The organism is Sabulicella rubraurantiaca (assembly GCF_017355885.1).
Taxonomy (GTDB): Bacteria; Pseudomonadota; Alphaproteobacteria; order Acetobacterales; family Acetobacteraceae; genus Roseococcus; species Roseococcus rubraurantiacus.
Window position 1 is genome coordinate 1 of record NZ_JAFEUU010000011.1, and the last position, 56,125, is coordinate 56,125.

The window sequence follows — 56,125 nt, forward strand, 5'->3', positions numbered from 1 at the left end:
AGGACACATTCCTACGCGTTACTCACCCGTCCGCCACTGACCCCGAAAGGCCCGTGCGACTTGCATGTGTTAAGCATTCCGCCAGCGTTCGCTCTGAGCCAGGATCAAACTCTCAGGTTCATCATCCATCCCCCGCAGCCAAAGCCGCACGGAACAGACCAACCCACCAATCCTGAATAAACCGCAGCGCCAACCAAGCCACCAACCAGCCCCAGGTCCCAGCCCAGCCAACCGGCACGCATCAACACCAACCCAGGCCAAAACCCAGGCAGCGCCAACCACGCATCCCGATCACCGCCGAACCGATCACCCAAAGCAGCCAGCCTCAGCCGCACCGCTTCAAATCACCAGAACACGCAAACACATCACTGCACAACAGATGCAACTGTCAAACAACGCAGGATCAACACCCCAACCCAGTCAGGGCGCCCATCCCAACCCCACCATGTCACCGGCAGGAAAACCAGGGGAAGCAATCTAAGAGCACCATCAGCGCCCGTCAACCACCTCAACCCCACCCCGCTTCCAGAACCCTCAGGAACCATCAGCGGCGTGGGGGGTATCTAGGCCTCGCACGCAGAACTGTCAAACGGCTTTGCATGTTACAGGCGCATGACAGGCCTGCGACACCACTTCTGCGTCGGTCAGTCCTGAACGGAGAGCGTTAGCTCTCCGTCCTCCACGGACACGACCACCTTCTGGCCGCCCCGGACCTCGCCCGCGAGGATCTCCTCGGCAAGCTTGTCCTGCAGGTTGCGCTGGATGACGCGCTTCAGCGGACGTGCCCCATAGACCGGGTCGTAGCCCGCCTCAGCCAGCCAGCCCTCGGCCTCCGGCGTAAGCTCGATGGCGATCTTCCGATCCTCCAGCAGGGCGACAAGCCGCGCCATCTGGATCCGGACGATGCTGCCCATGTCCTCGCGGGCCAGGCGACGGAACAGGACCATCTCGTCCAACCGGTTCAGGAACTCGGGCCGGAACCGCTCGCGCACCGCCCGCATCACGGCCGGCCGCGCCTGCTCCGTCTCTGCCCCGTCGGGAAGGTCGGCAATGGCCTGGGCGCCCAGGTTGCTGGTCAGAACGATGATGGTGTTGCGGAAATCGACCGTCCGCCCCTGCCCGTCCGTCAGCCGCCCATCGTCCAGTACCTGAAGCAGGACGTTGAACACGTCCTCGTGAGCCTTCTCGACCTCGTCAAAGAGGATGACCTGGTAGGGGCGCCGGCGCACCGCCTCCGTCAGCGTGCCGCCCTCCTCATAGCCCACGTAGCCCGGAGGCGCGCCGATCAGACGTGAGACGGCGTGCTTTTCCATGAACTCGCTCATGTCGATGCGGGTCATGGCGCGGTCGTCGTCGAACAGGAACGAGGCCAGGGCCTTCACCAGCTCCGTCTTGCCGACACCGGTCGGGCCCAGGAACAGGAAGGAACCGATGGGACGGTTCGGATCCTGTAACCCAGCCCTGGCGCGACGGACAGCCTTGCTGACCGCGGTCAGGGCCTCTTCCTGCCCCACCACGCGGCGGCGCAGCTCGTCCTCCATGCGCAACAGCTTGGCGCGCTCGCCCTCGAGCATCTTCTCGACCGGCACGCCGGTCCAGCGGCTCACCACCGCGGCGATGCTCTCCTCCGTGACCGCCTCGTTCACCAGCCGCGCGCCACCGTCGGCGGCCTCGGCCAGCTTCTTCTCCAGCGTGGGAATGGTGCCGTAGCGCAGCTCGGCCGCCTTGTTCAGGTCGCCGCGCCGCTCGGCCAGTTCCTGCTCGGTGCGGGCGTGATCCAGCTGCTCCTTCAGCTTCTGGCTCTCGACGACCTTGCCCTTCTCCGCCTCCCAGGTGGCGGTCATGGCCGAGGATCGCTCCTCCAGCTCGGAAAGCTCACGCTCCAGCCGGCTGAGCCGCTCGCGGGAAGCCTCGTCCTCCTCGCGTTTCAGCGCCTCGCGCTCGATCTTGAGCTGCAGGAGTCGCCGGTCGAGCTCGTCCAACTCCTCGGGCTTGCTGTCCACCTGCATCCGCAACCGGCTCGCCGCCTCGTCCATCAGGTCGATGGCCTTGTCGGGCAGGAAGCGGTCGGTGATGTAGCGGTTGCTCAGCGTCGCGGCGGCCACCAGGGCGGAGTCGTTGATCCGCACGCCGTGGTGCAGCTCATACTTTTCGCGGATGCCGCGTAGGATGGAGATCGTGTCCTCCACGCTCGGCTCGCCGACGAAGACGGGCTGGAAGCGACGCGCCAGGGCTGCGTCCTTCTCGATGTGCTTGCGATATTCATCGAGCGTGGTGGCGCCGATGCAGTGCAGCTCGCCGCGCGCCAGGGCGGGCTTCAGCAGGTTGGAGGCATCCATCGCCCCCTCCGCCTTGCCCGCGCCGATCAGCGTGTGCAGCTCGTCGATGAAGAGGATAACCTGGCCGGTCGCCTCCTCCACCTCCTTCAGCACGCCCTTCAGCCGCTCCTCGAACTCGCCGCGATACTTCGCGCCGGCCACCATGGCACCGAGGTCGAGCGACATGACGCGCTTGTCCTTCAGCGCCTCGGGCACATCGCCCTTGGCCACGCGCAGCGCCAGACCCTCGACGATGGCGGTCTTGCCCACACCCGGCTCGCCGATCAGCACCGGGTTGTTCTTGGTGCGGCGGGCGAGGACCTGGATGGCGCGGCGGATCTCCTCGTCGCGGCCGATCACGGGGTCGAGCTTGCCGTTGCGCGCCGCCTCGGTGATGTCGCGGGCGTATTTCTTCAGCGCGTCGAAGCTTTCCTCCGCATTGGGCGCGTCCACACGACGGCCCTTCCGCAGATGGGCGATGGCCTTCTCCAGCGCCTCAGCTGTCACGCGGCCAGCCTTGAGCGCCCTGGCAGCCGGGCTGTCCACGGTGGCGAGACCCTGCAGCAGCCGATCCTGCGCCACATAGGCGTCGCGCGCCTTGGTGGCGGCCTGCTGCGCGGCGTCCAGCGCGCGCACCAGCTCGGGCGTCGCCTGCGGCTGGCCGGCGCCGCTGCCCTGCACAGCAGGGATGCGCGCGATTTCGCGGTCATTGGCGGCTCGCACGGCAGCCGGGTCGCCCCCGGCGGCGGAAATCAGGCCACTTGCGGCCCCTTGCTCGTCGTCGAGCAGGGCCTTCAGCAGGTGTTCGGGCGTGAGTCGCTGGTGGTAGTCGCGAATTGCGACAGTCTGCGCGGCCTGGAGGAAACCACGGGCGCGCTCAGTGAACTTCTCAATATCCATTCCTGTCCCTCCTTGAGGCGACGAGAGAACGCGCCCCCGAATGGGCAGCGCGTCACTGCAGAGTGTGGTAACAAGGTCACAGGGGTTTCAAGGGGATTTGGGTCCAAAGCCATGCGCGTCGAGCACATCTACCGTTACCCAGTGAAAGGGTTCTCTGCCGAGGCGCTGGAAGAGGTCACGCTCCAGCCTGGCCAATGCCTGCCACATGACCGTGTCTTCGCTCTGGCGCAGGGCGACGCGCCGCTCGATCCGGACACGCCCGTGTGGATGCGGAAGACCAACTTCGCCTGCCTCGCCGCCAATGCGCGCATCGCCAAGCTTCACACCGCCTACGACCCGGCCACCCGCATCTGGCTGATCCGCCCGCCAGAGGGAGAGCCGCTCGTCGCGAATCTTTCCACGCTGGAGGGCCGTGCGGCTGCCGAACGCTTCATCACCGAATTCATGGGCGAGGAGGCACGCGGGTCGCTGCGTCTTGTGGAAGGCAAGGGCCACAACTTCACCGACATCCCGGAGAAGTCGGTGTCCATCATCTCGCTCGCCTCGCTGGCCGCGCTGGAGCGGGCGCACGGGATGCGGCTGCATCCGCTGCGTTTCCGCGCGAATTTCTACGTGGCGGGCGGGGCAGAATGGGCGGATTTCGACCTTATGGGTCAGGAGATCATGCTGGGCCGCGCAAAGCTGCGCGTCTGGAAGCGCATCGTCCGCTGCGCCGCGACCGAGGTGAACCCCGATACAGCGGAGCGCGACGCCAACCCGCCCCGCGAGCTCCGCAAGGCCTTCGGCCACATCGACCTGGGCGTCCAGGCCGAGGTGCTCGAGGGCGGCACCGTCGCTGTCGGCGACGCCCTCGAACCGCTCACTCCGGCTTGACGGGCAGATAGAGGCTGCTGCCGGAGTTGCGGAACTCCTCCGCCTTCGCCTGCATGGCGGCGGCAGCGTCCTGCACCTCCTGGCTGATCTTCATCGAGCAGAATTTCGGCCCGCACATCGAGCAGAAATGCGCCACCTTGGCGCCCTCGGCCGGCAGGGTCTCGTCGTGGAAGCGCTCCGCCGTCTCGGGGTCGAGGCCCAGGTGGAACTGGTCGCGCCAGCGGAAGGCGAAGCGCGCGCGGGACAGGGCGTCGTCATGGGCCCGCGCGCCCGGATGCCCCTTGGCGAGATCCGCCGCATGGGCCGCGATGCGATAGGTGATGACGCCGGTCTTCACGTCGTCGCGGTCCGGCAGCCCCAGATGCTCCTTCGGCGTGACGTAGCAGAGCATGGCGCAGCCGAACCAGCCGATCATCGCCGCGCCGATGCCGCTGGTGATGTGGTCGTAGCCGGGCGCGACATCGGTCGTGAGTGGCCCGAGCGTGTAGAAGGGCGCCTCGCCGCAGGCTTCCAGCTGGCGGTCCATGTTCTCCTTGATCTTGTGCATGGGGACGTGGCCCGGCCCCTCCACCATGACCTGCACGTCCTGGTCCCAGGCGATGCGCGTCAGCTCGCCAAGCGTCTCCAGCTCGGCGAATTGCGCGGCGTCGTTGGCGTCGGCGATGGAACCGGGGCGCAGCCCGTCCCCGAGGGAGAAGGACACGTCATAGGCGCGCATGATCTCGCAGATCTCGCCGAAGCGCTCATGGAGGAAGTTCTCACGGTGATGCGCGAGGCACCACTTCGCCATGATGGAGCCGCCGCGCGACACGATGCCGGTGACGCGCCCGGCGGTGAGCGGGATATGCGCGAGCCGCACGCCGGCATGGATGGTGAAATAGTCCACCCCCTGCTCCGCCTGCTCGATCAGCGTGTCGCGGAAGATTTCCCAGGAGAGGTCCTCGGCCTTGCCGCCCACCTTTTCCAGCGCCTGGTAGATCGGCACGGTGCCGATCGGCACGGGCGAGTTGCGCAGGATCCATTCGCGCGTCGCGTGGATATGCCGGCCGGTGGAAAGGTCCATCACCGTGTCGGCGCCCCAGCGAATCGCCCAGACCAGCTTCTCCACCTCCTCCGCGACGGAGGAGGCGACGGCGCTGTTGCCGATATTGGCGTTCACCTTCACCAGGAAGTTGCGGCCGATGATCATCGGCTCGATCTCGGGATGGTTCACGTTGGCCGGGATGATGGCGCGGCCGCGCGCGATCTCGGAGCGCACGAATTCCGGCGTCACCACGTCGGGAATGCTGGCGCCGAAGCTCTCGCCATCACGAATGCCGGCCGCCTCGCGCTTCTGGTTCTCGCGGATGGCGACGTATTCCATCTCCGGCGTGATGATCCCGGCGCGCGCATAGGCCAGCTGGGTGACAGCGCGTCCGCGCTGGGCACGCAGCACCTGCCGGCCGGTCCGGTCGAAGAGCGGCACCTTGGGCCGCTCGCCGGGCTTCAGCCCGTCATCCTCGGGGCGCCAGGGGCGGGGCTCGACAGTCTCCACATCGCCGCGCCCCTCGATCCAGGCCGCGCGCAGGGCGGGGAGCCCGGCGCGGATGTCGATCCGCGCCGCCGGATCCGTGTAGGGGCCGGAGGTGTCGTAGAGGGGCAGCGGCGCCTCGCCACCACCGACCGCCACTTCGCGCATGGCCACGCGCAGACAGGGATGGAGGCTGCCGGGGACGAAGATCTTGCGCGATCCCGGCAATGGGCCGGTCGTCACTTCCGGCGTGATTGGGGGCAAAGTGTCTGGCATGGCGTTCCTCGCTTCGATGCGCCATGCGGCGTTGGTCGAAACGGGACGCGTGGGGCGACCCCTCTCCTTCCCTCCGCCGGCATGATCCGGTTCAGGTTCGAGGGGTCTTCGCGACGGTAGCGAACTCTCAGCCCTTGTCGGGGCTCCCCCAGGTCGGATCAGGCTGCGCCCGCGCCGGCCGGGGGTCAAGCCTCAACGCTCGGCAGCCGGCTCCTCGGCCGGGGCGCCGGGCAGGCGCGGCATGGGCAGGGACTGCGCCTCGCCGGCCAGTTCGGCTTCGAGGGGATGCAGCCCGTCGCCATTGCCTTCGGCGGGCGCATCCTGCGCAGAAGCCTCGCCGGCATTGTCGCGGAAGCGGCGCTCCTGCTGCTGCGCCTGGGCCGCGTTCATGGCGCCCAGGATGCGGAAATAATGCTCCGCATGCTGGAAGTAGCCTTCCGCTGCCACGCGGTCGCCGCCGCTGGTCGCGTCGCGGCCCAGCTGCAGGTACTTCTCGAAAAGCTGCTGCGCGGTGCCGCGCAGCCGCACATCCGGGCCGCTGGAGTCGAAGACGTGGTTGCGGTTCAGCGGCTGGTTGCCGTTGTTGCCGCCGCCACTGTGCCGGAACCCGCCGCCACCCCCGCCGCCGTGGCGGTGGCCACGGCGCATGCGCTTCATGTTCATTTCGCTGTCGTGCTTCTGCTGTTCAGTTCCGTGAGGCGGGCCCAGCCCGGCGCACGGAGTCCGTGCTGTCCTACCGCGCCGGCGCCCTGGGCATCCCGGCATGGAAGGCTCGCCGGCCGATCCCACGGACCCTGCCGACACCTAGATATTAGTAAGTCTGCGGGGTTTCGCCAATGGCCTTGAAGGCCACGGCCCGCGGAATCCCGCCGAAATCCGCTTCCTGGGCCAGGAAAATGAGTCCCTTCCCCTCTCCCAGGGCACGAACCGGCTCCGCTTGGCCCATTCCCACCTCCAGCACCGCCACGCCGCCCGGCGTCAGGAGGCGAGGAAGGTCGGCGAGAAGCGCCCGGTAGGCGTCGAGTCCATCCGCGCCGCCATCCAGTGCGGAGCCGGGCTCGAAGCGCGCCACCTCGGGCATCAACTCCGCGACCGCTTCGCTCTCTATATAAGGCGGGTTGGACAGGAGGAGGTCGAACTGGCCGGCCAGAGCCGCCCCCCAATCCCCCGCGAGGGTCACGCAGCGCCCAGCCAACCCGTTCCGTTCGGCATTGCGCCGGGCCACCGCCGCCGCCCCTGCCCGGAGGTCCAGCCCGACGCCCCAGGCCCCCATCCGCTCGGCCAGGACGGCGAGAAGCAGGCAGCCCGTCCCCGTGCCCAGGTCCAGGATGCGTGCAGGATTGGGCGCAAGGGCGAGGGCCAGCCGCACTACCGCCTCCGAATCGGGGCGCGGGATCAGCGTGTCGGGACTCACCTCCAGGTCGAGGGTCCAGAACCCGGTGTGCCCGGTGATGAGGGCCAGGGGCTCCCGCGCGCAGCGGCGGCGCAGCATGTCCCGGAATTGCACCTCCTTCTCCGCCTCCACCGTGCGATCCGCATCGCGCAGCAGGGCCTCGCGCGAAACGCCCAGCGCGTGGGAAAGGAGCAGACGGGCCTCCAGCCGCGCCTCGGCGATCCCAGCCTGCCGGAGAGCGGCGCCCGCCTCGCAGAGCAGGCGGCCGATCGTCATTCGCCGGCCGCTGCCAGCCGCGCAGCCTCGTCCTCGCTGATCAGGGCGTCGAGGATCTCGTCCATCTCGCCCATCATCACCCGGTCCACCTTGTGCAGCGTGAGGCCGATGCGGTGGTCGGTGACCCGTCCCTGCGGGAAGTTGTAGGTACGGATGCGCTCGCTCCGGTCGCCGGTACCGACCTGCCCCTTGCGGTCCGCCGCGCGGGCGGAGTCCAGTGCCTGGCGCTGCGCGTCGAAGAGCCGCGCGCGCAGCACCTTCATCGCCTTGGCGCGGTTCTTATGCTGCGACTTCTCCTCCTGCATCGCCACGACGATGCCGGTCGGCAGGTGGGTGATCCGCACCGCGCTGTCGGTCTTGTTGACGTGCTGACCGCCGGCGCCCGAAGCGCGGTAGGTGTCGATGCGGAGGTCCTTCTCCTCCACGCGCACGTCCACCTCCTCGGCCTGGGGCAGCACCGCGACGGTGACGGTGGAAGTGTGGATGCGGCCCTGGGTCTCCGTGGCCGGGACGCGCTGGACGCGATGGACGCCGCTTTCGAATTTCAGCCGGGCGAAGACACCCTGCCCTTCGATCTCGGCCACCGCCCCCTTCACGCCGCCAAGCTCGCTCTCGTCATAGTCGAGCACGGTGAAGCGCCAGCCGCGCGTTTCGGCGTAGCGCTGGTAGGCACGGAACAGCTCCGCCGCGAAGAGCCCGGCCTCGTCGCCGCCTGCGGCGGGGCGGATTTCCAGGATGGCGCTCTTCTCGTCCGCGACGTCCCGCGGCAGCAGCATGAGACGGATCTCGCGCTCCAGTGCCGGCAGGCGCGACTTCGCCTCCTGCAACTCCGCCTCCGCCAGCTCCCGCATCTCGGGATCGGCGAGAAGGGCCTCGGCCTCCTCGCGGCTGGCCTCCAGTGCCTTGTACTCGGACACCTTCTCGACCAGCGGGTCGAGGGTGGAGAGTTCCTTGGAGAGGGCGCCGATCTGCCCGCCATCTGCCGTCTCCAGCATGGTGCGCAGCTCCGCCGCCCGCTCCATCATGCGGTCCAGGCTGGCGGGAAGGCTCATCGGGCGAGGCGCGTCGCGAGCCCGTCCAGCGCCACCTCCTCCTGCGTGCCCGCATCCAGGTCGCGAAGCTGGGCGATGCCGCGCGCCACCTCGGTCTCGCCGAGGATGATGGCGGCGCGGGCGCCGGCCTTGTTGGCGCGCTCCATGCGGCGCTTCAGATTGCCCTTGTGCCCCATCTCCGTCGCGATGCCGGCCTCGCGCAGAGCGCCGGCCACGCGGAGCGCCGCCGTCTCCTCCGCAGGGGAGACAGGAATGACATGCACGAGGTGTGGCGCCTTCGGCGTCAGCCCGCCTGCCTCCAGCAGCATGGCCAAGCGCTCCACCCCCGCGCCCCAGCCGACGGAGGGCGTGGCCGGGCCGCCCATCTCCTCCACGAGACCGTTGTAGCGGCCGCCACCCATCACCGTGCCCTGCGCGCCGAGCCGGTCGGTCACGAACTCGAAGGCAGTGTGGCTGTAGTAGTCCAGGCCACGGACGATGCGCGGATTCTCGCGAAAGGGCACGCCGAAGGCGTCGAGGTGCCGGCGCAGCGCGTCCCAGTGGGCACGCGCCTCATCGGTCAGGAAGGGCTCGATGGTCGGCGCCTCGGCGACCAGGGCGCGGTCCTTCGCATCCTTGCTGTCGATGATTCGGAGCGGGTTCTTCTCCAGCCGGCGCTGGCTGTCCTCGCTCAGCGCCTCCCGGTGCGCAGTGAAATGCGCGATCAGCGCGGCGCGGTAGGCGTCGCGGCTGGGCGTGTCGCCGAGCGTGTTCACCTCCAGCGTCACGCCCTGGCTGATGCCCAGTTCGCGCTGGATGTGCCAGCCGCAGGCGATCACCTCCGCATCCGCCAGCGGCTCGGCCGAGCCGAGGATTTCCAGGTCGATCTGGTGGAACTGGCGCTGGCGCCCGGCCTGCGGCCGCTCGTAGCGGAAGACCGGGCCGGCGGCGAAGACCTTGAGCGGCACCGATTGCGCGAGGCCGTTGGATACCAGGGCGCGGCAGATGCCCGCCGTCATCTCCGGCCGTAGGGTGATGCTCTCCCCGCCGCGATCCTCGAAGGAATACATCTCCTTGGAGACGACGTCGGAGGTCTCGCCCAGGCCGCGTGAGAAGACGCGGGTATCCTCGAAGATCGGCGTCGCCCATTCCTCGAAGCCCCAGAGCGCGCTGATGCGGCGCGCCGTTTTGATCACGCGATGATGCCGGCGGAATCCCTCGCCGATGAGGTCATGCGTGCCGCGGACGGGCTGGAGCTTGGTGGCCATGATGCGGGGCGGATAGCATCGCCCCGCCCGGCCCGGAAGCTACTCCGCCGCCAGGACGGCGGCCTCGGCGGCCTTCTTGGCGTCGGCCTCGGCCTTCAGCAGGGCAGCGCGCTTCTCCACCAGCCCGACCAGGTGCTCCACCATCTCCTCCGTGGTAGTCTGGTGACTGGTCTTGCCGCTGGCATAGACCATGTGCTTGTCGGCGCCGCCGCCGGTCAGGCCGATATCGGTCATCAGCGCCTCGCCCGGGCCATTCACGACGCAGCCGATAATGGAGAGGGTGACGGGCTGTTCGATATGGGCCAGCCGCTCCTCCAGCATTGCCACCGTCTTCACCACGTCGAAGCCCTGGCGCGCGCAGGACGGGCAGGAGACGATCTTAACGCCGCGATGGCGGATGTGCAGGGACTTCAGGATCTCCCAGCCCACATGCACCTCCTCCTCCGGCGCAGTGGAGAGCGAGACGCGGATCGTGTCGCCGATGCCGGCCCAGAGGAGGTTGCCCAGGCCGATGGCGCTCTTCACGGTGCCGGTGCGGCGGCCGCCCGCCTCCGTCACGCCGATATGCAGCGGATGGTCGCAGGCCTCGGCCAGTTGCTGGTAGGCCGCGACGGCGAGGAACACGTCGCTCGCCTTCACGCTGATCTTGAACTCGTGGAAATCGTTCTGGAGCAGGTGGTCGGCGTGCCAGAGCGCGCTTTCCACCAGCGCATCCGGGTTCGGCTCGCCATACTTCTCCAGCAGGTGCCGCTCCAGGCTGCCCGCGTTCACGCCGATCCGGATGGAGCAGCCATGGTCCTTCGCGGCCTTCACCACCTCCTTCACCCGCTCGGGCGAGCCGATATTGCCCGGATTGATGCGGAGGCAGGCGGCGCCGGCCTTGGCGGCCTCGATGGCGCGGCGGTAGTGGAAATGAATGTCGGCCACGATGGGCACGTTCACCTCCCGCACGATCTCGGCGAGCGCGGCGGTGCTTTCCTCGTCGGGGCAGGAGACGCGGACGATGTCCACGCCTGCCAGCTCGCAGCGGCGGATCTGCGCGATTGTGGCAGCCGCGTCGCTGGTCAGCGTGTTGGTCATGGTCTGCACGCTGACCGGCGCGTCCCCGCCAACCAGAACCTTCCCCACCCGGATCTGGCGGGACTTCCGGCGCTCGATGTGCTGGTAGGGACGGTAGCTCATGAAGGACCCTCGGCGTGCTCTCGCCCATATAGCGCCCCAGGGGGCCGGCCCAAAGCCCGGGCCGCGTGACGCCTGTGTTACTGCCGTGGGGAGGCGGGCTGGGGCCGCGGAGCCTGGGCGGGCGGGTTGCGAAGCTGGTCGGGCACCAGGGCAATGTTGCGGCGAACCCCCGTGGCGCTGGACAGCGCTGGGGAAACCTGCCCGTCCACCACGATCTCCATGTTCTGCGCGCTTCCGGTGGTGAGGGTCAGCCCCTCCCGGTTCGGCACCGAGAAGCTTTCCCCAGCCCGCATCACCTGGTTGAGGAGCAACTGACCATTGCGGGAGTCGCGGATTTGGGTCCAGGCCTCGCCCTTGAAGCGCAGCACGATGCGGCTGCCATCGGCCGGAAGCGCCGCCGAGGCTGCGGACGAGGCAGGGGGCTGCGATGCCGGGACCTGGACCGGCACCTGCACCGGCACGGGAAGCGGCGGTAGGCTTGGCGTCGCCTGGGAGGGAGGTTGCGCCGGCGGAACGGCGGCGGGAGCCTGCGGCGGGCGCAACGCCTCGCCATCGCGAGAAGCGGATTCCAGCCGGGCGGGCACCGGGAGCACGGTATCCACCGAGCGTTCGCCAGTTCCACTCCAGCTATACCAGGCGACATAGGAGCCGATGAGCAGCGCCGCGCCGGCCAGGATCGTCACCCCGGCCGGGAAGCCGCGCTCGGGCACCGGCTCTGGAAAGACCAGGGCGGTCTTAGGGCTGGTCGCGCCGGTGGCGACATCCCGGAAGCGGCGCACCATCTCCGCCGCATCGAGGCCCAGCGCGGCTGCATAGTTGCGCACGAAACCCAGCGTATAGGCCGGGGGAGGCAGATCCTTCAGCCGCCCCTCCTCCAGCGCCGTCAGGTAGACGCGACGGATGCGGAGATGGCGGGCCATGTCCTCCAGGGTGGTGCCCATGGCCTCCCGCGCCTCGCGCAGCTCGTCGCCCAGCCGGGCGGCATCCACCGCCAGGGTTTCCTGGGTCCTGGAGAAGCGCTTGACGTTGTCGAACACGACGGTGGTTTAGCGCCCGGGGCCGCGCAGGGCCAGCGCCGCGGCGGCCTGCTCCACCAGCTCGGCCACGATCTCTGCGGCGGGTTGCTCGCGGGTCACCATGCCGACGCTCTGCCCGGCCATCAGCGAGCCATTCTCCACGTCGCCATCGATCACGGCCCGGCGCAGCGCGCCCGCCCAGAAATGCTCGATGTCGAGCTGTGCCTCCTCCTTGGTCAGCTCTCCTGCGCGGAACCGCGTCAATACGGCGGCCTGGTGCTCCATGAAGCGCTTGGTGCCCTCGTTCTGCAGGGCGCGCACGGGGATGACCGGGAAGCGCTCATCCAGCTGGATGGTAGGCAGGGCGTCGCGGGCCGCGCCGCGGATGAAGGCGCGCTTGAAGTTCGGGTGGGCGATGCATTCCGTCGCGCAGACGAAGCGGGTGCCGATCTGCGCCCCCGCCGCTCCCATCTCCAGATAAGAGAGAATGGCCTCGCCACGACCGATGCCGCCGGCGACGAAGACCGGCACCTCGGTGACATGCGGCAGGATCTCCTGCGCCAGCACGTTCAGGGAAACCGGGCCGATATGCCCGCCCGCCTCGCTGCCCTCGATCACGAGCGCGTCGGCGCCGGAGCGGACCAGCTTCTTCGCCAGCGCCAGTGCCGGGGCGAAGCACACCACCTTTGCCCCGCCTTCCTTGGCGCGCTTCAGCGCCGCGCCGGGCGGGATGCCGCCCGCGAAGACAATGTGGCTGACCTTGGCCTCCAGGCACACATCCACCAGCTGCTCCAGCCGCGGGTGCATGGTGATGAGGTTCACGCCGAAGGGCCGGGAGGTCAGGGCCTGGGTCCCCGCGATCTCTTCGGCGAGGCGCGGCGGCTCCATCGCGCCGCAGGCGATGACGCCGAAGGCTCCGGCATTGGAAAGCGCGGCGACGAGGTTGCGCTCGCTCACCCAGGACATGGCGCCGCCGAGCAGCGCGTAGCGGCTGCCGAAGAAGGCCGCGCCGCGCGCCATCAGCCGGTCCAGCTGCGCGAAGGCTGCCTCAGGCGGGGAAACAGACACGTCCATCCGATTCAGGCGTCCAGCCCATAGGCCGTATGCAGGGCGCGCACCGCGAGCTCGGTGTATTCGGCCGGCACCAGCACGCTGACCTTGATCTCGCTGGTGGAGATCACCTGGATGTTGATGCCCTTCTCGGCGAGCGCCCCGAACATGGAGGAGGCGACGCCGGCATGGGTTCGCATGCCGATGCCCACGACGCTGATCTTGGCGACGTTGTCGTCGGCCAGAAGCGTCTCGAACCCAACCTCTGCCTTCGCCTTCTCAAGGATGTCGCGGGCGCGAGGCAGGTCCGCCTTGCCAACGGTGAAGGTCATGTCCGTGGTGCCGTCGGCGCCCACGTTCTGGACGATCATGTCGACGTTGACGTTGGCCTCGGAGAGCGGGCCGAAGACGCGGGCGGCGACGCCCGGCCGGTCCGGGACGCGGCGCAGCGTCACCTTCGCCTCATCCCGCGAATAGGCGATGCCGGAAACGATCGGCTTCTCCATGATCTCGTCCTCATCCACGACCAGGGAGCCTGGCTTGTCCTCGAAGGAAGATAGCACCTGCACGCGCACGCGGGCCTTCATGGCCAGCTCGACGCTACGGGTCTGCAGAACCTTGGCGCCGACGGAAGCCAGTTCCAGCATCTCCTCGTAGGAGATGCGCTCCAGCTTGCGGGCGCGCGGCACGATGCGCGGGTCCGTCGTGTAAACGCCGTCCACGTCCGTATAGATGTCACAGCGATCGGCCTTCAGAGCGGCCGCCAGCGCCACCGCCGACAGGTCCGAGCCACCGCGGCCCAGCGTGGTCACGCGGTTCCGCACCGGCTCGATGCCCTGGAACCCGGCCACGACCGGCACCTGCCCCTGCTCCATCCGGGCAATCAGCTCGGCCCCGTCGATCTCCTCGACGCGGGCCTTGCCATGGGCGTTGTCCGTGCGGATCGGCACCTGCCAGCCCTGCCAGGACCGTGCCTCGACCCCGATGGCCTGGAGCGCGATGGCGGTGAGGCCGATCGTCACCTGCTCGCCCGTCGCGACGACCGTGTCGTATTCGCGCGCATCATGCAGCGGCGACAGGTCCTGGCACCATTTGACCAGCTGGTTCGTCGTCCCGGCCATGGCCGACACCACCACGGCGACCTGATGCCCCGCATCCACCTCGCGCTTCACGCGGGCGGCGACGTTGCGGATGCGGTCGAGATCGGCGACGGAGGTTCCGCCGAACTTCATCACGATACGGGACATTGCGGTTCCTGGGCGGGCAGCCCGAACCTTGCGGGCGCTTTCCGGGCGGGTCAGATACCGGGCATGACCGAGACGGGCAACAGGGGCACCACCGCCGCCCCCGGGGAAATCGCCAAGTTCGATGCCCTTGCGCAGGATTGGTGGGACCCGCGTGGCCCGATGGCACCGCTTCATGCCATGAATCCGGCCCGCATGGGCTGGGCGGCCGCGCGGCTGGGCCGCCTGGAGGGGCTGCGGGTTCTGGATGTCGGCTGCGGGGCGGGGCTTGCCTCGGAATGGCTCGCCCGGCGTGGCGCCACCGTCACCGGGCTGGACGCGGCCGGGGCGGCGCTGGAAGCGGCGCGGCGCCATGCGGCGGAGGGCGGGCTTACGATCAACTATATGGATGGCCGGCCCGAGGATCTGGAGGGCGGGAGCTTCGACGCCGTGCTTGCCCTGGAGGTGGTGGAGCACGTGCCGCCGGCCGAACGCGCCCTCTTCTGCGCCTCGCTGGCCCGGCTGGTGCGGCCGGGCGGGGCCGTGATCCTTTCGACCCTGAACCGGACGCCGCGGGCCTGGGTGACCGCCAAGCTCGGCGCCGAGTACCTTCTGCGTTGGCTCCCGCGCGGTACGCATGACTGGCGGCTCTTCCCTCGCCCGGCGGAACTGGCCGGGCTGCTGCGCGGCGCCGGGCTGGTCGTGGAGGACACCGCCGGGTTGTCCCCGCGCCTGGGCGGGGGCTTCGCGGTCACGCGGGACATGGCGGTCAACTACATGATGGCGGCCCGCCGCCCGGGCTGAGCTCTGCCTTCAGTCGCTCCGCAGCGCCGCGCCTGCCGCAAGGGGCGCCAAGGGAAGGGCCAGGGCGAGCAGCGCCGCCTCCAGCAGCAGGAAGGGTCGTGCTTCCAGCCCGCTGACCGCGGCCTCGATTGCCGCGGCGCCGAAGATGACGACGGGGATGGCCAGTGGTAGGACCAGCAGGGGAAGGAGCACCCCGCCGCGCCGCGCGCCCAGGGTGAGCGCCGCCCCCGCCGTTCCCAGCGCCGAAAGCAGCCCAGAAGCCAGGGACAGGGACAGGGCGGCCGTGCCCCAAGCCTCGACCGGAAGGTTGAGCAGTGCGGCCGCCACCGGCGTGGCCGCGACAAGGGGCAGGCCGGTGGTCAGCCAATGCGCCAGCGCCTTCACCGCCGCCAGCTGCGCCGGGTGCAGACCGGACAGGAGAAGCTGGTCCAGCATCCCGTCCTCCGCATCGGCGCCGAAGAGCCGGTCAAGCGGCAGCAGCGCCGCCAGCAGCGCGGCCGCCAGCAGCGCGCCGGGTGCCAGCCGCGCCAGCAGCTCAGGCGACGGCCCCACGCCAAAGGGAAACAGCGCCGAAACCAGCACGAAGAACAGCACGGCCGAGAGCGTGTCCGCCGGGTGCCGCAGGGCCAGGCGAAGCTCGCGGGCCAGAAGCGGGATCACAGCCGGATCTCCCGCGCATCCGGCAGCGGCAGCGGCAGGTGCGTCGCGGCGAGGACGATTCCGCCCCTCTCCCGGTGCGCTGCCAGCAACGGGCCGAGCAGCGCCACGGAATCGGAGTCCAGCCCAACGGTCGGCTCGTCCAGCAGCCAGAGTGGCGCGGGCGCCAGCGCCAGCCGCGCCAGGGCGAGGCGGCGCTTCTGGCCGGAGGAGAGGACCCGCGCCGGAAGCTCCGCAAGCGGCGCGAGGTTGAGCGCCGCCAGCGCCATCCCCACATCTCCTCCATGCAGCCGGGCGAAGAGGGCAAGATTCTCCCGCGCGGAGAGGCTGGGCTTCAGCGCATCCTGGTGGCCGAGGTATCGCAGCCGGGCACCGTGGGACGGACGGTCGGCCAGGGCATCCTCGCCCTGCCAGAGCACCCGTCCCTCGGCCGGCGGGACCAACCCGGCCAGGACCCGCAGCAGCGATGACTTGCCGGCCCCGTTCGCCCCGGTGAGCAATGCAGCCTCCCCGGGGGCGAGGGCGAAGCTGATGCCTGCGAAGACGAGGCGCTCTGCGCGCCAACAGGCCAAGTCTTCCGCTTGCAGCAGGCGCGCCTCCGATGCCTTGGGGATGGTTGCCCTCACGGCCCGGGGGCCAATGGACCATGAAGCTTCGCCATGCTTAAAGGCGGGGCGCAAGAGTGGGGACACTTCAGATGCGCATGATCGGGCAGGACACGCTCAAAACCCGCCGCCAGCTCAATGTTGACGGCAAGACCTATCAGTATTTCAGCCTGCCCGAGGCGGCGAAGGAGATCGGCGACGTGTCTCGCCTGCCCTTCTCGCTGAAGGTCCTGCTCGAGAACGTGCTGCGCTTCGAGAACGGCCGCTCCTACACCGTGAACGACGCGCGCTCGATCGCGGAGTGGGTGAAGCAGGGCATGTCCGACAAGGAAGTGCCCTTCCGCCCCGCGCGCATCCTGATGCAGGACTTCACGGGCGTCCCCGCCGTGGTGGACCTCGCCGCCATGCGCGACGGCATCATCAAGCTGGGCGGCAACCCTTCCAAGGTGAACCCGCTGGTCCCGGTGGACCTCGTGATCGACCACTCGGTGATGGTGGATGTGGCCGGCTCCGCCCAGGCCATGACCAAGAACGTCGAGATCGAGTTCGAGCGCAACGGCGAGCGCTATGAGTTCCTGCGCTGGGGCCAGGACGCGTTCCAGAACTTCCGCGTTGTCCCGCCCGGCGCCGGCATCTGCCACCAGGTGAACCTGGAGTATCTGGGCCAGGTGGTCTGGACCAGCGCCGAGGATGGCGAGACCTACGCCTACCCGGATTCCTGCTACGGCACGGACAGCCACACCACCATGATCAACGGCATGGGCGTGCTGGGCTGGGGCGTGGGCGGCATTGAGGCCGAGGCGGCCATGCTGGGCCAGCCCATCGCCATGCTGATCCCGGACGTGATCGGCTTCCGCGTCCAGGGCAAGCTGCGCGAGGGGGTAACGACCACCGACCTGGCGCTGACCGTGACGCAGATGCTGCGCAAGAAGGGCGTGGTCGGCCGCTTCGTCGAGTTCTTCGGCCCCGGCCTCGACTCCATGCCGCTCGCGGATCGCGCCACCATCGCCAACATGGCGCCCGAATACGGTGCGACCTGCGGCTTCTTCCCGGTGGACGAGATCACGCTGGACTACCTGCGCCTGTCCGGCCGCGACCCGCACCGCGTCAACCTGGTCCGCGAGTACCACAAGGCCCAGGGCATGTGGCGCGACGCCAACACCCCTGACCCGGTCTTCACCGACACGCTGGAGCTCGACCTCGCCACCGTCGAGCCGTCGCTCGCCGGGCCGAAGCGGCCGCAGGACCGGATCGCGCTGGGCTCCGTCGGCCCCTCCTTCAAGAAGGACCTCGCGGCGGGCGCCATGGGCGTGCCGGGTGACCAGGCCGAGCTGCGCGTGCCGGTGGAAGGCGCGAACTACGAACTCGGCCACGGGGACGTGGTGATCGCCGCCATCACCTCCTGCACCAACACCTCCAACCCCTATGTGCTGGTGGCTGCCGGCCTCGTCGCCCGCAAGGCGCGGCAGAAGGGGCTGAAGCCGAAGCCCTGGGTGAAGACCTCCCTGGCCCCTGGCTCCCAGGTGGTGACGGACTACCTGGACTCCGCGGGGCTGCAGCCCGACCTCGACGCGCTGGGCTTCCAGACCGTCGGCTATGGCTGCACCACCTGCATCGGCAATTCCGGCCCGTTGCCGGACCCGATGGTGGATGCGATCGAGGACAACAAGCTCGTCGTCTCGGCCGTGCTCTCGGGCAACCGCAACTTCGAGGGCCGCGTCCACGCCAATGTGCGCGCGAACTACCTCGCCTCCCCGCCGCTGGTCGTGGCCTATGCCCTCGCCGGCTCGGTGAAGCTGGACCTCGCCAAGGATCCGATCGGCACGGGAAGCGACGGGCAGCCCGTCATGCTCAAGGACATCTGGCCCTCCCAGCAGGAGGTGGCAGAGATCGTCCACCGCAACGTGACGCCGGAGATGTTCAAGAACCGCTACGACAACGTGTTCAACGGCACGGAGCAGTGGCGGGCGATCCAGGTGGATGCGGGCAGTGACACCTATCGCTGGAATGGCGGCTCCACCTACGTCCAGAACCCCCCATACTTCGAGGGGATGACGATGGAGACGAAGCCGCTCTCCTCCATCAACGGCGCGCGCGTCCTGGCACTGCTGGGCGACAACATCACGACGGACCACATCTCGCCGGCGGGCAACATCCGCAAGGTGAGCCCGGCGGGCGAATACCTGCTCGAGCACCAGGTGCGGCCCTTCGACTTCAACAGCTACGGCGCCCGCCGCGGCAACCACGAAGTCATGATGCGGGGCACCTTCGCCAATATCCGCATCAAGAACGAGATGGTCCCGGGCACGGAGGGCGGCATCTCGCAGCACTTCCCCTCGGGCGACGTGGCGCCGATCTATGACGTGGCGATGCGCTACAAGAATGAGGGCGTGCCGCTGGTGGTGTTCGGCGGCAAGGAGTACGGCATGGGCTCCTCGCGCGACTGGGCCGCGAAGGGCACCTTCCTGCTCGGCATCAAGGCCGTGGTGGCGGAGAGCTTCGAGCGCATCCACCGCTCCAACCTCGTCGGCATGGGCGTGCTGCCGCTCGTGTTCCGCGAGGGCGAGAACCGCTCCACCCTGTCGCTGCGCGGCGACGAGGTGGTGGACATCCTCGGCATCGAGGATCTGAAGCCCCGCATGATGCTGGAGTTGGTGATCACGCGGGCTGACGGCACCGTGGTGCGGACCGAGGTGCAGTGCCGCGTGGATACGGCCGACGAGGTCGAGTACTACCGCAACGGCGGCATCCTGCACTACGTGCTGCGCGGCATGGCCAAGGCGGCCTGACGCAACCGGGAGGGGGTTTGCCCCCTCCTCCTTGCTTCTGCGAGCACAAAAAAAGGGGGCCGCAAGGCCCCCTTTCCTTTTGGGCGTTGCCCCGTTTCCGGGGCCGCTCCTCACTCGCGCGTCGCGGCGCCCAGCTCGGCGACCAGCTCGTCCTCGAGGGTGATCTCCTCCTCGCGCACGATCTCCTCGCCACGGGCCTGCTTCTCCGCCTCTTCGGGGGAGCGGGCGACGTTCACCGTGACCGGCAGCAGCACCTCGGGGTGCAGCTCCACGCGCACCGTGGACAGGCCGAGCATCTTGATCGGCTGCTCCAGCAGAACCTGGCTGCGGCTGACCGTAAGGCCGGAGGCCTTGCAGCCCTCGGCGATGTCGCGCGCGGACACGGAACCGTAGAGGTTGCCGCTCTCGCCGGCGGAGCGGATCAGGACGACCGACAGGCCCTCCATGCGCTCGGCCACGCGCTCGGCCTCCTCGCGGCGCTTCAGGTTCTGTGCCTCGAGCTGGGTACGGTCCTGCTCGAACTTGGCGATGTTCGCCTTGGTGGCGCGGATCGCCTTGCCCTGGGGCAGGAGGAAGTTGCGCGCGTAGCCGGGCTTCACCTTCACCAACTCGCCCATCTGGCCGAGCTTTTCCACGCGCTGCATCAGAATCAGGTCAATCATCACACGTCTCGCATCAGGTTGGGGGCGGCGCGCGGCGCCGCCGGATCTGTTCGAAAAGGCCCAGGCCGACCATCAGCGGGGCCATGACTTGCAGGAACAGGAGCATGAGCAGGTAGAAGCCCACCAGGAACGCCATGCGCGCTGGCCGGTCCCGCAGCCGCTGGTGCACCGCCGCCACGCCGAGCAGCAGGAAGGGCACCAGCAGGATCAGCAGCACCGACAGCGGCACCGCCCCGCCCACGGCGAGCAGCCCGCCGAGGGCCAGGCCCGGCAGCAACAGGTACCAATCCGGCACCCGCAGCGTTTCCGCCGGCGGCGAGGAATGGAGGGCAAGCCCCCGGCGCTCCAGGATGCGCTGCGCGATCAGGCCGTTCACGACCATGGTCAGCGCCATCCAGAACCCGGCCGCGGCCGCCTTCACCCGCGCCACCTGCTCGACCATGCCTTCCGGCAGGGCCACGCCCATGCGCTGCGTGCCAAGCGCCACTGCCTCGCGCATCGCCCCTTCAAGATCGGGGATCAGCGCCGCGAGGGCCAGGACGATGGCGGCCGGCCAGATGCCCAAGAGGGCCAGAGGCAAGGCCAGGTCCATCCGTCCCGGCTGCTGTGCCGCCCCCACCAGCAGCGCCGCCGGCAAGCCGAAGGCGAAGAAGTAGATGGCGAGGCCCAGCAACGGGCTCAGCAGCAGGAGGCTCAGCGAGGCAACGATCACCGCGAAGGCGGCAGCGCGCGCCCCGAAGCCAAGCCCCGCCAGCAGCAGCGGCAGGGGCGTGACCCAGAGCAGCACCCCGCCCAGCGGCAGGCCGCGCATGGCCCAGAGGGCGCACAGCGCAGAGCACGCGCCCGCGGCCAAAGCCGCCGGCGTCGCGGCGGAGACCGAAGCCCCGCCCTGCCCTGTGCCGTGGCCGCTCACGCCACCCGGTCCTGCTCAGTCGTTGATCACGTAGGGCAGCAGGGCCAGGAAGCGGGCGCGCTTGATGGCCTGGGCCAGCTCACGCTGCTTCTTGCCGCTGACCGCGGTGATCCGGGCCGGAACGATCTTGCCGCGCTCGCTCAGGAAGCGAGACAGGAGGCGCACGTCCTTGTAGTCGATCTTCGGCGCGTTCGGGCCGGAGAACGGGCAGGACTTCTTGCGCCGGTAGAAGGGCCGGCGGGCGCCGACGGCCGCGCGGCGGTTGGCGATGTTCGGTTCGGCGGTGGTCTCGCTCATGCTCTCAGACCTCCTCGTTCAGGTTCATGTCCATCTCGTCCCGCGGGCGGGCGCGGAACTCCTCGCGGTCGTCGCCGCGGGAACCGCCACGGCCCGAGGCGAAGCGCCCGGCGGGCTTCGGCCCGCGGAAGCCGCGCTCACGCTCGTCGCCGCGCTTGGCGAGGATGGCGGAGGGCTCGTCGCTGATGGACTCGATGCGGATGGTCATCTCACGCAGCACGTCCTCGTTCAGGCCAAGCTGGCGCTCGACCTCCTGCATCGCGGCGGGCGGCGCCTCGATGCCGAGGAGCATGTAGTGCCCCTTCCGGTTCTTCTTCACGCGATAGGCGAGGCCGCGCAGGCCCCAGTATTCGCGCTTCTTTACCTCGCCACCAGCCTCGCCGATGACGGTGGCCACGGACTCGGCGATCGCCTCGACCTGCTGCTGGGTGACGTCGTTGCGCGCGATGAACACGCATTCGTAGAGCGGCATGCTGTCTCCCTGTGGATGCTCAGCCCTGGCGGCCCTCGGGATGAGGGCGCGCAAACGGGCATAGCCGCGGGCGTGCCACGCCGGCGGCAGGGTGGCGGGGGTTAATCACAGCCGGGACGCGGTGTCCATGGCGGCTTTCGCCGCCCTGCCCTCACAGAACGGAATAGGCCGCGCGGGACAGGGCCTGGAGGGTGGCGGAAGCCTCGGTCCCGGAAGGGAGGGTCACGCGCAGCTTCACCGTCCAACCCGCGGACTGTCCCACGCAGGCATAGGTATCCGCCGCCTGACCGCCCGCGAAGCGCTGCTCGGCCACGAGGCAGCGCGCGCCGGTGAGGAGCGAGCCCCACTCGCGCGGCGCACTCACCGTGTATTGCCGCATAGCGCCCAGGGAGCGGATATCCTCCTGGGTCCGGGCGAGTTCGGCCTCCACCGTGGTCGCCCGGCGATACAGGTAGACCGTCGCCACGCCCGGGCCGGAAGGCGGGCGGTATTCCGCCGCCGCGCCCAGCCCGGCACCGCCGGGGCGCGATTCGAGGTCCGTGACCCCGCGCTTCAGCCATCCGGCGGCCTCTGCCGGAAGGCGGGACGCGAGTTCCGCTGGGGCTTGAGCAAAGGCCGGCGCGGCGGCCAGGAGCATCATCGCGGGAAGGAGGGGTCGCATCGCAGCCATCCTAACGCCAGGATGCCCGCATGAGTCGCGCCTTCCCGCTCCTTCTCCTCATCCTCCTCGCGCTTCCAGCCCAGGCGGCAGAGATCAAGCTCGCCACCTGGAACATCGCCTGGCTGACCCTGCGCCCGGCTGGCGACCCGGCCCTGCCGCGCGACCTCGCTTCCCGCGATGCCGCCGACTGGCGCCGCCTCGCCGAATATGCGCGGCGGCTGGAGGCGGACATCCTGGCGGTGCAGGAGGTGGATGGGCCCGAAGCCCTGGCGCGCCTCCTGCCCGAGCGCGACTACGCCTTCTTCTTCGCGCGGGAAGCGGATGTGCAGCGCACCGGCTTCGCCGTGCGGCGAAGCCTGCGCGCGGTGCAGAACCCGGATCTGGAGGATCTGGACGTCGCGCCGCAGGCCCGCTTCTCGCTCCGCCGCGGCACGGATGTAACGGTGTTCCTGGACCGGACGCCGCTGCGCCTGCTCTCCGTCCACCTCAAGGCCGGCTGCCGGGAGGGGCCGATCGCGCCGTCGCGCGGCCAGGACTGCGAGGTTCTCGCCCGCCAGTCCCGCATCCTGGCCGACTGGGTGCGGGCGCGGCGGCAAGAGGGCATCGCCTTCGCCATCCTGGGCGACTTCAACCGGCGCATGGATCACCCGCGCGACGACCTGACCGCCGCGCTCTCCGCCGAGGCGCCCCTCCTGCGCGCCACTTCCGGCGCCTCCAATCCCTGCTGGGCCGATGCGCGCGGTGGGCGGCCCTTCATCAGCCACCTTCTGCTCGGCGGCGGGGCGGAGCGCTTGGCGGTGCCAAGCAGCCTGCGCGTCATGGTCTATGCCGAGCGCGACCCGGCGATGCGCGACCGGATCTCCGACCACTGCCCGATCTCGGTGCGGCTGCGGCTTCCGTGAACATCTTCCTGCGCGTCACCGCGCCCCTCGCCGCGATGAACTTCCTGAATCAGGCGAGTCGGGCGGTGCTGGCCGTGATCGGCCCGGCGCTCGCGCTGGAATTCGCCCTGTCGGCGAGCGACCTCGGCCTGCTCGCGGCCGTGATGTTCATGGCCTATGCGGCGACGCAGCTTCCGGCCGGCCTCGCCCTCGACCTGTTCGGGGCACGGCGGGTCCAGGCGACGCTGGCGCTGACTGCGGGGTCGGGATTTCTGCTCTGCGCCCTGGCGGAAGGGATCGGCACGGTGATGCTGGGGCGTCTCCTCACCGGTATCGGCATCGCTGCCGGCCTCACCGCCATGCTGAAGGCCAATACGCAGTGGTATCCGCGGCACCGCGTCGCCGCGATGACGGGCACAGCCCTGCTGATCGGCGCCATGGGCGGGATGTCGGTGACGCTGCCGCTTTCCACCTTGCTGCCCCTCATCGGCTGGCGCGGTGGCTTCGCCCTGCTGGCCGGGCTGTCACTCGTGGTAGCGCTATGGATCTGGCTGTCCGTCCCCGACGCGCCGCCCGGCCAGGCGCGGCCCGCCGGCCGCTCCCTGGTGGCCGAGGCGCAGGCCTTCGGGCCGATCTTCCGCCACCCGGCCTTCATCGGTCTCGTGCCGGCGGTCTGCGTCCTGTCCGCGATGAACTTCACCTATCAGGGGCTTTGGGCAGGGCCTTGGCTGCGCGATGTCGCGGGCCTGGGGGCCGATGCGCGGGCCGTCGTGCTCTTCGCTTATGCCGGGTGCATGGCGGTGGGCTCCTTCACGACGGGCCAGCTGGCATCCTGGGGGCAGGCGCGCGGGGCGCCTCCCATGCTCGTGCCCTTCCTGGCCATGGGGGTGCAGATCTCACTCCAGGCCGTCTTCGCCCTCGCTGCGCCTACGGGACTTGTGGCGCTTTGCCTGCTGTGGGGCCTGTTCGCGATGGCCGGGTCGGCGGGGCCTGCCGCCTATGCGGCGATCGGGCAGCGTTTCCCGGCTGAGCTGGCAGGGCGGGTCGCCACCGCGATCAACGCCGCCATGCTCTGCTTGGTCTTCATCCTCCAGTCGCTGATCGGGGCGGTGCTCGACCTCTGGCCGCGCACCGCGACGGGCGGCTGGGACCCGGCAGGGTATTCCTGGGCGCTGGCCTGCACCATCGCCCTGCACCTCCTGGCCCTGCTTTGGGCTTGGCGCGCCGCGCGCCGGGTGCGAGCCTCCGCGCCATGAAGATCGAGACCGCAGCGATGCTGCGCCGCTTCCGCGTCGAGGACGGGAAAGGCTTCGCCCTCAAGCAGCACGACCCCGCCGACCTTGCCGGGTCGGGGCTCGACAAGAAATCGGCGGAGAAGCTGCTGGCCAACGGGGTCGCGCGGCTCGCGGATCTGCAGGACATGCTCTACGCGCAGGATCGCTGGGGGGTGCTGTGCATCTTCCAGGCGATGGACGCGGCCGGAAAGGACGGAGCGATCAAGCACGTCTTCTCCGGCGTGAATCCGCAGGGCTGCCACGTCGCCAGCTTCAAGGCGCCCAGCGCGACCGAGCGCGACCACGATTTCCTCTGGCGCCACGCGGCCCAGCTTCCGGCGCGCGGCCAGATCGGCATCCACAACCGGTCCTGGTACGAGGAGGTGCTGGTGGCGCGCGTCCACCCGCGCATCCTGTCGGCGCAGAAATTGCCGCCGCGCCTCGTTTCCAAGGACATCTGGAAGGAGCGGCTGGAAGACATTGCTGCCTTCGAGCGCTACCTCGCCCGGCAGGGCATAACGGTGTTGAAATTCTTCCTCCACCTGAGCCCGGAGGAGCAGCGCCGCCGCTTCCTGTCGCGCATCGAGGAACCTGCGAAGAACTGGAAGTTCAGCCCCGCCGACGTGGCCGAGCGGCGCCATTGGGACAGCTACATGGCCGCCTATGAGGAGGCGATCACCCGCACCGCCGCGCCGCACGCCCCTTGGTTCGTGGTGCCGGCGGACCGCAAGTGGTTCACGCGCCTCGTCGTGGTGGAGGCGATCGTGGCGGCGCTGGAAGGGCTCGACCTCCACTACCCGGTGCTGGACGAGGCCGACCGGATGGCGCTGGCCGAGGCCAAGGCCGCGCTCGACTCATGAACCGCATCTTCTTCCACGGCGCCAACGTAGATGATGCCGACCGCGAGGATTGGCTGCGTCGGAACGGCCATGTCGGGAAGCCGCTCCGCGCCATCTCCACCGCGCTGCTGCTTGACCGGCGCCTATCCTTCGAGCGCTTCGGCCGCTCGCGCGGCGGCGGGGTCGTCACCCTGTCCGTCGCCCCCGGCCATGCGGTGGAGGGCGTGGTCTTTGAGGTGGAGGACGAGGCCCTCGCCCTGCTGGACATGAAGCAAGGCCACCCCGACGCCTATCTGCGCGAGGCGGCCCATGCCGTCATGCCCAACGGCGCCACCTGCGAGGCGTGGATCTATGACGTGCCACCCTCGCGCCGTCAGGGCCATGTCCCGCCCACGCGTACCTATCTGGACCTGATCCGCCGCGGCCTCGCCGCACATGGGCTGGGCATGGCGGCGATGGAGGCGGCGGCGAGCGACCGGCCCGCCCGTCCCGCCGTGCCTTGGCTCTTCGTCTACGGCACGCTGCAGTCGGAACAGGCCAATGCATCGCTGCTGGCGGGACTGACGCGCCACCCGGCGCGGACGCGTGGCGTACTGCACGATCTCGGCCCCTACCCCGTCATGCGCCTGGGCGATGGCGAGGTGCATGGCGAGATCGTCCCGCTCGACCCCGCGCGCCTCGCGGCTTTGGATGCGCTGGAGCAGGCGCTTCCCTTCGGGGCGCCGGGCGGGGCCTATCGCCGGACGGTCCTTGAGGTGCGGCTGAGCGATGGCAGCCGGACCCGTGCGCAGGCTTATGTGTCCGATGCGGAATGCGAGGCGCCGGTCATCGCGTCTGGCGATTGGTGCGCGCTGGGGAACCGGCGGCCTGCCTGGGAAATCCACGCGGCGCGCCAGCGCGGTTGAGGGGAATGGTCGGGGCGACTGGATTCGAACCAGCGACCTCCTGCTCCCAAAGCAGGCGCACTACCAGGCTGTGCTACGCCCCGTCGCTGCCCTCCTAGACCAGATCGGCGCCGGGCGGAACCTCAGCCGGGCGGCAGCACCTTGCCTGGGTTCATCCGGCCCGCCGGGTCCAGCGTGTCCTTGATGGCGCGCATGACCGAGAGGGCGACCGGATCCTTCAGCCCTGCCATGGCCGCGCGCTTCGACTGGCCGATTCCGTGCTCCGCTGAGAAGGACCCACCGAGTTCCACCGCGATCTCGCCCACGCGCTCCTCGAATCCGGTACCGCGACGCGCCCAGTCGGCGTGGGTGGTGCCGGGGGGCGCCTGGAGGGAGAGGTGGATGTTGCCGTCGCCCATGTGGCCGATCGCCACCATCTTCCCCTCCGGGTAGCGCTCCGCGATCAGCGCGGCGCAGCGGTCGAGGAAGTCGGGGATCGCGCTGACCGGCACCGCGGTGTCGGTCGGCAGGCCCGGCGCCTCCTGCCGCGAGCAGGCCGGGAAGCCCTCGCGGATGTCCCAGAGGTTGCGGCGCTGGTCCTCGCTTTCGCAGAGGATGACATCCTCCGCCTCGCCCGCCTCCAGTGCCACCATCAGCGCCGCCTCCAAAGCCTCGCGCACGGGGATGGAAGGGTGGGTGGAGCCGGCTTCGACGAGGCAGAACCAGGGCGTCGAAAGCTCCATCGGCTTCCGGACGTTGAGCGCGTGCTTCAGCGTAATCTCGATGCAGGGCCGCCCAATCAGTTCGAAGGCGACGAGTTCCGCGCCGCTCGCCTGGCAGCGGGCGAGCAGGCGCAGCGCCTCGTGCGGCGAGCGGACCGCGACCAGGGCCGTCTCGCGCTTCAGCAGCGGCGGGAAGAGCTTGAGCGAGGCGGCGGTGATGACGCCCAGCGTCCCCTCCGCGCCCATGAACAGGTGGCGCAGCGCATAGCCGCTATTGTCCTTGCGAACCCGGCGAAGGTCATCCAGCACGCGACCATCCGGCAGCACCACCTCCAGCCCCAGCACGAGGTCGCGCGCATTGCCGTAGCGCAGGGTGCGGATGCCGCCAGCATTGGTGGACAGCGCGCCGCCGATCATCGCGGAGCCCTGAGCGCCGAAATGTAGCGGGAAGAATCGCCCTGCCGCCTCCGCCACCATCTGCACCGATTCCACCGTGCAGCCCGCCTCCGCCACCAGCGACAGGTCGAGCGGGTCCAGGGCGCGGATGCGGTTCATGCGCTCCAGCGACAGGACGACGCTGGGCGGCCCCTGCTCGGTGGGCACCGCCGCGCCGCAGAGCGAGGTCCGGCCGCCCGCCGGCACGACGGTGAGGCCGAGATCGGCGCAGAGGCGCAGGGCGGAAGCGACCTCCGCCGTGCTGGCGGGGCGCAGCACCGCCTCGGGACGGCCGCGATACACGCCGCGCCAGTCCACCGCATAGGGGGCGACGTCGCCCGCCTCGCGCAGGAGGCCCTGGGGGCCGAGAGTGTCAGCAAGAAGGTCGAGTGGCGGCATGGCCCCATGCCACGCCCGGTCATGGCTTGCGTCAAGCGGCGCGCCGCCGGACCATGCGGATAAGGCGGCTCGATAAGGGAGAGACGGGGATGGAGGAAACGGACGTCATCGTGGTCGGCAGCGGCTCGGCCGGGTCGGCCCTGGCCGGGCGGTTGTCGGAGGATCCGCGCCTCTCCGTGACGGTGCTCGAGGCCGGCTCTCGGGACCGCAACGCGTGGCTGCACATCCCGATCGGCTACGCCAAGACGATGTACCACCCCACCATCTCCTGGAATTACCAGACCGAGGCGGAGCCAGGGCTGGGCGGGCGCTCTGTGCCCTGGCCGCGCGGCCGCGTGCTGGGCGGTTCCTCGGCCATCAACGGGCTGATCTACATCCGTGGCCAGGCGGAGGATTACGACCAATGGCGGCAGATGGGCTGCACCGGCTGGGGGTTCGAGGACTGCCTGCCCTATTTCAAGCGCGCCGAGGGGAATGAGCGCGGGCCGTCGCACCTCCACGGCGCGGAGGGGCCGCTCTGCGTTAGCGATTTGCGCGACCGGAACCCGCTCTCGGTCGCCTTCCTGGATGCGGCGCGCGAGCTCGGCTTCCCGGTCAACCCGGATTTCAACGGCGAAAGCCAGGAAGGGGCCGGCTGGTATCAGGTGACGGTACGCAACGGCGTGCGCTGCTCCGCCGCCACCGCCTACCTCAAGCCGGCGCTGCGTCGGCCCAACCTTCGCCTGCTGACCGACGCACATGCGCTGCGCGTGGTGATGGAGGATGGGCGGGCCGTGGGCGTCGCCTATCGCCAGCACGGGCAGGAGAAGGTGATCCGCGCCCGGCGCGAGGTGGTGCTGTCCGGTGGGGCGATCAACTCGCCGCAGCTCCTCATGCTCTCGGGCATCGGCCCGGCCGAGCACCTGCAGGAGATGGGCATCGAGGTGCGCCGCGACACGCCCGGGGTGGGGCGCCACCTGCAGGACCATTTCCAGGCGCGGCTGATGTTCCGCGCCAGCCAGCGCGTCTCCCTGAATGAGGTGGTGAACAGCCTCTGGGGCATGGCGCGGATGGGCGCGCAATACGCGCTGACGCGAAGCGGACCGCTGACTTTCGCGGCGGGGACCAGCGGCCTCTTCGCCCGTGTCCTGCCGCAGAGCGCCACGCCCGATGTGCAATTCCACTTCATTCCCTGGAGCGCGGACAGCGTGAAGGAGGGGCTGCACCGCTTCCCCGGCTTCACCATGAGCGTCTGCCAGCTGCGCCCCGAAAGCCGCGGCGACATCACCCTGGCCAGCCCGGATCCCATGGCCAAGGCCCGCATCCGCGCCAACTACCTGGCGACGGAAACGGACCGGCAATGCATGGTGGAAGGGCTGAAGCTGGCCCAGCGCCTTGCCGATACGCGCGCCATGCAGCCCTGGATCGAGTCGCGCTATGCCCCCGTGCCGGGCAAGGGCGAGACGGATGAGGATCTGCTGGAGTTCTGCCGTGCCACGGGCGGCACTATCTACCACCCCACCAGCACCTGCCGCATGGGCTCGGACGATGGCGCGGTGGTGGACACGGAATTGCGCGTGAAGGGGGTGGACCGGCTGCGCATCGCCGACTGCTCCATCATGCCGGCGGTGGTCAGCGGCAACACCAATGCCGGGGCAATCATGATTGGCGAGCGATGCGCGGAGTTCATCCGCCGGGCCGCGTGACGGCGAAGCGCAGCGCGTCGAGGCCGAAGATGTGGACCATCTCCTCCTCGCGCATCCCGATCTTGCTGAGGGCATGGCAGGAGGCCGTGTTCTCCGGCAGGGCGTAGCCGACGAGGCTGGCGAGGCCGAGCGCGCCGAAGCCGCAATCCCGCGCCGCCAGCCCTGCCTCCGTGGCAAGCCCCCGGCCCCGGGCCCGGGGTGTCGAGCATGAGGATCTCAGTCTCGCCTCCGAGCTCGCACAGCCCGGCATGGCCGACCGGGCACCGGACTCTACGGTCCTCCACCGCTCAGGGCCCGTAGCCGCCGCCCCCACAGAGCGCTGCGAAGCGCTCCGCATCCTCGCGCGGAGCCGCAGAGCGACGTTTCCCTGAGCAAGAAGCGCACCACCTCGGGCTTGGCGCGGATCGCGGCGTAGGCGGGGACGTCCCCTGCCCGGAAGGGGCGCAGCACCAGGCGCTTGGGCTCGATCACGGTTCAAGCCTACGCAAGGTCTTGCCGAAAATTCGGCCCACGGCCATGTTTCGGGGGCCGGCGCCTTGCCCGGTGGGATGGAGATGAACCGATGGCCTGGAAGACCCCGAAGATCACCGAGATCTCTCTCGCTCTCGAGATCAACAGCTACGCCTGCGCCGAGATCGGCTGAGGCGCCTTCCCGCCTCCATGCTGCGCGCCATCATCCTGGGTGCCGGCGCCGGGGGCGGCTTTCCACAGTGGAATTCGGCTGGACCGGGTTGCCGTCGCTCGCGCGCCGGTGACCCGGCCGCTCCGCCGCGAAGCCAAGCGAGCCTCGCGGTCAGCGCCGACGGGGAGCGTTGGCTCCTGGTCAATGCCTCGCCCGATCTGCGCCAGCAGATCGCCGCGACGCCCGCCCTGCACCCACGCCCCGAGCCGCTCCGCAACTCGCCCATTGCCGCCGTGCTGCTGACGGGCGGCGAGGTGGACACGATCGCGGGGCTGCTTTCCCTGCGGGAACGCCAGGCCTTCCGCCTCTACGCCGCGCCGCCCACGCTGCGCGTGCTGGAGGAGAACCCGATCTTCCGCTGCCTCCACCCCGATTTCGTTTCGCGCGAGGCGCTTGTGCTCGGCACCGGTTTCGAGCCGTGCGATGCCGGCGGCACGAAGCTGGGGCTGCGCATCACCGCCCATGCCGTGCCCGGCAAGGTGCCGCTGTTCAACGAAGGCGACGTGGCCCCCGGCATCGCCGAGGATGGCGAGACGCTGGGGCTGGAGATCAGCGCTGCGTCGGGCGGCGGGACGCTTCACTATATTCCCGGCTGCGCCACCATGACCCCTGCGATGCGCGACCGCCTGCGCGGCGCCGAATGCGTCCTGTTCGACGGGACGCTCTACACGGATGACGAGATGATCCGCGCCGGCGCCGGCCCGAAGACCGGGCGCCGCATGGGTCACATGCCGGTGCAGGAGACAGTGACGGAAATCGCGCCGCTCGGCGTCGGGCGGCGCATATTGGTGCACCTGAACAACACCAACCCCGCCCTGCTCGCTGACAGCCCCGAGCGCGCGGCGCTGCGCGAAGCGGGGTGGGAGGTGGCAGAGGACGGGATGGAGATCGCGCTGTGACCGATTTGCTGACCCACACCGCCTTCGAAGGCGCCCTCCGCGCCATCGGCGCCGAGCGCTACCACGTCCATCATCCCTTCCATCACCTGCTGCATGACGGGAAGCTCTCGAAGGGGCAGGTGCAGGCCTGGGCGCTGAACCGCTATTGCTACCAGGCGCATATCCCGATGAAGGACGCGTCGCTGCTGGCGCGGCTGCCGACGCCGGAGCTGCGGCGCGAATGGCGGCGTCGCCTCGCGGATCATGACGGGGATGGCGTGGCGCCGGGCGGGGTGGAGCGCTGGCTCGCCCTCACCGACGGGCTGGGTCTGGACCGGGACTATGTCATCTCGATGGAGGGCATCCTGCCGGCGACGCGCTTCGCGGTGGAGGCCTATGTGCGCTTCGTGCGCGAGCGTTCGGTGCTGGAGGCCGTCGCCTCCTCGCTGACCGAGATGTTCTCGACCGACATCATCCGCACCCGCGTCTCCGGCATGCTGGCGAATTACAGCTTCGTGTCGGAGGAGACGCTGGCCTATTTCAAGCCGCGCCTCACCCAGGCCCCCGCCGACGTGGCCTTTGCGCTGAACTACGTGAAGCACCACGCCCATACGCGCGAGCAGCAGGAGCAATGCCTCGCCGCGCTGCGATTCAAGTGTGACCTGCTCTGGGCCCAGCTGGACGCGCTGCACTTCGCCTATGTGGCGCCGGCCCTGCCGCCGCCCGGCGCCTTCCGGATGCCGCCGCCATGACGCCGCGCTTCGCGCCCGGCGTAAGGCTGCATGAGGACAAGGCGCGCGGCCGCACGGTGGTCATGGCGCCGGAGCGCATGTTCGTGCCCGACGAGATCGCGCTTGCCGTGCTGCGCCTCGTGGACGGGCAGCGGGACGAGGCGGCGATCGTCGCGGCGCTGGCCGCGCAATATGACGCGCCGGAGGATGTCATCGCCGCCGACGTGAAGGTGCTGCTGGATGACCTCGCCACGCGTGGGGCGTTGGTCCGTGGCTGACGCGCCCCTCGCCCTGCTGGCGGAGCTGACGCATCGCTGCCCGCTGCGCTGCCCCTATTGCTCCAACCCCGTGGAGCTGGCGCGAGCCAGCACGGAGCTTTCGGCAGCGGAATGGGCGCGGGTGCTGGGCGAAGCGGCCGAACTCGGCTGCCTGCAGGTGCATCTTTCGGGCGGCGAGCCGACGGCGCGGCGCGACCTGCCGGAGATCGTGGCGGCGGCGCGCGACGCCGGGCTCTACGCCAACCTCATCACGGCGGGCGTGCTGCTGAACTCGCCGCTGATGACGCGGCTGGTCGAAGCCGGGCTCGACCACGTCCAGCTTTCGATCCAGGACGCCGAGGAGGAAGGGGCTGAGCGCATCGGCGGGATGCGCGGCGCCACGCCCCGCAAGGCGGAAGCGGCACGGCTGGTGCGGGAGGCGGGGCTGCCGCTGACCCTCAATGCGGTGGTGCACCGTCAGAACCTGCCCAACCTGCCCCGCCTGATCCAGCGCGCCCTGGAATGGGGCGCAGCGCGGCTGGAGGTGGCGCATGTGCAGTATTACGGTTGGGCCCTGCTGAACCGCGATGCTCTGCTGCCCGACCGAGCCATGCTGGACGAGGCGACACGGGTGGTGACGGAGGCGCGGCAGCGCCTCAAGGGCCGGCTGCTGATCGACTACGTGGTTCCGGATTACCACGCCAAGCGGCCGAAGGCCTGCATGGGCGGTTGGGGGAGCCGCTTCCTCGCCGTCTCGCCCGCTGGGCGCATCCTGCCCTGCCACGCCGCCGAATCGCTCGCCGGGCTCGGCTTCCCCAATGTGCGGGAAGTCTCGCTGCGCGCCGCTTGGGAGGACAGCCCGGCCTTCAACGCCTTCCGCGGCACGGGCTGGATGCCCGAGCCCTGCCGCGGCTGCGAGCGGGCGGAGCAGGATTGGGGCGGCTGCCGCTGCCAGGCCTTCGCCCTGACTGGCGACATGCGAGCCACCGACCCGGCCTGCGCCCTGTCGCCGCATCACGCCATGCTGGCGGAGGCCGTGGCTTCGGCCGGCGCGCCTGAGTTCCATTATCGCGGCTTCACACGCGAGGACACCTTGCCCTCGCATGGTCCGCACCTTTCTAATGCATGAACGGCCCGGAACGCGGCCGGGGAGGAGAATGACCGACATGATCCGACGCCACCTCTTGGGCCTGGCTGCCGCCGTGGCCCTGCCGGGCATCGCCCTGGCGCAGCAGCAGCAACCCGCCCCGCCTGCCTGGGCGCAGGGCCGCCCGGCCGAGATGGCGTCGTCGCCCCTCGCCCCGCACGCTCCCCGCCTGACCGTCACGCCGCCCGACCGCATCCCGGTGAACAGCCTGCGCGTGCCCGAGGGGTTCCAGGTGGAGCTCTGGGCGCATGGCCTGCCCGGCGCCCGCGCCATGACGCGCGGCCCGAACGGGACGGTCTTCGTCGGCACGCGCGGCATCGGCCGGGTCTATGCGGTGCGCGACAACGGCCAGGCGCGCGAGGTATCCACGCTGATGTCGGGGCTGGACCAGCCTTCGGGCGTCGCGGTACGCGACGGCGCGCTCTTCATCGCGGCGATGCACCGGGTGCTGCGGATCGACAATGTCGAGAACAACCTGCAGAACCCGCAGCCGACCGACCTGACCAGCGCCTTCGGCCAGGCGGCGGAGCCGCATCACGGCTGGAAGCACATCGCCTTCGGGCCGGATGGGCGGCTCTACATCCCGCGCGGTGTGCCCTGCAACATCTGCGAGGTGCCGGAAGACCGCTTCGCCCTGATCGAAAGTTGGAACCCCGACGGCTCCGACCGGCGCATCGAGGCGCGCGGCGTCCGCAATTCGGTGGGCTTCGACTTCCACCCGCGCACCGGCCAGCTTTGGTTCAGCAACCATGGGCGCGACTGGGCCGGGAACAACAACCCCTCAGACACGCTGCATGTGAGCTTGCGGCGCGGCGAGAATCACGGCTTCCCGTGGTGCGCGGGCGGCTTCCAGGACCCGGCGGTGGAGGGGCGGCTATGCTCCGAGTTCCCGCCGCCGGCGCTGATCCTTGGCCCGCATGTCGCGCCGATCGGCACGCATTTCTACACTGGCACTGCCTTCCCGGAGCAGTACCGCAATGCGCTCTTCGTCGCGCTGCGCGGCTCGTGGAACCGCGCGCCGCTGTCGGGCTTCGAGGTGATCGTGGTGCGGGAGGGCGAGAACGGGCGGCTGGTGCGGGAATCCTTCCTCACCGGCTTCCGGGATGACGCGAACCAGCGCTTCTCCGGCCGCCCGGCCGGGTTGCTGACCATGCCCGACGGCTCGCTCCTCGTGTCCGACGAGGACAATGGCGCGATCTACCGCGTTTCCTATCGCCGGTGATGCGCGGCGCGATGCTTCCGGCGGCGGCCCTTCTGGCCGCCGCCTTTTCCTTTCCCGCCCCCGCACAGGACGCCACGCGCGGCGCCGCGGTGGCGGAAGCGCGGCAATGCCAGGCGTGCCATGGTCCCCAAGGCCGCAGCGAGATCCCCGAGATGCCGTCCCTGGCTGGGCAGCAGGAGGATTTCGTGACCATGCAGCTCATCCTGTTCCGCGAAGGGCTGCGGCGCGTCCCCGCCATGACGGAGGCGGCGCGCGGCCTTACGGATACCGAGGCGCAGGATCTTGCGGCGTATTTCTCCTCGCTCCCTTCAGGACCGAAGCCGGATCGCGGCAGTCCCGACCCGGCGCTGATGGCGCGTGGCGGAGAGGTCGCGGCTTCGCGCAACTGCAATGCCTGCCACCTGCCCAATTTTGCCGGGCGCGCCAACGTGCCGCGGGTGAACCACCAGCGCGAGGACTACCTCCTCCATACCCTCACCGAATACCGGGATGGGGTACGGGTGGGGGCCGACACGCAGATGAACGGGCTGCTCTACGGCCTCACGGATTACGATCTCCGCGCCGTGGCGCATTTCCTGGCGCATCAGGAATAAGGCCTTGTTCCGGGCTGGGTGCGGCCCGACATGGGCCGGACCATGCCGATTCCCTTTGACAACAGCTACGCCCGCCTTCCGGAACGCTTCTATGTGAAGCAGGCGGGCACGCCGGTCGCGGCGCCGCGCCTCCTCAAGCTCAATCGCCGCCTCGCCGCGGAGATGGGGCTGGACGCAGGATGGCTCGCCTCGCCTGACGGCGTGGCAGCGCTGGCGGGCAGTGCGGTGCCGGAGGGGGCGGAGCCGCTGGCCCAGGCCTACGCCGGGCACCAGTTCGGCGGCTTTTCCCCGTCCTTGGGCGACGGGCGGGCGCTGCTGCTCGGAGAGGTGGTGACGCCGGATGGGCGGCGCCTGGATCTTCACCTGAAGGGATCGGGGCCGACGCCCTTCTCCCGCCGGGGCGACGGGAGAGCCGCCGTCGGGCCGGTGCTGCGCGAATACGTGGTCTCAGAGGCGATGGAGGCATTCGGCATCCCGACCACACGCTCCCTGGCTGCCGTGGCGACGGGCGAGCCGGTCTATCGCGAAAAGCCCCTGCCCGGCGCCGTGCTGACGCGCGTCGCCGCCAGCCATATCCGCGTCGGCACCTTCCAGTACTTTGCCGCGCGCAACGACGTCGAGGCGGTGCGGATCCTGGCCGACCACGCCATCGCCCGCCACGATCCGGCGGCGGCCGAAAGCCCCGAGCCGTATGTTGCCTTCCTGGAAGGCGTGGCGCGGCGTCAGGCTTCTCTGGTCGCGCAATGGCTGCTGGTCGGCTTCATCCATGGCGTAATGAACACGGACAACACGACGATCTCGGGCGAGACGATCGATTACGGCCCCTGCGCCTTTCTCGACGCCTACCACCCGGACACGGTGTTCTCCTCGATCGACCATGGTGGGCGCTACGCCTACGGCCAGCAGCCGCGCATCATGCTCTGGAACCTGACCCGGCTGGCCGAGGCACTGCTGCCATTGCTGGCCGAGACCGAGGAAGCGGCGATCGAGCGCGCCCAGGCCGCGCTGGACGCCTACGCGCCGCGCTTCAACGCCGAATACCGCGCCGGATTGGCCCGCAAGCTGGGGCTGCGGGAGCCGGACAACGAACTGGCCGATGAGCTGCTGCGCCGCATGGCCGCGAACGAGGCGGATTTCACCCTCACCTTCCGCCGCCTGGACGACAATGCGCGCGAGTTGTTTCGCGACCCCGGCGCCTTCGATTCCTGGGCGGAGGGCTGGCGGGCCCGTGTGGCGGCCGAGGCGATGGATCCCAGCGAGCGTCGCGCCATGATGCGGCAGGCCAACCCTGCCCGCATCCCGCGCAACCACAAGGTGGAGGAGGCCCTGACGGCGGCGGTGGAGCGCGATGACCTCGAGCCCTTCGAGGCGCTGCTGCGCGCCCTGGAGCGCCCCTTCGAGGACGATCCGCGCTTCGATGCCTATGCCCTGCCGCCCCAGCCAGAGCAGCGGGTCCTGGCGACATTTTGTGGCACCTGAACAGTGAACCATTGTATCTTTCCAGCGTTGTCATAGCTGGAAGCTGACGGCGCAACGGACGCCGCATCCGGGGAGTGGCAATGGCCCTGTATCTCGTGACTGGCGGAGCCGGATTCATCGGTTCCCACCTGATTGATGCCCTGCTCGCGCAGGGCCATGCCGTGCGCGTGCTGGACGACCTGTCCACCGGAAAGCGCAGCAATCTCGATGGGCGCGCCGAGCTCGTGGTGGGCGACGTGGCGGATGCCGCGCTGGTGCGCCGAGCGACCGAGGGCGCGGCGGGGGTGTTCCACCTTGCCGCCATCGCCTCCGTGCAGCGCTCCAATGAGGATTGGTGCGGCACCCACCGCACCAATTTGTCCGGCACCGTCGCGGTGCTGGACGCGGCGCGGGGCGCGGGCGCCATCCCGGTGGTCTATGCCTCCTCCGCCGCCATCTATGGCGACCAAGGTGAGGGCCGCATCGCCGAGACGGCGACGCCGCGCCCACAAACCGCCTATGGCGCCGACAAGCTGGGCTCCGAGCTCCACGCCTCCGTGGCCTGGGGGGTGCATCGCGTGCCGACGCTCGGCTTCCGCTTCTTCAACGTCTATGGGCCGCGCCAGGACCCGCATTCGCCCTATTCGGGCGTCATCTCCATCTTCGCCTCGCGTGCCGTTTCGGGGCAGCCCGTCACGATCAACGGCGACGGCTTGCAGTCGCGCGACTTCATCCATGTCTCCGACGTGGTGCGGGGCCTGCTCGCCGGGATGCGCAGCCTTGGGGAAGCGCCGCGCGCCGAAGTGCTGAACCTGTGCACCGGCCGCAGCACCACGCTGCTCGACCTCGTCGCGGCGCTGGGGCGCGTCACCGGGCGGAACCTGGCGGCGAGCCACGGACCGGCGCGGCTGGGCGACATCCGGACTTCGCTAGGTGACCCGACGCGCACCGAAGCGGCGCTGGGCATCACCGCGCAGCTGGGCCTGGATGAGGGGCTGCAGACCCTGATCGAGCCGGCACGCCACGCCGCCTGATCCGGGCGGGGCTCAGCCCCGCCGTCGCGCCCATTCACGCATGCGGCGGGCGATCTCCTTCTCCGCGCCGCGCTCGGTGGGCTGGTAGAGTTCGGCGCGCGCCATGCCTTCCGGGAAGTAGTCCTGGCCGGAGAAGGCATCCTCCGCATCGTGGTCGTACTCGTATCCTGCGCCGTAGCCGAGCGACTTCATCAGCTTGGTCGGCGCGTTGAGGATATGCGCCGGCGGCATGAGCGAGCCGGTTTCCCGCGCCAGCGACTGCGCCGCCTTCCAGGCGACATAGACGGCGTTGCTCTTCGGCGCGGTGGCAAGGTGGACGACAAGCTGCGCCAGCCCAAGCTCGCCCTCCGGGCTGCCCAGCCGCTCGTAGCTTTCCCAGGCGGCGAGGGCGAGCGGCAGCGCGGAGGGATCCGCCATGCCCACATCCTCCGCCGCGAAGCGCGCGAGGCGGCGGGCGATGTAGCGCGGGTCCTCGCCCCCGTGGACCATGCGCGCGAACCAGTACAGCGCCGCATCGGGGTCGGAGCCGCGCATGGACTTATGAAGGGCCGAGATGAGGTTGTAGTGCTCCTCCCGGTCCTTGTCGTAGAGCGCGGCGCGCTTCGCGAGCAGGGATTGCAGCCCTGTCTCGTCCAGCTTCGGCGCGTCCGGCAGTGCCAGGACCTGCTCGGCGAGGTTCAGCGCATAGCGCCCGTCGCCATCCGCCATCGCGCGCAGCAGGGCGCGCGCTTCCGGCGTCAGCGGAAGGCTGCGGCCTTCCAGCGCTTCCGCGCGGCTCAGCAGGCTTTCGATCGCGCCGTCATCCAGCCGCTTCAGCACCAGCACCTGGCAGCGCGACAGCAGCGCCCCGTTCAGCGCGAAGCTCGGGTTCTCCGTGGTGGCGCCGACCAGCGTCACCGTCCCGTCCTCCACCACCGGCAGGAACCCGTCCTGCTGGGCGCGATTGAAGCGGTGCACCTCATCCACGAAGAGCAGGGTACGCCGCCCGGCGCGGCGGCGGGCCCGCGCCTCCTCGAAGGCCCGCTTCAGATCCGCCACACCGGAGAACACGGCCGAGAGGGAGACGAACTCCAGCCCTGCCGCCTCGGCCAGCAGCCGGGCGATGGTGGTCTTGCCCACCCCCGGCGGCCCCCAGAGGATCAGCGACGGCAGCGTCCCGCGCGCCAGCATGCGCGACAGCGTGCCCTCGGGGCCGAGCAGATGCTCCTGTCCTGCCACCTCCTCCAGCTTCCGGGGACGCAGCCTATCGGCCAGGGGGGCGCCTTCCGCCGGAGCCTGGGGCGCGGTGGGCGGGGGGCCGAACAGGTCATCGGCGATTTCGGGCTGACGGCGCGACGCCATTGGGTCACACTACTCCGCAAGGAACAGCGAGGAAACGCATGACCACCAGACGTGGCGTCCTGGCCGCGGCTTCGTTCGCGCTCGCCGCGCCGGCCCTGGCGCAGCCCCGGCAGATCCGGCTGATCGTCTCCTTTCCGCCGGGGGGCTCCACGGACATCCTGGCGCGTCTGGTCGCCCCGGTGATGGAGCGGCACCTCAACGCCACGTTGGTGGTCGAGAATCGCGGTGGCGCGAATGGCGCCGTGGGCATGGGGGCGCTGGCGCAGTCCGCGCCGGACGGCAACACCTTCGGGCTCGACGCGGGCGGGGCAGCCACGAACCCGCACCTGATGCGCGGGCTGGGCTTCGACTACGCCACCGCCTTCGCGCCGGTGACGCGCATGACCATCCTCCCCGCCCTGCTGGTGGTACGGAGCGAGGCGCCGCAGCGCGACTTCGCACAATTCGTCGCACATATGCGCGCCAATCCGGGGCGTGAGAGCTACGGCTCCTCGGGCGTAGGCACCGGTTCCCACCTCGCCTCGGCGCTGCTGATGCGGCGCGCGGGGCTGGAGGCGACGCATGTGCCGTTCCGCGGCGGGGCAGACCAGCTGACCGCGCTCCGGCGTGGCGATACGCTCTTCACCTTCTCCACCATCCCGACCATCGCGGGTGGCATCCGCGATGGGGCGATCCGTCCCCTCGCCGCCTCTACCCCCGACCGGGCCAGCGCCTATCCGGACGTGCCGACCGTGGCCGAGTCCGGCATTCCCGGCTTCGGCGTCTACGACTTCCACGCCCTCTACGCGCCCGCCGGCACGCCGGCGGAGCATGTGGAGCGCATGGCGGCGGCCGGCGTTGCCGCTATGCGGACGGAGGAGTTGCGCGGACGCTTCAACCAGCTTGGTCTGGAACCCGCCGCCGAGGGCACCGCCGCCTTCGCCAGCTTCCTCACGCAGCAGCGGGACCGCATGGGCGCGCTCATCCGCGAGGAGGGCATTCGCCTGGAGGGCTGAACGCCGCGCGGCTGCGTGCTAACAACGCGGCAACGTCCGGGAGACCTCGACATGCAGCGCCGCGCGCTTCTCGCCACTATCGGGGCCGGTCTCGCCGCCCCGGCATTCGCCCAGGGCGCCGCTTGGGCGCCCACCCGTCCGATCCGCATCATCGCCGGCTGGCCCGGCGGCGGCTCGGCCGATGCGTCGCTGCGCCTGGTCGCCCCTCACATGCAGCAGGGGTTGGGCCAGCCCGTGGTGATCGAGAACCGGCCCGGCGCCTCCGGTTCCATCGGCGCGGCGGCGGTGGCGCAGGCACCGGCGGATGGGCACACGCTGCTCTTCGATGCGGCGGGGCAGGTTTCCAACCCCTTCCTGATGCGCGGCCTGTCCTTCGACTACCTGACCGCCTTCGCCCCCGTCACGGTCTTCGCGCTGTTGCCGAACCTGCTGGTGGTGCGCGCGGAGACACCGGTGCGGACGGTGCCCGAGCTCGTCGCCTATCTGCGCGCCAATCCGGGCGCGCCCTATGCCTCCACCGGCATCGGTATCGTCTCCCACCTTGCCGCCGTCATGTTCCTGACGCGCGAGCGGCTGGAGGCGACGCATGTTCCCTATCGCGCCAGCAACCAGTCCATCCCGGGGCTGCTGGCCGGCGAGACGGTCTTCACCTTCAACACCACCCCTCTCGCCGCGCCGCTGATCCGTGATGGGCGGCTGCGGGCGCTGGCGGTGACGACGCCGAGCCGCATCCCCGCCTTCCCCGACGTGCCCACCATGCAGGAACTCGGCTACGAGGGCTTCGCGATCAATGAGTGGCTCGGCCTCTTCGCGCCCGCAGGGACACCGCAGGCCGCGATCGAGCGCCACGCCGAGCTGGCCCATGTCGGCCTCGCCGACCCCGTGGTGCGGGAGCGTCACGCCAGCCTGGGCATGGAGATCGTCGCGGGCGGCCCCGCTGCCATGGCGCGCTTCCTGGCCGAAAGCCGCGAACGCGTCGGCAAGCTGATCCGCGACAACAACATCCGGCTGGAGGGCTGAACCCATGCGTCGCCGTATCCTGCTCGGCTCGCTCCTCGCGACGCCGGCCCTCGCCCAGGCGCAATGGTCGCCGACGCGCACCATCCGCCTCGTCGCGCCCTATGCGCCCGGAGGTGGCGTGGACACCGCCGCGCGGCTGCTGGCCGGACCGATGGGTGCCCTACTCGGCCAGACGGTGGTGGTGGAGAATCGTGGCGGCGCGGGCGGCTCCATCGGTGCGGCGGAAGTCGCGCGCGCGGCACCGGACGGTCACACCGTCATGGTGGACGCGCTGGCGCACACGGTGAATCCGGCGCTGATGCGTGGCCTGCCCTTCGACTACGCCACCGCCTTCACCCCCATCTCGCAGATCCTGGTCTGGCCGCAGATCCTGATCGTCCACCCCTCCATGCCGGTGCGAAATCTGCAGGAGTTCGTGGCGCATGTGCGGGCGCGGCCGGGGCAGTTGTCCTACGGCTCCTCCGGCAATGCCACGGCGGCGCATCTCGCCTCCGCGCTTCTGCTCAGCCGCGCTGGGCTGGACATGACGCATGTGCCGTATCGCGGCGGGGCGCCGGCCTTGCAGGACCTCGTTGCCGGCAACATCGCCTTCGTGTTCGGCACGGTCGCCTCCTCGCTGCAGCTGGCGCAGGATGGCCGGGTGCGGGCCATTGCCGTTTCCTCGGCGCAGCGCATCGCCGGGCTGCCGGATGTCGGCACCGTCGCGGAGCAGGGCTTCCCTGGCTACGAGCTGAACGAGTGGAATGGGCTCTATGCCCCAGCCGGCCTGCCGGCGCCGGCCGTCGCGCGCTGGCACGAGGCGGTGCGTCATGCCCTGGCCGACACGGCGGTGCAGGCGCGGCTGAACACGCTGGGCGCCATTCCTCTCGGCTCGCCGCCCGAGGAATTCGCGCGCTATGTCCGTGCTCAGCGGGACGCGATGGCGACGCTGGTTCGCGACACACGCATCACCATCGAGTGAGTGAAAGGCAGGGCGGGCCCTTTCGCCAGCCCCGTTCCGTATGCCGTCGAGGGCCGACCGGTCGACGGCGGCTCTCAAGCCTTGTCGCCCATGTCCCACCACATGCCGGCGAAGGCGATCAGGCCTTCGCGAGCGGGACCGGGCAGCAGGTGCTCGTCCGGTCCGTGCTGCTTGCAGCCATTGTAGGAGTGCGGCACCCAGACCAGCGGCACGCCGAGATTGTCCACGAAGACGTCGCCAGGTAGCCCGCCCGAGGAATTGGGGATCACCTGCACCCGCGTTCCGAGCGAGCGCTCCATGCTCTCCTGCGCCCAGCGCACCCAAGGATGGTCGGGCGCGGTGCGGCTGGCCGCCATGCGAAGCCCCGCATTCTCGATCGCCACATTCTGAAGCCCATGCGCGTCGAGGTGGCGGCGCAGCGCCCCGGCGAACTGCATCGGGTCGCTGTCCACCGTGTAGCGGATCTGGCAATGGGCGCGCGCATCGGGCGCCACCGCGTTCACGGGGTTCTCCGGCCGCCCGCTGACCATGGCGAGGATGATGAGGCTGTTCCAGCCATAGATCTTCTCGGCCGCGGTCAGCCCAGGCTCGCCCCAGTTCTCGTCCACCGTCGCGGCGTCGCCGCCGCCGCCCACAGGGCAGCCTTCGAGGACGCCGCGCACCGCCGCCGGCACGCCGTTCCTGGGCAGCCAGTCACGCACCAGGATCTTGCCGCTGCGATCCATCATCGTGCCGATGGCATGCGCCAGGATCACCGCCGGATCGGTGGTCAGCCCGCCCCAATGGCCGGAATGGACGCCGCCCTCGCGTAGCTTCACGACCAGGTCGAAATGGAAGGTGCCGCGCGTGCCAGTGGCGATGGTCGGCAGCGACGGGTCCACGCGCGGCCCATCCGAGGCGATCAGCACATCCGCCGCCAGCAGTTCCTTGTTCGCCGCCACGAACTCGCGAAGCCCCTTGGAGCCGCGCTCCTCCGCCATCTCGATGACGAGCTTCACGTTGAAGCCGAGCTTTCCGCCCCGCGCCTCGATCACCGCTTCCAGCGCGAGAAGGTTGATGACGTGCTGGCCCTTGTTGTCGGCGGTGCCGCGCCCGTACCACTTGCCGTCCCGCTCGATCAGCTCCCAGGGGCGCAGGCCTTCGCTCCACTGCTCATCCAGGCCGCGCACCGTGTCGCCATGGCCGTAGAGCAGCACGGTGGGGCGCGACGGGTCCTCGATGCGCGTGCCGGCGAGGATGGGGCCGAAGCCCTGCACCGGGTTCTCATGGATCGACGTCTCGAAGCCCAGCCGCTTCAGCCAGGGAGTCAGGCCTTCCTCAAGGTAGCGGCGCAGATGCGGCTCGTAGCCGGGCTCCTGCGCCGTCGAGGGAATGGTGACGAGTTCGCCCAACAGGTTCCGCAGCCGCCCGGAATCGAAAATCGCCGCCGCCTTGTCGAGGGCTGCGCTTCGCGAAGTGTCGGCGTGGTTCATTGGTGGGTCCTGCGTATGTGAGTGGCGGGAGAGTGTCGCGGCGGCCGTGCCGCGTCCAGGGAGTCAGGGCAATGTTTCGGCGCGGCGACGCAGCCAAGCGCCCAGTTCAGGGAGGCGCACCGGCGCGGCGGCCGGTCCGGTCGCGCGCAGCGCCACCTCCGCATCGCCCGGCCAGGCGAGGCGCAGATCCAGGACGTCGCGCGGCAGGTCGAGCCGTCCTGACAGGCGCAGCGTGAGCCCCCCTTCGGCGAGGAGGTCGCCGGTCTCGATCCGCCCGACGCCACGCTCGAAATTCAGGGAGATCTCGGCCCGGTCCAGGGTGGTGCTGCCGCCCGCCATCGCGGCGCGCAGCGCGGCCTCGGCGCGTTGCGTATCGGTCCAGCCCAGGGCGGCGGCGGCGGCATTGGCGTCGAAGCCCTGCATCACGGCATCGCGCAGCGCGATGCGCGCCGAGCCATCCAGCGATTCGATCAGCGCCGATGGAGAATGCCCGGCCGCGGCGAGGCGCCACTCGGCGGAAACCCGCCCCGCCACCAAGTCGAAGGGCGTGCCGAAGACCGGGCCGGAGAGCAGGGCCTCTTCCAGCTTTCCTTCGGCCTCCAGCGCGGGACGGTCGCCGCGCAGCCAGCGCAGCCCTCCCGAAAGCGCCCCGCCCGCCACGGTGGCGCGGCTTTCCTCCAGCCGCAGCGATTCCGTGTCGCTGCGCAGCGCGGCGGAAAAACCAGTCAGCGGCGGCAGGCCGGGCAGCATCACCTGATCGGCGCGCAGGGCGAGGTCGAGATCGGGCCACTCGGCGGGCAGCAGCGTGCCCCATTCCGGCAGCGGCAACGTGTCGAGATGAAGCCGGCCGGAGAGTGCAGGACGCTCGCCCAGGGCGAGGGCAAGCTGGCCACGCCCGCGCAGCCCACCCGCGACCAATTCGAACCCCTCGGTGGAGAAGGCATCGGCCCGGGCCTGCCAGTTCGCGATCAGCGAGAAGGAACCCTCGCCCAGGAAGCGCGGCGGCGCGCCGCCCAACGCGGCATGGAGGAAGCGGCCCGCGCCGGGATGGCGGACGGTCAGGCTCCCTGCCCCTCGCTGCGCGTTCCAGTCCAGCGTGCCCTGCACCTCCAGCCGCGCATCGGCCACGTCGAGTTCCGCGCGCCCCGCCAGCGCGTCGAAGGGGCCGGACAACTGGGCGCGCAGCCGCATCGGCGCATCGACAAGCGCCGGCCGCGCAAACCCGATGAGCGTAAGACCGGGTCCGGCCGGCCCCGTCGCTTCCAGCGCCGCCTCGCCGACGCGGCCACCCGCCACAACGCCACTCAGCGCGATCTCGACGCCCTGGTGCCGCGCGGCGAGCCGCCGCACCGCCCAGCGCCCGCCCTCCGCCGCCGCGTCGAGGGACGCATTCTCCCACGGCCCGTCTTCCAGCCTGATCCGCGCTGCGGCGAAGCGGAGCTGGAGGTCGGCAGCGCCTGCGCCTTCCTGCACCGCGCGCAGCAGCGCCGGCGCGGTGACCGGCAGCGCGAATTCATCCATCTCCAGGCCCAGGGCCAGGGCTGGCCGGGGGGCGAGGCGACGCCAGGTGAAGCCGCCCTGCATCCGCGCGGCGCCGACCCGCATCGCCACGTCGCTGGCAGCGATGAGCGGCCCTTCGGCGGAAAGACGCATCTGCCCTTCCGCCGCGCCGGGCGGCAGCGGCAGGGAAGCCGGCCAACCCAGGGATTCCAGCAGCGCCCGCGGCTCGGCGGCGGCGACGCGCAGGGCGAAGTCGAGGCGCGGCCCGGCGCTGGCTCCCGTCGCCTCGATCCGCGTCTCGCCGGGCAGTTCCGCCGAGATATCGGAGAGACTCAGCCTTTCGCCTTCCAGATGCGCGGTGCCGCGCAGGCGGCGCAAACGCAGCGGGCCGAGCGTCGCCGCCTCCGCCGCGAGGTCGAGCGCGACGGGCAGCGTCGCACTGCCGGATCCGCGCAGCGCGTCCAGCCAGGGTGAGAGGTCGAGGCGCGACGCGGCCAACGTCATCTCCAGACGCGGCGCAGGGGCGAGGCGCAGTGCCGCCGCGCCGGTCATCCCCTGCCCCGCCAGTTCCAGGGACAGCCCGCTCGCCGCAAGCAATTCGGGCGTGGCCGAGAAGCGGGCCTGGGCGCGGAAGGGGCCGGACGGCGAAGGCAACAGCGCGGCGAGGTTCGGCCCGTTCGCATCCAGCCGCCCCTCGAAGCCACCCGAGTCCGGCAGGATGCCGCGCGCCGTGAGGCTGGTGCCCGCGACGGACAGGGCGAGGTCAAGCGGGGCCGCGCCATCATCGCCGGGCCGGCCCAGCGTCGCGGAGAAGCGGATCTCGCGTCCGCCCCATTGGAACACGCCCTCCGCGGAAAGCGCCTCGGCCGGGCCGCCGGCCAGGAAGCGCGCCCGCACCCCTTCCAGCACCACGTCGCCGATCAAGAGGCGCCCCTGCTCCAGCCTTGCGTCGAGGCCGGTGAGCCAGGGCGGCGGCGCCAGCCAGGCGAGGCTTTGCGGCGGCCAGGGCAGGCGGATCTCCGCGCCGACCAGTGCCGCCTCGCGCACCGAGAGACGGCCGATGAGCAGCGATGCCAGGTCGAGGCGCAGGCGCAGCGCCCGGGTGGAGAGACCGAGCCCGTCGCCGCCTTCGCCGATCAGAACCTCCGTCGCTTCAAGGACGGGCTGCGGCAGGAGGGTGAAGTTTAGATCGCCCGCCAGCACCACCGGGCGGCCCAGCCGCTCCGTCGCCAGCCGGGCCACCTGCCCGCGCCGCGACTCCCAGTCGGTCAGCGACGGAACGGCGAAGACGGCGATGCCGACCCCGCCGACGAGGAGGAGCAGAAGCGTGAGAAGAAGGGCCCGGGCGGGGCGCATCAACCCCAGCCGCCGCCGCCAGGTGTTTCCAGCACCAGCACGTCACCGGGAGTGAGATCGGCCTTGCCGGTATTGCCCGGCATGTCGAGGCGCGAGCCGTCCGCGCGCTCCACCCATTGCCGGCCCGGAGAGCCATCGGCGCCGCCATGCAGCCCATGCGGCGCGACGTTCCGGCGCGAGGCGACGACCACGGCCTGCATGGGGCGGAGGAAGCGGATGCGCCGGCGCGAGCCGTCGCCGCCGCGCCACTTCCCGGCGCCGCCCGAACCGCGGCGGATGGAGAATTCCTCCAGCCGCACGGGATATCGCATCTCCAGGATCTCGGGGTCGGTCATGCGGGTGTTCGTCATGTGGGTCTGCACCGCGCTTGCCCCATCGAAGCCCGGGCCCGCGCCGACCCCGCCGCAGACCGTCTCATAATACTGGTATTCCGCGTCGCCGAAGAGGACGTTGTTCATGGTCGCCTGGGCGGAGGCGCAGGCGTCCAGCGCGCCGAGCAGCGCGTTGCAGGTCATCTGGCTGACCTCGGTATTGCCGGCGACCACGGCGCGGCCGGGCTCGGGCGACAGGAAGGAGGCGGGCGGCACCACGATGCGCAGCGGCTTCAGGCAGCCATCGTTCAGCGGGATGTCCTGGCCCACCAGGGCGCGGAAGCAGTAGAGCACCACAGCGCGGCACACGGCGGCGGGGGCGTTGAAATTGTCGGGGCGCTGCGGGCCGGTGCCCGTGAAGTCGATCACTGCCTCGCGCCGCTCGCGATCCACGCGCACCGACACCACCAGCGGCGTGCCGTCATCCGTGCGGGTCTCGAAGCGCCCATCCTTCAGCGTGTCGAGGACCTTGCGGACGCTTTCCTCCGCATTGTCCATCACGTGGCGCATATAGGCGCGCACCGTGTCCAGCCCGAACTCGCGCACGGCGCGGCGCAGCTCCTGCACCCCCGTCTCGTTCGCGGCGACCTGCGCCTTGATGTCGGCCACGTTCACGTCCGGGCTGCGGGCCGGGTAGCGCGCCCCGGTCAGCAGGGCGCGGAACTCCGCCTCGCGGAACCGGCCTTCCTCCACCAGCAGGAAGTCGTCGATCACCACCCCCTCCTCCTCCAGCGTGGCTGAGCCGGGCGGGGTGGAGCCGGGGGTGAGGCCGCCGACATCGGCGTGGTGCCCGCGCGAGCCGACGAAGAACAGGATCTCCTCGCCAGCCTCATCGAAGACCGGGGTGATGACGGTGATGTCCGGCAGGTGGGTGCCGCCGTTGTAGGGGTTGTTCAGCGCCACGACGTCGCCTGGCCGCAGCGTCGCGCCCCGCGAGCGGATGACGGTCTTCACGCTCTCCCCCATCGCACCGAGATGCACCGGCACGTGCGGTGCATTGGCGACGAGATTCCCCTCGGCGTCGAAGATGGCGCACGAAAAGTCCAGCCGCTCCTTGATGTTCACCGAGAGCGAGGTGTTCTGCAGCACCACCCCCGTCTGCTCCGCGATGCTCATGAACAGGGCGTTGAACAGCTCCAGCACCACAGGGTCGGGCTTGCCGGTGGCCTCGGTCCGTGCGGCGGCGCGGGCCTCGGTGCGGCGGAGGATGACGTGGTTGCGCTCCATCACCTCGCCCGTCCAGCCGGGCTCGACCACGATGGTGGCGATGGCCTCCCGCACCAGGGCGGGGCCGGGGATGCGGTCGCCGGCGCGCAGCGCCTCGCGGTCCAGCACCGGCGCCTCGTGCCAAGCGCCGGCGGCGAAGAGGCGCACGCGGTCCAGTTCAGGGGCCGCCTCGCCGGGCGCGCGCGGGGTGAGCGGGGCCTCGCGCACCGCCTCGCCGGGCATGGTCACCTCGGCCAGGGCGGCTTCCACGATCACCGGGCGCTCGGGCGTCGCGAAGCCGAAGCGGGCGCGGTGCGCGTCGGTGAAGGCTGCGAGCACCGTCGCATGGTCGCCCATGGGCACGGGCAGGAAGGCATCCGTCCCGGCATAACGCAGGTGCAGCCGGTGCTCGGCGTGGAGCGCCCCTGGGTCGGCACCCTGGCGGGCGAGCTCGGCGCGGCCCTCCGCTTCCAGCGATTCCAGACTTTTCGTCAGGCCCGCCATGGCGTCGGGCGAAAGCGGCTGCTCCACCGCCGCCTCGCGGATCACGCTCTGGTCGGCGAGGCCCATGCCATAGGCCGAAAGCACCCCGGCGAAGGGATGGAGGAACACCGTCTCCATGCCGAGTTCGTCGGCCACAAGGCAGGCATGCTGCCCGCCCGCGCCGCCGAAGCAGGTGAGCGCGTATTTCGTCGCGTCATAGCCCCGCTGCAGCGAGATCTGCTTGATGGCATGCGCCATGTTGGCGACGGCGATGCGGATGAAGCCTTCCGCCACCTCCTCCGGTGCGCGTCCGGCCTCCTTCGCCAGTTCGGCGAATTTCTCCCGTACCACCGCCGCGTCCAGGGGCTGGTCGCCGCCGGGGCCGAAGATGGCAGGGAAATGCGCGGGCTGGATCTTGCCCAGCATCACATTCGCATCGGTGACGGTGAGCGGCCCGCCGCGCCGGTAGCAGGCGGGGCCCGGCACAGCGCCCGCGCTGTCCGGCCCGACGCGGAACCGCGCCCCATCGAAATGCAGGATGGAGCCGCCGCCCGCCGCGACCGTGTTGATGGCCATCATCGGGGCGCGCATCCGCACCCCCGCCACCACCGTCTCGAAAGCCCGCTCGAAAGCGCCGGCATAGAGCGCCACGTCGGTCGAGGTGCCGCCCATGTCGAAGCCGATGATGCGGTCGAACCCGGCCATGGCCGCGGTGCGCGCCGCCCCGACGATGCCGCCGGCCGGGCCGGACAGGATCGCGTCCTTGCCACCGAAGCGCGACGCCTCGGCCAGCCCGCCCGAGGACTGCATGAAGTAGAGCCGTGTCCCCTCGCCCAGCTCCGAGGCCACCTGGGCAACGTAGCGGCGCAGGATCGGCGAGAGATAGGCGTCCACCACCGCCGTGTCGCCGCGCGGGACGATGCGCGGCAGGGGGCTGGCCTCGTGGGAGAGGCTGATCTGGGTGAAGCCCTCCTCCCGCGCGATGGCGCCGATGCGAGCCTCGTGCGCCGGGTGCTTCCAGGCATGCATCAGCACCACCGCGACGGCGCGGATGCCGGCCGCGAAGGCGTCGCGCAGCGCGGCGCGGGCGGCTGCCTCGTCCAGGGGCTCGATCTCCGTGCCGTCCACCGCCACGCGGCCGCCGATCTCGGCCACGCGCTCATGCAGGAGTTCGGGCAGCCGGACGTGGAGTTCGAAGAGGCGCGGCCGCGCCTGGTTGCCGATCCGCGCCAAGTCGGCGAAGCCGCGATTGACGAGCAGCAACACGCGCTCGCCCTTGCGCTCCAGCAGCGCATTGGTGGCGACGGTGGTGCCCATCTTCACCGCCTCGACGAGCCCGGGCGGCAGGGCGGCGTCGGGCTGGAGCCCCAGCACCTGCCGGATACCGGCCACGGCCGCGTCCCGGTAACGGCCCGGATTCTCCGACAGCAGCTTCGCGGTGGAGAGCCCTCCATCCGGCGCGCGTGCCACGATGTCGGTGAAGGTGCCGCCCCGGTCTACCCAGAACTGCCAGCCCGCTGCCGCGATCGCGTCCATTCACGACTTCCTTCGCCTTGCCTCGCGGCCTTCAGTGAGAATTTGTCAGCATATTGTCAACGATGCCGCCGCTCCGCATACTGCCCGAGCATGACGCCATCGCAAGGAGGCTCCATGTCGCGCGGTCCCACTTCTTCCGCCCATCTCGCGGCCGGCGCCTCGCCGGCGCTCTCGGAATTCGAGTTCGGCCTCATTCTCTGCTCTGCCGCCTTTGGCCGCTGGATGACGGGTTGCATGGCCGCTGCCGGTCAGCCCGGGCTTTCCGCGACGGAGGTGCTGATCCTCCACACCGTGCGCCATCGCGACCGCCCGAAGCGACTCGCGGAGGTGATGCGCGTGCAAGGAATCGAGGATGCCCACATCGCCCGCTACGCCGTCCGAAAGCTGGCCGCGGCGGGGCTCGTCACCCTCGGCCGCGCCGGCAAGGAGCAGACGGTGACGGTGACGCCGGAGGGTCTCGCGGCCTGCCAGCGCTATCACGAACTGCGCGAGGCCCTGCTGGTGCGTGCCACCGGCCAGGATGAGGCAGCGCTGCGCGACGCGGCCGTGCTGCTGCGAGCCCTGTCCGGCGCGTATGACCAGGCTGCGCGGACCGCCGCCACCGTATGATGCGCCCGCGCGTTGGGCGCTCGCATGACCCTGCCCCAGATCATCGTCTTCGCCATCCTCGCCGTGATGATGGCGCTCTTCGTCTGGGACCGCATCCGCTACGACCTGGTTGCCCTGCTGGCGCTGCTGGCCTCTGTCGCGGCGGGGGTGGTCGCGCCGGACAAGGCCTTCGACGGGTTCGGCGACGACGTGGTGATCATCGTCGCCTCCGTTCTCGTGGTCAGCGCCGGAATCGGCAAGTCGCGGCTGATCCGGCGGCTGATCCGGGTGTTGGAGCCGCAGATGCGGACGCCCGGCGCCCAGGTCGCGACGCTGACCGGGACGGTGACCCTCCTAGCGGCGATGATGAAGAACATCGGCGCGGTGGCGATCTTCCTGCCCATCGCGCTGCAGGTAGCGCGCCGTACCGGCACCTCGCCCTCGCTCCTCCTCATGCCCATGGCCTATGGCTCGCTGGTGGGCGGCATCGTCACGCTGGTCGGCACCTCGCCCAACATCATCGTCTCCCGCGCCCGGCACGAGATGACCGGCGAAGCCTTTGGCATGTTCGATTTCACCCCGGTCGGGCTGGGAGTGGTGCTGGTAGCGCTGCTCTTCCTGTCGGTGGGGTGGCGCCTGCTGCGCGGGGTCGGCCAGGGCCGCACCAATGGAACTGCCATCCCCGCCCCCTACCTCGCCGAGGCGAGGCTCGGCGCCGATTCCCCCTTTGCCGGCCGCACGGTCGGGGAGCTGGAAACGGAGGTAGAAGGCGAGGTCCATGTCGCCGCCATCGTGCGCGAGGAGGGGCGACGCTACTTCCCGGCCGGCCACTGGCGCCTGCATCCCGGCGACCAGCTCGTCCTGCGCGGCGACCCGGATGCGATGCGCGCCCTGGTGGCGGAGGCGCAGCTGGAGCTGGGCCACACCGGCAAGGATGGCGAGCGCACCGCCGCAACGGAGGCCGAGGCGGTGGAGGTCGAGGAAGCCGTGGTGCTGCCCGGATCTCCCCTCGCCGGCACGACGGCCCGCGCCCTGCGGCTGCGCGACACGCAGGGGGTGAACCTGCTGGCCGTGTCCCGGCGCGGCGAGGCGGTGACGGCACGGGTGCGTGACCTGCACCTCCGGGTCGGTGACGTGCTGGTGGTGCAGGGCGCCGCCGAGACGCTTTCCGCCTCTCTAGACGAACTGGGCTGCCTTCCCCTGGTCCCGGTGGCGACGGAACTGGGCAAGCGCCGGCTGGACTACCTGCCCATCGGGCTCATGGCCCTCGCCATGGCGGGGGTGGCGGCGGGGCTGGTCCCGGTCGCCATCGCCTTCTTCGGCGCGGCGGTGCTGACCGTGGCGCTGGGCGTGATCTCTCTGCGCGAGGCCTATGAGGCGATCGACCTGCCCATCCTGGTCCTGCTGGCCTGCCTGATCCCGATCAGCGACGCGGTGACGGAGACGGGCGGTGCGGCCTTGCTGGCCGGCGGGCTGGCGCATGTGGCGGGTGCGCTGCCGGCGGTCGGGGCGTTGGGACTGACCGTGGTGGCGGCGATGGCCCTCACACCCTTCCTCAACAACGCCGCCACGGCGCTGATCATGGCCCCGGTCGCCGCGCAGATGGCGGAGAAGCTGGGGCTGAACCCCGACCCCTTCCTGATGGCGGTGGCGATCGGTTGCGCCTGCGACTTCCTCACCCCTATCGGCCACCAGTGCAACATGCTGGTTATGGGGCCGGGCGGCTATCGCTTCCTGGACTACCCGCGGCTCGGGCTGCCGCTGACCCTGCTCGTCGCGGCCACGGCGACGATGCTGATCCCGCTCGTCTGGCCGCTCACGGGCTGACGCTGCCCCTCCTGGCTCCCACATGCTATGGACGGGGGCACGGAAAGGGCGGGCAGTGAGTTTCTGGGGCAAGATCATCGGGGGCATCGCGGGCTTCGCGACGGGCGGTCCGCTGGGTGCCGTGCTCGGCGCGGCGGCAGGCCACGCCGCGGATGCGGCGCGGCTGGGCCCCGGCGCGGCGAACCTCGCCGCCCTGCTCGGCTCGCGCGAGCAGCTCTTCGCCATCTCCGTCGTCGTGCTCTCGGCCAAGCTGGCCAAGTGCGACGGGCCGGTGAAGCGGGAAGAAATCAACGCCTTCAAGCGCTTGTTTCGCATTCCTCCCGAAAACATGCGCGACGTGGCCCGGCTCTTCGACGAGGCCAAGCAGAGTCCCGAGGATTTCGAGACCTTCGCCGACCGGCTTGGAGAGGCCTTCGCCGACAACAAGGCGATGCTGGAGGACGTGCTGTCGGCGCTGTTTCAGATCGCCCGCGCCGACGGCCCCCTCACGAAGGGGGAGGTGCGCTTCCTCCAACGTGTCCAGCTGGGCTTCGGGCTGGAGGCGCGCTCCTGGGAACGGGCGCGCGACGGCGAGGCGCGGCCGGGCGCCGGGGATACACCGGGCATCGACCCCTACAAGGTGCTGGGCCTGCCCGCCAACGCGACAGATGAAGAGGTCCGCGCCGCCTGGCGCCGGCTGATGCGGGAGAACCATCCGGACGCCCTCGCCTCGCGCGGGGTCCCGGCCGAGTTCGTCAAGCGCGCGACGAACAAGGTGGCCGAGATCAACGCCGCCTGGGACCGGATCAAGCGGGAGCGGAAGCTTTGACGCTGCCCCTCGCCAGCGGGCTGCGGGTCACCGAGCTTCCTTCCCCCAACCACGATCCCCGCCCGGATGGCGCAGCGGTGGACATGATCGTGCTGCACTACACCGGCATGCGATCGGGAGCAGAGGCGCTGACCCGGCTGCGCGACCCAGCGGCGGTGGTGTCCTCCCACTACTTGGTCGAGGAGGATGGCGAGATCTTCCGCCTCGTGCCGGAGGATCGGCGTGCCCGCCATGCCGGGACCTCATTCTGGCGGGGGCGGGAGGCACTGAACGCCCATTCCATCGGCATCGAGATCGTGAACCCAGGCCATGAATGGGGATATCGCGACTTCCCCGCCCTGCAGATGGGGGCGGTGGCGGAGTTGTGCCTGGACATCCTGGCGCGCCGCCCGGGGATTGAGCCGCGCAACGTCGTCGCGCACAGCGACATTGCCCCCGACCGCAAGCAGGACCCGGGCGAGCGCTTCGACTGGCGAGGCCTCGCCTCGCTGGGCATCGGGGTCTGGCCGCGGCGCGACGGGGCGGCGAAGGGCGACCCGCTGACCCTGCTCGGGCGAATCGGCTACCGCACGGATCTCCCCTTGCCGGTGCTGGTCACCGCCTTCCAGCGCCACTGGCGGCCGGAGCGTGTGGATGGAGTCGCCGATCCCGGGACGCTCTCCCGCATGAATGGCGTCCTGTCCGCGCTGGGCCTCGCCCGCCGGGCTTGACCGGGACCGGGCGGCGGCCCCATCTCCGCCCTGGTGCCGGGAGGCCGGGCGACCGCTGGCGCGTCGAGCGATCGCGTGCTGGAGGAAAGTCCGGGCTCCACGGGAAGACGGTGCCGGCCAATGGCCGGCGGGGGGCGCAAGCCCTTCAGGGAAAGTGCCACAGAGAACAGACCGCCCGGGCGCCACGAGGCCCCCAGGCAAGGGTGAAACGGTGGGGTAAGGGCCCACCGCGCTTCCAGCAATGGCGGCGGCACGGCAAACCCCACCGGGAGCAAGGCCGAATAGGGAGGGCTGCCGAAAGGCAGGGGGTTCCCGCCCCGCCCTCCGGGTTGGCCGCGCGAAGCCAGCGGCGACGCTGGCTCCAGAGGAATGGTCGCACAGGCCCGAAAGGGCTGGACAGAACCCGGCTTATAGGCCTTCCGGCACCACTTTCCTGCTGCGGCATGCAGGCCGAAGCTGTGTCACTGAAGAGTCAGATGATTCCATTTCTGTTCCCTGTGGCAGCTTCGCCACTGGCGGAAGCCGTGCCAGAGGCCCTTCCGTATAAACCCTTAAGAAACGCACCTAAGCTGCTGATTCGGTTCATTTATAACAAAATTGCGGCCCTGGACGCCCAAGCATTATCCCTTGCCATCCCATCTCGGCCCACGTAGAACCATTACAGCCCGGTCGGGGCCACATCTCGCTCGGGGGGGCGGGCGGCACTGACGGGTTGGTCGGGCGAGCCGGCGAGGTCGGGGGGCCTCGTCGGCCGCTGCTCCCTCACCCCAACGTGTGAGGTGCGGCCCGGTCTCTCCCCCGTGGCGAGGACGTGATCGCACACCCCGGAGGCGCCCCGCGCCAATGGCGGTTCACTGCGGTCTGCAACGGGGGGCATCCGGGCGCAGATGACCCAGTTCCGGGGCAAGTTCACGAACAAGCTCGACGCGAAGGCTCGCGTCAGCGTCCCTGCCCTGTTTCGCGCCCGCCTCGCCGGTGAGGGCTTGGTCCTCCGCCGCTCCACCCGTCACCCCTGCATCGAAGCCTGGCCCGCCTCGCATTTCGATGCCGCTGCGCCCAACACCAGCCCCCTCGACGAGCCGACCGAGGAGGACGACGCCATCGCCTACGCCCTCCTCGCCGATGTGCTCGATGTCACCCCCGACCCCGAAGGGCGCATGGTCCTCCCCCGAGACCTGCTGGATCACGCCGCGCTGTCCTCCGCCGTGACCTTCATGGGTCGGGGCGAGTATTTCGAGCTTTGGGAGCCCGACGCCGCCGAGGCGCAGATCGCCGCGGCGCGCGAGCGCATGGCTGCCCGCGCCCGCGCCAAGTCGGAAGGGGGCGCGGCATGAGCCACATCCCTGTCCTCCTGAACGAGGTTCTGGCCACCCTGTCCCCCCAGGCCGGCGAGGTGATCCTGGACGGGACCTTCGGTGGTGGCGGCTATGCCTCCGCCATCCTGGACGCCGCCCCCTGCACCCTCTGGGCCATGGACCGCGACCCGGATGCCATCCGCCGCGGCGCCGCCCTTGCCGCCCGGCATCCGGGCCGGTTGCACCTGATCGAAGGTCGGTTCGGCGACATGGCCGAGCATTTGGCCGCACGCGGCGTGACCCAGCTGGACGGCGTCGTGCTCGATCTTGGCGTGTCCTCCTTCCAGCTGGACGAGGCGCAGCGCGGCTTCTCCTTCCGCGCCGATGGCCCGCTTGACATGCGCATGGAGATGGCCGGCCCCTCCGCCGCCGACCTCGTGAACGGGCTGCCGGAGCGCGAGCTGGCGGACCTGATCTGGGAGCTGGGCGAGGAGCGTCATTCCCGCCGCATCGCCCGTGCCATCATTACCGCGCGCGCGGAAGCTCCCATCACCACGACGCTGCGCCTCGCTGAGATCATCCGCTCCTCGGTCCCGCGCGATCCGTCCGGCCTTCACCCTGCGACTCGGGCCTTCCAGGCGCTGCGGATTCGCGTGAACGACGAACTCGGCGAAGTTTCCCGCGCGCTGGAATCCGCACTCTCCCTGATGGCGCCCAACGGCAGAATCGTTGTCGTCTCCTTTCATTCCCTCGAGGACCGATTGGTGAAGCGCGCATTCCAGACCGCCGCGGGCCGGACGCCCGGCGCCTCGCGTCACGACCCCCGCTCCCTGCTGCCGGGTGCTGGTGCCCCTGCCGGCTTCCGGCTGCTGACGCCCCGTTCGATCCGTCCTTCCGAAAGCGAATGCGCGGCCAATCCCCGCGCCCGATCCGCCCATCTCCGTGCCCTCCAGCGCCTGCCAGAAAGCGCCGCCGCATGATCCATCCCCTGACCGCCATCACCTTCGCCGCGTTTTTCGGAGCCGGCTTCTACGTCTTCCAGACGAAGGAGGAGGTGGCGCAGCTTGACCGCGACCTGCGCGACATTCGCCGCCAGACCGAAGCGGAGATGAGCCGCACCCAGATCCTGAATGCCGAATGGGCGCGGCTGAACGACCAAGAGCGGCTGCGGCACATGGCCACCAGCCACCTGCGCCACATGCAGCCCATGGAGCCCGCGCAGTTCCAGCGCCTGGAGGACGCGCAGCGCCGCATGCCCCAGGCCGTGGCCTTCACGCCTGTCTCCACCGGCTTCGGCCCGCGCACCGAACTCGCCTCCGCCCCTGGCGAGGCGCTGGTCTTCACGGCCGCCGATTTCCG

Annotated in this window: 50 protein-coding genes, 1 tRNA gene, 1 rRNA gene, 1 other RNA gene and 1 riboswitch (1 of these 54 cut by a window edge); of the genes, 28 read left to right on the forward strand and 25 right to left on the reverse strand. The window is 70.3% G+C overall.

Annotated features, from left to right (window positions below):
- Positions 1–120, reverse strand: a 16S ribosomal RNA gene (locus JTJ31_RS17315); the annotation flags it as partial.
- A 524-nt stretch (positions 121–644) separates the two neighbouring features.
- Positions 645–3,218 (reverse strand): ATP-dependent chaperone ClpB, encoded by a 2,574-nt coding sequence (gene clpB, locus JTJ31_RS17320; RefSeq protein WP_207539985.1) that lies wholly within the window; start codon positions 3,216–3,218, stop codon positions 645–647.
- A 111-nt stretch (positions 3,219–3,329) separates the two neighbouring features.
- On the opposite strand from clpB, the gene JTJ31_RS17325 reads away from it, so the two are divergent.
- A complete protein-coding gene (locus JTJ31_RS17325; protein ID WP_207539986.1) occupies positions 3,330–4,091 on the forward strand; it encodes an MOSC domain-containing protein in 762 nt (253 codons plus the stop codon).
- Here JTJ31_RS17325 and thiC read toward each other — a convergent pair.
- The 9 genes from thiC to JTJ31_RS17370 form a co-directional block, all read right to left on the reverse strand.
- The gene (gene thiC, locus JTJ31_RS17330) at positions 4,078–5,877 is read right to left on the reverse strand and encodes a phosphomethylpyrimidine synthase ThiC (protein ID WP_207539987.1); all 1,800 of its coding nucleotides are present in this window, start codon (positions 5,875–5,877) and stop codon (positions 4,078–4,080) included. The two genes, JTJ31_RS17325 and thiC, sit on opposite strands and share 14 nt — an antisense overlap.
- Before the next feature lie 51 nt (positions 5,878–5,928).
- A riboswitch (TPP riboswitch) is annotated at positions 5,929–6,037 on the reverse strand.
- A gap of 32 nt (positions 6,038–6,069) precedes the next feature.
- On the reverse strand, positions 6,070–6,534 hold the full coding sequence (locus JTJ31_RS17335; RefSeq protein ID WP_408015429.1) for a DUF4167 domain-containing protein: 465 nt from the start codon (positions 6,532–6,534) through the stop codon (positions 6,070–6,072).
- A 154-nt stretch (positions 6,535–6,688) separates the two neighbouring features.
- Positions 6,689–7,546, reverse strand: coding sequence for a peptide chain release factor N(5)-glutamine methyltransferase (prmC, locus tag JTJ31_RS17340; protein WP_207539990.1), 858 nt, complete (start codon positions 7,544–7,546; stop codon positions 6,689–6,691).
- On the reverse strand, positions 7,543–8,598 hold the full coding sequence (gene prfA, locus JTJ31_RS17345; protein WP_207539991.1) for a peptide chain release factor 1: 1,056 nt from the start codon (positions 8,596–8,598) through the stop codon (positions 7,543–7,545). The genes prmC and prfA overlap by 4 nt, the downstream gene beginning before the upstream one ends.
- Positions 8,595–9,845, reverse strand: coding sequence for a histidine--tRNA ligase (gene hisS / locus JTJ31_RS17350; protein WP_207539992.1), 1,251 nt, complete (start codon positions 9,843–9,845; stop codon positions 8,595–8,597). The genes prfA and hisS overlap by 4 nt, the downstream gene beginning before the upstream one ends.
- A 39-nt stretch (positions 9,846–9,884) precedes the next feature.
- Positions 9,885–11,027 carry a flavodoxin-dependent (E)-4-hydroxy-3-methylbut-2-enyl-diphosphate synthase gene (gene ispG / locus JTJ31_RS17355; protein WP_207539993.1) on the reverse strand — a complete coding sequence of 381 codons (1,143 nt, stop codon included), beginning with the start codon at positions 11,025–11,027 and terminating at the stop codon, positions 9,885–9,887.
- 77 nt (positions 11,028–11,104) lie between these two features.
- Complete coding sequence (locus tag JTJ31_RS17360) at positions 11,105–12,064, reverse strand: helix-turn-helix domain-containing protein (RefSeq protein WP_207539995.1); 960 nt, start codon at positions 12,062–12,064, stop codon at positions 11,105–11,107.
- A 9-nt stretch (positions 12,065–12,073) separates the two neighbouring features.
- Positions 12,074–13,117, reverse strand: coding sequence for an NAD(P)H-dependent flavin oxidoreductase (locus tag JTJ31_RS17365; protein WP_207539996.1), 1,044 nt, complete (start codon positions 13,115–13,117; stop codon positions 12,074–12,076).
- 5 nt (positions 13,118–13,122) lie between these two features.
- A complete protein-coding gene (locus JTJ31_RS17370) occupies positions 13,123–14,340 on the reverse strand; it encodes an aspartate kinase (protein ID WP_207539997.1) in 1,218 nt (405 codons plus the stop codon).
- Positions 14,341–14,403: 63 nt separating this feature from the next.
- Between JTJ31_RS17370 and ubiG the strand changes: the two genes are divergently transcribed.
- Positions 14,404–15,120 (forward strand): bifunctional 2-polyprenyl-6-hydroxyphenol methylase/3-demethylubiquinol 3-O-methyltransferase UbiG, encoded by a 717-nt coding sequence (gene ubiG / locus JTJ31_RS17375; protein WP_207539998.1) that lies wholly within the window; start codon positions 14,404–14,406, stop codon positions 15,118–15,120.
- 9 nt (positions 15,121–15,129) lie between these two features.
- Here the strand turns inward: ubiG and ccmB are convergent, their stop codons facing one another.
- Both ccmB and ccmA read right to left on the reverse strand, forming a co-directional pair.
- On the reverse strand, positions 15,130–15,780 hold the full coding sequence (gene ccmB, locus JTJ31_RS17380) for a heme exporter protein CcmB (RefSeq protein ID WP_207539999.1): 651 nt from the start codon (positions 15,778–15,780) through the stop codon (positions 15,130–15,132).
- Positions 15,777–16,367, reverse strand: coding sequence for a heme ABC exporter ATP-binding protein CcmA (gene ccmA / locus JTJ31_RS17385; protein ID WP_207540101.1), 591 nt, complete (start codon positions 16,365–16,367; stop codon positions 15,777–15,779). The genes ccmB and ccmA overlap by 4 nt, the downstream gene beginning before the upstream one ends.
- Before the next feature lie 107 nt (positions 16,368–16,474).
- Between ccmA and acnA the strand changes: the two genes are divergently transcribed.
- Positions 16,475–19,171 carry an aconitate hydratase AcnA gene (gene acnA, locus JTJ31_RS17390; RefSeq protein ID WP_207540000.1) on the forward strand — a complete coding sequence of 899 codons (2,697 nt, stop codon included), beginning with the start codon at positions 16,475–16,477 and terminating at the stop codon, positions 19,169–19,171.
- A 110-nt stretch (positions 19,172–19,281) separates the two neighbouring features.
- Here the strand turns inward: acnA and rplI are convergent, their stop codons facing one another.
- The 5 genes from rplI to JTJ31_RS17415 all read right to left on the reverse strand — a co-directional run bounded on the left by rplI (position 19,282) and on the right by JTJ31_RS17415 (position 22,176).
- On the reverse strand, positions 19,282–19,833 hold the full coding sequence (rplI, locus tag JTJ31_RS17395; protein ID WP_207540001.1) for a 50S ribosomal protein L9: 552 nt from the start codon (positions 19,831–19,833) through the stop codon (positions 19,282–19,284).
- 13 nt (positions 19,834–19,846) lie between these two features.
- A complete protein-coding gene (locus JTJ31_RS17400) occupies positions 19,847–20,746 on the reverse strand; it encodes a hypothetical protein (protein ID WP_207540003.1) in 900 nt (299 codons plus the stop codon).
- Between the two features lie 15 nt (positions 20,747–20,761).
- Complete coding sequence (gene rpsR, locus JTJ31_RS17405; protein ID WP_207540004.1) at positions 20,762–21,043, reverse strand: 30S ribosomal protein S18; 282 nt, start codon at positions 21,041–21,043, stop codon at positions 20,762–20,764.
- Positions 21,044–21,047: 4 nt separating this feature from the next.
- Entirely contained in the window at positions 21,048–21,515 is a 468-nt protein-coding gene (gene rpsF, locus JTJ31_RS17410) for a 30S ribosomal protein S6 (protein WP_207540005.1), read from the reverse strand.
- A gap of 151 nt (positions 21,516–21,666) precedes the next feature.
- Complete coding sequence (locus JTJ31_RS17415; protein WP_207540007.1) at positions 21,667–22,176, reverse strand: hypothetical protein; 510 nt, start codon at positions 22,174–22,176, stop codon at positions 21,667–21,669.
- Positions 22,177–22,205: 29 nt separating this feature from the next.
- Here JTJ31_RS17415 and JTJ31_RS17420 point away from each other — a divergent pair, with 29 nt between their 5' ends.
- From JTJ31_RS17420 to JTJ31_RS17435, 4 genes are read left to right on the forward strand one after another with little or no spacing between them, the layout of a single operon-like run.
- On the forward strand, positions 22,206–23,078 hold the full coding sequence (locus JTJ31_RS17420; protein WP_207540008.1) for an endonuclease/exonuclease/phosphatase family protein: 873 nt from the start codon (positions 22,206–22,208) through the stop codon (positions 23,076–23,078).
- Positions 23,075–24,313 carry an MFS transporter gene (locus JTJ31_RS17425; protein WP_207540009.1) on the forward strand — a complete coding sequence of 413 codons (1,239 nt, stop codon included), beginning with the start codon at positions 23,075–23,077 and terminating at the stop codon, positions 24,311–24,313. Before JTJ31_RS17420 ends, JTJ31_RS17425 begins: the two co-directional genes overlap by 4 nt.
- Positions 24,310–25,191: a polyphosphate kinase 2 family protein gene (locus JTJ31_RS17430; protein ID WP_207540010.1), complete on the forward strand. Its 882-nt coding sequence runs from the start codon at positions 24,310–24,312 to the stop codon at positions 25,189–25,191. The genes JTJ31_RS17425 and JTJ31_RS17430 overlap by 4 nt, the downstream gene beginning before the upstream one ends.
- Complete coding sequence (locus JTJ31_RS17435) at positions 25,188–26,075, forward strand: gamma-glutamylcyclotransferase family protein (RefSeq protein ID WP_207540011.1); 888 nt, start codon at positions 25,188–25,190, stop codon at positions 26,073–26,075. Before JTJ31_RS17430 ends, JTJ31_RS17435 begins: the two co-directional genes overlap by 4 nt.
- A 6-nt stretch (positions 26,076–26,081) precedes the next feature.
- On the opposite strand, the gene JTJ31_RS17440 is transcribed toward JTJ31_RS17435, so the two are convergent.
- A tRNA-Pro gene (locus tag JTJ31_RS17440) sits at positions 26,082–26,158 on the reverse strand.
- Positions 26,159–26,197: 39 nt separating this feature from the next.
- Positions 26,198–27,610, reverse strand: a complete 1,413-nt coding sequence (locus JTJ31_RS17445; protein ID WP_207540012.1) for an FAD-binding oxidoreductase — start codon at positions 27,608–27,610, stop codon at positions 26,198–26,200.
- An 89-nt stretch (positions 27,611–27,699) separates the two neighbouring features.
- Here JTJ31_RS17445 and JTJ31_RS17450 point away from each other — a divergent pair, with 89 nt between their 5' ends.
- The gene (locus JTJ31_RS17450; protein WP_207540013.1) at positions 27,700–29,295 is read left to right on the forward strand and encodes a GMC family oxidoreductase; all 1,596 of its coding nucleotides are present in this window, start codon (positions 27,700–27,702) and stop codon (positions 29,293–29,295) included.
- Here the strand turns inward: JTJ31_RS17450 and JTJ31_RS17455 are convergent.
- A complete protein-coding gene (locus JTJ31_RS17455; RefSeq protein WP_207540014.1) occupies positions 29,276–29,545 on the reverse strand; it encodes a GNAT family N-acetyltransferase in 270 nt (89 codons plus the stop codon). The two genes, JTJ31_RS17450 and JTJ31_RS17455, sit on opposite strands and share 20 nt — an antisense overlap.
- 312 nt (positions 29,546–29,857) lie before the next feature.
- Here JTJ31_RS17455 and pqqA point away from each other — a divergent pair, with 312 nt between their 5' ends.
- From pqqA to JTJ31_RS17500, 9 genes are all read left to right on the forward strand, one after another.
- The gene (gene pqqA, locus JTJ31_RS25420) at positions 29,858–29,938 is read left to right on the forward strand and encodes a pyrroloquinoline quinone precursor peptide PqqA (RefSeq protein WP_368044697.1); all 81 of its coding nucleotides are present in this window, start codon (positions 29,858–29,860) and stop codon (positions 29,936–29,938) included.
- A 17-nt stretch (positions 29,939–29,955) separates the two neighbouring features.
- Positions 29,956–30,876, forward strand: a complete 921-nt coding sequence (gene pqqB / locus JTJ31_RS17465) for a pyrroloquinoline quinone biosynthesis protein PqqB (protein WP_207540016.1) — start codon at positions 29,956–29,958, stop codon at positions 30,874–30,876.
- The gene (gene pqqC, locus JTJ31_RS17470; protein ID WP_207540017.1) at positions 30,873–31,607 is read left to right on the forward strand and encodes a pyrroloquinoline-quinone synthase PqqC; all 735 of its coding nucleotides are present in this window, start codon (positions 30,873–30,875) and stop codon (positions 31,605–31,607) included. Before pqqB ends, pqqC begins: the two co-directional genes overlap by 4 nt.
- Positions 31,604–31,864, forward strand: coding sequence for a pyrroloquinoline quinone biosynthesis peptide chaperone PqqD (gene pqqD / locus JTJ31_RS17475; protein WP_207540018.1), 261 nt, complete (start codon positions 31,604–31,606; stop codon positions 31,862–31,864). Before pqqC ends, pqqD begins: the two co-directional genes overlap by 4 nt.
- The gene (gene pqqE, locus JTJ31_RS17480; RefSeq protein ID WP_207540019.1) at positions 31,827–32,972 is read left to right on the forward strand and encodes a pyrroloquinoline quinone biosynthesis protein PqqE; all 1,146 of its coding nucleotides are present in this window, start codon (positions 31,827–31,829) and stop codon (positions 32,970–32,972) included. Before pqqD ends, pqqE begins: the two co-directional genes overlap by 38 nt.
- Positions 32,973–33,009: 37 nt before the next feature.
- Positions 33,010–34,212 (forward strand): PQQ-dependent sugar dehydrogenase, encoded by a 1,203-nt coding sequence (locus JTJ31_RS17485; protein WP_207540020.1) that lies wholly within the window; start codon positions 33,010–33,012, stop codon positions 34,210–34,212.
- Positions 34,213–34,223: 11 nt separating this feature from the next.
- Positions 34,224–34,805: a c-type cytochrome gene (locus JTJ31_RS17490; RefSeq protein WP_207540021.1), complete on the forward strand. Its 582-nt coding sequence runs from the start codon at positions 34,224–34,226 to the stop codon at positions 34,803–34,805.
- 42 nt (positions 34,806–34,847) lie between these two features.
- On the forward strand, positions 34,848–36,284 hold the full coding sequence (locus tag JTJ31_RS17495; protein WP_207540022.1) for a protein adenylyltransferase SelO: 1,437 nt from the start codon (positions 34,848–34,850) through the stop codon (positions 36,282–36,284).
- Between the two features lie 80 nt (positions 36,285–36,364).
- A complete protein-coding gene (locus JTJ31_RS17500) occupies positions 36,365–37,297 on the forward strand; it encodes an NAD-dependent epimerase/dehydratase family protein (RefSeq protein ID WP_207540023.1) in 933 nt (310 codons plus the stop codon).
- A gap of 12 nt (positions 37,298–37,309) precedes the next feature.
- Here JTJ31_RS17500 and JTJ31_RS17505 read toward each other — a convergent pair whose 3' ends face one another.
- Positions 37,310–38,638 carry a replication-associated recombination protein A gene (locus JTJ31_RS17505; RefSeq protein ID WP_207540024.1) on the reverse strand — a complete coding sequence of 443 codons (1,329 nt, stop codon included), beginning with the start codon at positions 38,636–38,638 and terminating at the stop codon, positions 37,310–37,312.
- A 38-nt stretch (positions 38,639–38,676) separates the two neighbouring features.
- Here JTJ31_RS17505 and JTJ31_RS17510 point away from each other — a divergent pair, with 38 nt between their 5' ends.
- The 3 genes from JTJ31_RS17510 to JTJ31_RS17520 are packed head-to-tail and all read left to right on the forward strand — an operon-like array spanning position 38,677 to position 41,614.
- Positions 38,677–39,633 carry a Bug family tripartite tricarboxylate transporter substrate binding protein gene (locus tag JTJ31_RS17510; RefSeq protein WP_207540025.1) on the forward strand — a complete coding sequence of 319 codons (957 nt, stop codon included), beginning with the start codon at positions 38,677–38,679 and terminating at the stop codon, positions 39,631–39,633.
- Between the two features lie 51 nt (positions 39,634–39,684).
- Positions 39,685–40,653 carry a Bug family tripartite tricarboxylate transporter substrate binding protein gene (locus JTJ31_RS17515; RefSeq protein WP_207540026.1) on the forward strand — a complete coding sequence of 323 codons (969 nt, stop codon included), beginning with the start codon at positions 39,685–39,687 and terminating at the stop codon, positions 40,651–40,653.
- Positions 40,654–40,657: 4 nt separating this feature from the next.
- Positions 40,658–41,614 carry a Bug family tripartite tricarboxylate transporter substrate binding protein gene (locus tag JTJ31_RS17520; RefSeq protein WP_207540027.1) on the forward strand — a complete coding sequence of 319 codons (957 nt, stop codon included), beginning with the start codon at positions 40,658–40,660 and terminating at the stop codon, positions 41,612–41,614.
- A 74-nt stretch (positions 41,615–41,688) separates the two neighbouring features.
- Here JTJ31_RS17520 and JTJ31_RS17525 read toward each other — a convergent pair whose 3' ends face one another.
- The 3 genes from JTJ31_RS17525 to JTJ31_RS17535 form a co-directional block, all read right to left on the reverse strand.
- Positions 41,689–43,086 carry a M20/M25/M40 family metallo-hydrolase gene (locus tag JTJ31_RS17525; protein WP_207540028.1) on the reverse strand — a complete coding sequence of 466 codons (1,398 nt, stop codon included), beginning with the start codon at positions 43,084–43,086 and terminating at the stop codon, positions 41,689–41,691.
- A 63-nt stretch (positions 43,087–43,149) separates the two neighbouring features.
- Positions 43,150–45,942: an AsmA family protein gene (locus tag JTJ31_RS17530; RefSeq protein WP_207540029.1), complete on the reverse strand. Its 2,793-nt coding sequence runs from the start codon at positions 45,940–45,942 to the stop codon at positions 43,150–43,152.
- A complete protein-coding gene (locus tag JTJ31_RS17535; RefSeq protein WP_207540030.1) occupies positions 45,942–49,538 on the reverse strand; it encodes a hydantoinase B/oxoprolinase family protein in 3,597 nt (1,198 codons plus the stop codon). The genes JTJ31_RS17530 and JTJ31_RS17535 overlap by 1 nt, the downstream gene beginning before the upstream one ends.
- 114 nt (positions 49,539–49,652) lie before the next feature.
- On the opposite strand from JTJ31_RS17535, the gene JTJ31_RS17540 reads away from it, so the two are divergent.
- From JTJ31_RS17540 to ftsL, 8 genes are all read left to right on the forward strand, one after another.
- A complete protein-coding gene (locus tag JTJ31_RS17540) occupies positions 49,653–50,147 on the forward strand; it encodes a winged helix DNA-binding protein (protein WP_207540031.1) in 495 nt (164 codons plus the stop codon).
- Positions 50,148–50,171: 24 nt separating this feature from the next.
- Complete coding sequence (locus JTJ31_RS17545) at positions 50,172–51,953, forward strand: SLC13 family permease (protein ID WP_207540032.1); 1,782 nt, start codon at positions 50,172–50,174, stop codon at positions 51,951–51,953.
- A gap of 55 nt (positions 51,954–52,008) precedes the next feature.
- Positions 52,009–52,761, forward strand: coding sequence for a TerB family tellurite resistance protein (locus tag JTJ31_RS17550; RefSeq protein WP_207540033.1), 753 nt, complete (start codon positions 52,009–52,011; stop codon positions 52,759–52,761).
- Positions 52,758–53,471, forward strand: a complete 714-nt coding sequence (locus JTJ31_RS17555) for an N-acetylmuramoyl-L-alanine amidase (RefSeq protein WP_408015430.1) — start codon at positions 52,758–52,760, stop codon at positions 53,469–53,471. The genes JTJ31_RS17550 and JTJ31_RS17555 overlap by 4 nt, the downstream gene beginning before the upstream one ends.
- A gap of 36 nt (positions 53,472–53,507) precedes the next feature.
- Positions 53,508–53,898, forward strand: an RNA gene (gene rnpB / locus JTJ31_RS17560) — RNase P RNA component class A.
- Between the two features lie 460 nt (positions 53,899–54,358).
- Positions 54,359–54,805, forward strand: a complete 447-nt coding sequence (locus JTJ31_RS17565) for a division/cell wall cluster transcriptional repressor MraZ (protein WP_207540034.1) — start codon at positions 54,359–54,361, stop codon at positions 54,803–54,805.
- Entirely contained in the window at positions 54,802–55,746 is a 945-nt protein-coding gene (gene rsmH / locus JTJ31_RS17570) for a 16S rRNA (cytosine(1402)-N(4))-methyltransferase RsmH (protein ID WP_207540035.1), read from the forward strand. Before JTJ31_RS17565 ends, rsmH begins: the two co-directional genes overlap by 4 nt.
- Positions 55,743–56,125, forward strand: the 5' portion of a protein-coding gene (gene ftsL, locus JTJ31_RS17575) for a cell division protein FtsL (protein WP_207540036.1). The gene runs 529 nt beyond the window's last position; only the first 383 of its 912 coding nucleotides appear in the window; its start codon is at positions 55,743–55,745; its stop codon lies off the right edge, out of view. The genes rsmH and ftsL overlap by 4 nt, the downstream gene beginning before the upstream one ends.

Coding starts and splice junctions, on each gene's coding strand:
- JTJ31_RS17455 (WP_207540014.1), bottom strand. CDS start 29,545: ATGCCGGGCTGTGCGAGCTCGGAGGCGAGACTGAGATCCTCATGCTCG.
- JTJ31_RS17415 (WP_207540007.1), bottom strand. CDS start 22,176: ATGCGACCCCTCCTTCCCGCGATGATGCTCCTGGCCGCCGCGCCGGCC.
- ubiG (WP_207539998.1), top strand. CDS start 14,404: ATGACCGAGACGGGCAACAGGGGCACCACCGCCGCCCCCGGGGAAATC.
- hisS (WP_207539992.1), bottom strand. CDS start 9,845: ATGGCCACCAAGCTCCAGCCCGTCCGCGGCACGCATGACCTCATCGGC.
- JTJ31_RS17510 (WP_207540025.1), top strand. CDS start 38,677: ATGACCACCAGACGTGGCGTCCTGGCCGCGGCTTCGTTCGCGCTCGCC.
- JTJ31_RS17365 (WP_207539996.1), bottom strand. CDS start 13,117: ATGGACGTGTCTGTTTCCCCGCCTGAGGCAGCCTTCGCGCAGCTGGAC.
- JTJ31_RS17490 (WP_207540021.1), top strand. CDS start 34,224: ATGCTTCCGGCGGCGGCCCTTCTGGCCGCCGCCTTTTCCTTTCCCGCC.
- clpB (WP_207539985.1), bottom strand. CDS start 3,218: ATGGATATTGAGAAGTTCACTGAGCGCGCCCGTGGTTTCCTCCAGGCC.
- JTJ31_RS17325 (WP_207539986.1), top strand. CDS start 3,330: ATGCGCGTCGAGCACATCTACCGTTACCCAGTGAAAGGGTTCTCTGCC.
- pqqE (WP_207540019.1), top strand. CDS start 31,827: ATGACCTCGCCACGCGTGGGGCGTTGGTCCGTGGCTGACGCGCCCCTC.
- JTJ31_RS17370 (WP_207539997.1), bottom strand. CDS start 14,340: ATGTCCCGTATCGTGATGAAGTTCGGCGGAACCTCCGTCGCCGATCTC.
- JTJ31_RS17515 (WP_207540026.1), top strand. CDS start 39,685: ATGCAGCGCCGCGCGCTTCTCGCCACTATCGGGGCCGGTCTCGCCGCC.
- JTJ31_RS17450 (WP_207540013.1), top strand. CDS start 27,700: ATGGAGGAAACGGACGTCATCGTGGTCGGCAGCGGCTCGGCCGGGTCG.
- pqqB (WP_207540016.1), top strand. CDS start 29,956: ATGCTGCGCGCCATCATCCTGGGTGCCGGCGCCGGGGGCGGCTTTCCA.
- prmC (WP_207539990.1), bottom strand. CDS start 7,546: ATGACGATCGGCCGCCTGCTCTGCGAGGCGGGCGCCGCTCTCCGGCAG.
- prfA (WP_207539991.1), bottom strand. CDS start 8,598: ATGAGCCTTCCCGCCAGCCTGGACCGCATGATGGAGCGGGCGGCGGAG.
- pqqA (WP_368044697.1), top strand. CDS start 29,858: ATGGCCTGGAAGACCCCGAAGATCACCGAGATCTCTCTCGCTCTCGAG.
- JTJ31_RS17500 (WP_207540023.1), top strand. CDS start 36,365: ATGGCCCTGTATCTCGTGACTGGCGGAGCCGGATTCATCGGTTCCCAC.
- JTJ31_RS17540 (WP_207540031.1), top strand. CDS start 49,653: ATGTCGCGCGGTCCCACTTCTTCCGCCCATCTCGCGGCCGGCGCCTCG.
- JTJ31_RS17495 (WP_207540022.1), top strand. CDS start 34,848: ATGCCGATTCCCTTTGACAACAGCTACGCCCGCCTTCCGGAACGCTTC.
- ispG (WP_207539993.1), bottom strand. CDS start 11,027: ATGAGCTACCGTCCCTACCAGCACATCGAGCGCCGGAAGTCCCGCCAG.
- rplI (WP_207540001.1), bottom strand. CDS start 19,833: ATGATTGACCTGATTCTGATGCAGCGCGTGGAAAAGCTCGGCCAGATG.
- acnA (WP_207540000.1), top strand. CDS start 16,475: ATGCGCATGATCGGGCAGGACACGCTCAAAACCCGCCGCCAGCTCAAT.
- rpsR (WP_207540004.1), bottom strand. CDS start 21,043: ATGAGCGAGACCACCGCCGAACCGAACATCGCCAACCGCCGCGCGGCC.
- JTJ31_RS17545 (WP_207540032.1), top strand. CDS start 50,172: ATGACCCTGCCCCAGATCATCGTCTTCGCCATCCTCGCCGTGATGATG.
- JTJ31_RS17525 (WP_207540028.1), bottom strand. CDS start 43,086: ATGAACCACGCCGACACTTCGCGAAGCGCAGCCCTCGACAAGGCGGCG.
- JTJ31_RS17520 (WP_207540027.1), top strand. CDS start 40,658: ATGCGTCGCCGTATCCTGCTCGGCTCGCTCCTCGCGACGCCGGCCCTC.
- JTJ31_RS17335 (WP_408015429.1), bottom strand. CDS start 6,534: ATGAAGCGCATGCGCCGTGGCCACCGCCACGGCGGCGGGGGTGGCGGC.
- JTJ31_RS17565 (WP_207540034.1), top strand. CDS start 54,359: ATGACCCAGTTCCGGGGCAAGTTCACGAACAAGCTCGACGCGAAGGCT.
- rpsF (WP_207540005.1), bottom strand. CDS start 21,515: ATGCCGCTCTACGAATGCGTGTTCATCGCGCGCAACGACGTCACCCAG.
- JTJ31_RS17485 (WP_207540020.1), top strand. CDS start 33,010: ATGATCCGACGCCACCTCTTGGGCCTGGCTGCCGCCGTGGCCCTGCCG.
- JTJ31_RS17435 (WP_207540011.1), top strand. CDS start 25,188: ATGAACCGCATCTTCTTCCACGGCGCCAACGTAGATGATGCCGACCGC.
- JTJ31_RS17530 (WP_207540029.1), bottom strand. CDS start 45,942: ATGCGCCCCGCCCGGGCCCTTCTTCTCACGCTTCTGCTCCTCCTCGTC.
- JTJ31_RS17505 (WP_207540024.1), bottom strand. CDS start 38,638: ATGGCGTCGCGCCGTCAGCCCGAAATCGCCGATGACCTGTTCGGCCCC.
- rsmH (WP_207540035.1), top strand. CDS start 54,802: ATGAGCCACATCCCTGTCCTCCTGAACGAGGTTCTGGCCACCCTGTCC.
- JTJ31_RS17535 (WP_207540030.1), bottom strand. CDS start 49,538: ATGGACGCGATCGCGGCAGCGGGCTGGCAGTTCTGGGTAGACCGGGGC.
- JTJ31_RS17445 (WP_207540012.1), bottom strand. CDS start 27,610: ATGCCGCCACTCGACCTTCTTGCTGACACTCTCGGCCCCCAGGGCCTC.
- JTJ31_RS17430 (WP_207540010.1), top strand. CDS start 24,310: ATGAAGATCGAGACCGCAGCGATGCTGCGCCGCTTCCGCGTCGAGGAC.
- JTJ31_RS17420 (WP_207540008.1), top strand. CDS start 22,206: ATGAGTCGCGCCTTCCCGCTCCTTCTCCTCATCCTCCTCGCGCTTCCA.
- thiC (WP_207539987.1), bottom strand. CDS start 5,877: ATGCCAGACACTTTGCCCCCAATCACGCCGGAAGTGACGACCGGCCCA.
- pqqD (WP_207540018.1), top strand. CDS start 31,604: ATGACGCCGCGCTTCGCGCCCGGCGTAAGGCTGCATGAGGACAAGGCG.